Consider the following 42,916-nt stretch of genomic DNA (forward strand, 5'->3'; position numbering starts at 1 on the left):
GGCGAACAGGCAACAGGCGAACAGGTACTGCCTGAATAAGCAAAAGCGCCATCCGGCAAAAAACCGATGGCGCTGTTGAAGGGGTGACGGCGACAGGTTATTTCTGTGCGGCAAGCGCCTCTTTGATCCAGCCGTCGAACTGCTGCTGGTGCGCTTTGATCCAGCCATCAACGTGACCCTGAATATCCGCTTCAGAGGATTTGCCTGCATGCATCATGGCGTTTTCGGCATTGATATCGGCCAGCGGCAGTTTCATCACGGCGAAAAGTTTCGCCGCCGCCGGGTTTTTCTCGGCCCAGGCTTTGTTGGCAACAATATGCATGGTATTCACCGGGAACCCGTAGTTCATGCCGTTTGGCAGTTTGGTGTCGATATCTTTCTGTTCCCCCGGCAGGGAAGAGAACGGCACTTGCAGCCAGACCACATCTTTACCCGGTTTCAGCACGTCGCTGACCCAGTACGGCGTCCAGGTGTAATAGAGCACCGGTTTACCCTCTTTGAAACGGGTAATGGTATCCGCCATCATCGCCGAGTAGTTCCCGTGGCTAACGGTGACAGTGTTTTCCAGACCATAAGCCTGATGCTGGTGGTTAATCACCGCTTCGCAGCCCCAGCCCGGTGAGCAACCCATCATGTCGGCTTTGCCGTCTCCGTTACCGTCAAACAGCCTGGCGATTTTCGGATCTTTTAGCTGCTCAATGTTGGTGATGTGATATTTCTCGGCGGTTTTCTTATCGATCAAATACCCCTGCGCCGCGCCGGTCACATAGGTGCCTTCACGGTAGAATTTTTTGTCGCCCCCGGCGGCGGCATACATGTCGTCATGCAGCGGTTGCCAGTTGACGGCGGTAAAGGTGACATCGCCCGCCGCCATTGAGGTGTAACCCACGTTGTAATCCACTTCGTCCGGGGTATTCACGGTGTAACCGAGTTTTTCAAGGGCGCGGCTCACCAGCAATGTCTGGAAACTCTCTTCGGCAATAGTGCTTTGAAAAGGCTTCACGGTGATGCCTTTGCCTGGCAGTTCTGCGTCCGCAGCAAATGCACTGGTCGAGACAAGGGTGGCAAACGCTGTGGCAAAAAGTACGCTATGTCGCATCGTTGTTCCTTATTGTTCAGGTGGGATACTGCTGCCCGGCGAGTTGCCGGGCGACAGATTATTTAGCGAAAGGGCGGGTCAGCAGACCCAGCGGGCCGGTTTGATACCAGCGGCGATTACCGCGGCTGCGGGAATCGCGACCGACAGCCTGCGTCAGGCGGTCGAGAATGATAGCGAGGATAACAATCCCCACGCCGCCAACGGTGGCAAGCCCCATATCAAGGCGGCCAATACCGCGCAGTACCATCTGGCCAAGCCCGCCAACGGCGATCATCGAGGCGATCACTACCATGGAGAGGGCAAGCATCAACGTCTGGTTAATTCCCGCCATAATGGTGGGCATGGCCAGCGGTAACTGTACTTTAAACAACATCTGGCGCGGGCTTGCGCCAAATGAGCGCGAGGCTTCGATCAAATCGGCCGGCACCTGGTTGATGCCGAGAATAGTCAGACGTACCACCGGCGGCAGGGCGAAGATAATCGTCACTACCACGCCCGGCACGTTGCCAATACCAAACAGCATCACAATCGGCACCAGGTAGACAAACGCAGGGGTGGTCTGCATCGCATCCAGCAGCGGGCGAACGATTTTCGCCGCGCGCTGGCTACGTGCCAGCCAGATGCCCATTGGCAAACCGATCACCACGCAGAACAGCAGGGCGGTCAGTACCAGCGCCAATGTCACCATCGCCTGCGACCAGGCACCGATAGCACCAATAGCAATCAGTGATACCAGCGTGGCAACGCCCATTCCGGCGCTGCTCATCTGCCAGGCGATCAGCGAGAAAAGGATAATCGCCACCGGCGCGGGCATGCCCAGCAGCATCTGCTGGAACGCGCTGAGAATGTAATCCACCGGTACGCGAATGCCCTGAAACAACGGGCGGAAGTGCATCACCACCCAGTCGATCGCCTGCGTTACCCAGCTATCGAGCGGGATCAGCGTCTTGTGGAACGGATCCATAATATTGAAGTGTTCCGGCGCGGGTGCCGGCGCGCTGTGCAGCCAGTCAGTGCTGCCGCCATCGGCTGGTGCGCTACCGCCGCCCCAGGCATCCGCAGACTGCGCGGCGTTGTCGGTTGCCGGTGCACTATCCCACGGGTTGTTTTGATCAGCCATTGTTTGCCCCCTCGCGATCTAAAGCCTGCAGCAGCATCCGTTTAGAGATGATGCCCACATACTGTTGCTCTTCACCGACCACCGGTACGGCGCAGGGCGCTTGTCCAACGTGGGAGAGCAACTCGCTGAGCGGCGTTTCGGCATCCACCGCAAGCGGGGAGTCGATTAACGCCGCCTCGATCCCCTGGCTTTGACCGAGCGCCTCTTTCAGGGAGTCGATGGAAACAACGCCGACAAACTTATTGCCGCGTTCAATTACATACCCGAATTCACGATCTTCATCCTGCAACACTTTCAGCGCCGAACGCGGGCCGAAGCCTGGCGTTTTGCGAATCAGCCCAACGGGAGTACGCCGTGCAATATCTTTGGCGCTAAATACCTGACTAATATCCACACCACGGAAGAAGGTGCGCACATAATCATTGGCCGGATTATTCAATATTTCATCCGGCGTGCCGACCTGTACCACTTCACCGTTTTGCATAATGGCAATCCTGTCGCCAATACGCATGGCTTCATCCAGATCGTGGGAAATAAATACAATGGTGCGCTGGTGGCGAGCCTGAAGCTTTACCAGTTCATCCTGCATTTCGGTGCGAATTAATGGATCGAGCGCGGAGAAGGCTTCATCCATTAATAAGATATCGGGGTTGATGGCTAATGCGCGCGCCAGACCAACACGCTGGCGCATACCGCCAGAAAGTTCATCCGGATAACTGTGCGCATAATTCTCCAGCCCAACCTGACGCAGCGCATCCAGCGCTTTTTCCTGGCGTTCGTGCGCCGCAATACCGGCTAATTCCATGCCAAAGGCGGCATTATCCAGCACCGTCATATGGGGCATTAGCGCAAATGACTGGAAGACCATCGCAATCTTTTTCCTGCGCACCTCGCGTAATTCGGCGTCCGATATTTTGGCGATATCCACGCCGTCAATCAGCACCTGTCCGCGGGTGGGTTCAATCAGGCGATTGAGAAGGCGTACCATAGTGGATTTACCCGATCCGGATAACCCCATGATGACAAATATCTCGCCTTCTTCAATGGCCAGACTGGCGTCTTTCACGCCAAGCGACAGACCCGTTTTTTCCAGAATTTGTTCTTTCGAAAGTCCTTTTTCAATATATTTGAAAGCCCGCTGCGGATGCTCGCCAAATATCTTATAAAGGTTTTTAACTTCTAATTTAATTGCCATGCAATAATAGAGTTCCTGTTATTTATTGTGTCGATATCGTACCTGGTGAGAATAATTGACTGGATATACCCTAGCATACTCAGAATCTGAGACAACCCTGAATTTCCCGTCTTTAAGAATTTGCTTAAGCGATAATTGCCGCCATTTCCCATGAAATAAGGGCTGGCGGCGGATGAGATTTTTTTGAAATTCGTCGGGGAATCGCACCTGAATAGTGCTGATTCAGATGAAAATGACGAAACAATTACAGTGTAGAAGCTGAAGGGATATTGTGCCGGGAAATCACGAAGGCATTATTAAAATAATAATATCCTTTTTTCGTGGCGGGTTATTTTAAGTGCAATATCAACGGGAATATTCCTCTCCCTTTCAGGAGAGGAATGAAAGATTAGAAGTTCCAGTCTTCATCTTCGGTTTCGACGGCTTTGCCCATCACGTATGACGAGCCGGAGCCGGAGAAGAAGTCATGATTTTCATCGGCATTTGGCGAGAGCGCGGACAAAATTGCCGGGTTCACGTCGGCCATTTCCGGCGGGAATAACGGCTCGTAACCGAGGTTCATCAGCGCCTTGTTGGCGTTGTAGCAGAGAAACGCTTTCACATCTTCGGCCCAGCCACTCCCGGCGTACAGATCGTCGGTGTAACTGAGTTCGTTCTCGTAGAGATCCATCAGCAGATCCAGCGCGAACGTTTTCAACTCCTCGCGTTTTTCCGCGCTCACTTTTTCCAGCCCTTTCTGGTACTTATAACCAATGTAGTAGCCGTGCACCGCTTCATCGCGGATGATCAGGCGAATCAAATCGGCGGTGTTAGTGAGCTTACCGCGGCTCGACCAGTACATCGGCAGCCAGAAACCGGAATAGAAGAGGAATGATTCCAGAAACACGCTGGCGATCTTCTTCTTCAGCGGTTCATCGGCGCGGTAATAGTGCAGGATCAGCTGCGCTTTGCGCTGCAATGCGGGGTTCTCTTCGCTCCAGCTGTAAGCGGCGTCGACATCTCTGCTCTGGCACAGCGTAGAGAAAATAGAGCTGTAAGAGCGGGCGTGCACCGCCTCCATAAAGCTGACATTCGACAACACCGCCTCCTCGTGCGGGGTTAGCGCGTCCGCCATCAACGCGGGCGCGCCGACGGTGTTCTGAATGGTGTCGAGTAACGTCAGACCGGTAAAAACGCGAATAGTAAGCTGCTGTTCTGCCGGGCTTAACGTCTGCCAGGCAGGAATATCGTTCGACAGCGGCACTTTTTCCGGCAACCAGAAGTTGCTGGTCAGGCGATTCCACACTTCCAGGTCTTTATCGTCCTGGATTTTGTTCCAGTTCACCGCGCTGACGCGTGATAGTTGGCTCATCCTTTTCTCCTTACAACGCGCAGGACACGCAGCCCTGGATTTCGGTGCCTTCCAGCGCAAGCTGGCGCAGGCGAATGTAATACAGCGACTTAATGCCTTTTTTCCAGGCGTAAATCTGCGCTTTGTTGATATCGCGAGTAGTGGCGGTGTCTTTAAAGAACAGCGTTAGCGAGAGCCCCTGATCCACATGGCGCGTGGCCTCGGCGTAGGTATCAATGATCTTTTCCGGCCCGATTTCGTAGGCGTCTTCGTACAGCGCCAGGTTGTCGTTGGTCATAAACGGCGCCGGGTAGTAAACGCGCCCGGTTTTGCCCTCTTTGCGGATCTCAATTTTCGACACAATCGGGTGAATGCTTGATGTCGCGTGATTGATATACGAGATCGACCCGGTGGGCGGCACGGCCTGTAGATTCTGGTTGTAGATCCCGTAGTGCATCACATCGTCACGCAGTTGTTGCCACATTTCACGCGTTGGGATGGTGATGCCAGCACGTGCAAACAGCGCCCGCACTTTTTCCGTTTTCGGTTGCCAGTCACCCTCAAGGTACTGGTTGAAATACTCGCCGCTGGCGTAGCGCGAGGCCGGGAAACCGGCAAAATGCTGACCGCGCTCGCGGGCGATCATCATTGAGGTATGCAGCGCATGCCAGGTGATGGTGTAAAAGTAGAAATTGGTGAAATCCAGTCCCTCTTCGCTGCCATAGGCGATGCCTTCGCGCGCCAGATAACCGTGCAGGTTCATCTGCCCAAGCCCGATGGCGTGCGAGGCGGCATTGCCGTTTTCCACCGAGGGCACCGAGCGGATATGGCTCATGTCGGACACCGCGGTTAAACCGCGAATGGCGGTTTCCACCGTGCGGCCAAAGTCCGGGGAATCCATCGTGTGCGCAATGTTCAGCGAGCCAAGATTGCAGGAGATATCGCGCCCGGTATTGGCGTAATCAAGATTCTCATCGAAGGTCGAGGCGCTGTTGACCTGCAAAATTTCCGAGCACAGGTTGCTCATGTTAATGCGCCCGGCAATCGGATTGGCGCGGTTGACCGTATCTTCAAACATGATGTACGGGTAGCCGGATTCAAACTGGATTTCCGCCAGCGTCTGGAAGAAATCGCGGGCATTAATGTAGCTTTTACGCACGCGATCGTCGGCCAGCAACTGCTCGTACATATCGCTAATAGCAACGTCGCCGAACGGTTTGCCATATAAACGTTCGACATCATAGGGCGAGAACAGCGCCATCTCAGCGTTTGCTTTCGCCAGACGGAAAGTGATATCCGGGATCACCACGCCCAGCGACAGGGTTTTGATACGGATTTTCTCGTCGGCGTTTTCGCGCTTGGTATCGAGAAAACGCAGAATATCCGGGTGGTGCGCGTGCAGATAAACCGCGCCTGCGCCCTGGCGTGCGCCAAGCTGGTTGGCATAGGAAAAGGCATCTTCCAGCATTTTCATCACCGGGATCACCCCGGAGGACTGGTTTTCAATGCGCTTGATCGGCGCGCCGGCTTCGCGCAGGTTGGAGAGCAGAAATGCCACGCCGCCGCCGCGTTTGGAAAGCTGCAACGCGGAATTCACCGCGCGGCCAATCGACTCCATATTGTCTTCAATGCGTAACAGGAAACAGGAGACCAGCTCGCCGCGCTGCTGTTTGCCGCAGTTGAGGAACGTTGGCGTCGCGGGCTGAAAACGGCCTGAGAGGATCTCGGTGGTTAACTGGCGCGCCAGCGTTTTATCGCCCTGCGCCAGCGTCAGCGCCACCATGCAGGCGCGATCTTCGAAATGTTCAAGATAGCGTTTACCATCAAAGGCTTTCAGCGTGTAGCTGGTGTAAAACTTCCATGCGCCGAGAAAGGTCTGGAAGCGAAAACCGCTGGCGTGCGCATCGGCAATCAGGTCAACGACGAACGCGCGGTCGTAACGGGCCAGCACGCTGTCATCGTAATAACCTTCCGCCACCAGCCAGTTCAGACGTTCATCCTGGCTGTTAAACGTCACGGTATTCGGGCGCACATGGGTTGCCATAAAGGCGTCCACCGCCTCGCGGTCTTTATCAAACTGAATGCGGCCGTCTTTATCATAAAGATTCAGCATCGCATTCAGCGCGTGGAAATCGGGCGCGGATTGCATCACGCGCTCTGCGGTTGTCGTAGCCAAAATTCGCTCACTCCTTTACGCACGTTGTCGATGTCCTGTTGAGTGCCCATCAACTCAAAACGATACAGATACGGCACGGCGCATTTTTGCGATATCACATCGCCTGCGCGGCCAAAGGCTTCACCGAAATTACGGTTGCCGGAGGCGATCACGCCGCGAATCAATGCGCGATTGTGCGGATCGTTTAAAAAACGGATCACCTGGCGCGGAACCGCACCTGCCGTACCGCCGCCGCCATAACTGGGCACCACCAGGATATAGGGTTCGTCTACCTGGATGCGTTCACGCTCATTAAGCGGAATGCGCACCGCCGGCAGCCCGAGACGCGCGATAAAACGCTGCGTGTTTTCCGAGCTGCTGGAGAAGTAGACGAGAGTGCTCATGCGCTGGCGACGCTCGGCGCGGCATGTAAGCGATTAATCATATCCGGGCGAAAACCGGACCATGTTGTTTCCCCGGCGACAACCACCGGTAACTGACGAAAGCCCATCGCACGCAGCTCATCTGCCGCTTCCGGCACGTGGTCAACGTTCACCATTTCGAACGCCAGGCCACGGCTTTCCATCGCACGTTTGGTGGCGTGGCACTGAACACAATCATTTCGAGTGTAAATGGTAATGCGCATAATTCGTATTTCCGTCTAAAATGGATTGGCGGCGCGAAGGTTCGCGTCAGTTAGTGTCTGTGTTACTGATCTGAATACTAGATGTAGTTATTTAAAGATGCAACCACACAATATATAGGAAATTGTCATAGGCTTTGCCCGGAGGATAGAAACAATGGGTAAGGGCGGTGTGTACGCGTTTCGTACAGAAAAGGGCGATGTGCAGACAAATAAAAACCCCTGCGGGCGTTGAAACCAGCAGGGGTCAGCAGGGTGGAAATCTGTTAGCGGCGCAAGCTCAGCAGCGCGCCAAGAAAAATACCGACTGCAGCGGCAGCGCCAACGCTGCACCAGGGTTTGTCTTTCACAAACGTATCGGCACAACCCACGGCGTCTCTCGCCGCTTGTTGCACACGGCTGCGGCCATGCATGCGTGCGCGGGTCTCTTTCAGCAGGGCCTGTGCTTTACGGCGCGCGCTTTCCGCTTCGTCTTTCGCGTCGCTGCCCCAGGATTTCAGCACGGCTTCGAGGCTGTCAGCGAGCTGGTTAACATCGTGGTTAATATCCTCAACACCTTCATCTACGTCACGGCGATTCGGTCTGTTAAACATAGGATCCTCCCTCGTTTTCGATGTGAATTTTAGTTTAGACCATAATTTTCAAGGCCAGACGGCAATCATGCCTTTCAGGTTCGTTTGTGGAATTTTCTGAGTCACGGTCCATGCTCAGTCATGTAAGGTGGCGAGGCTTTGGAAAGATGACGAGGAAAATCTATGTATTTAAGACCCGATGAAGTGGCGCGCGTGCTGGAAAAAGTGGGATTTACCATGGATGTGGCCACGCCGAAAACCTATGGTTATCGCCGTGGCGAAAATTATGTGTATGTTAACCGCGAAGCGCGTATGGGACGCACGGCGCTGGTGATCCACCCCACATTGAAAGAACGCAGTTCGTCGCTTGCGGAACCCGCCTCGGACATCAAACTGTGCGATCACTACCAGAATTTCCCGCTCTATTTCGGCGGCGATGCGCAGGAGCATTACGGCATTCCGCACGGCTTTAGTTCGCGCGTGGCGCTGGAAAAGTTTATTACGGGGTTATTTGGCGAAGCGCACTAAAAGGCGACAGACCGAAGCCTGCCGCCCGCCATCAGGCCTTGGCCTGATGGTAGTTGCTCACCCGGAACAGGCGGCGGCAATAATCGAGGAAGTAACCGTACACTGCGCCCATCATCATCGACAGCACAATATTAGAGCTGACTGCGGCGACAATCTGGTGCCAGTCGGCACCGACTCCCCACAAAATAGCGACATACACCGGTGACTGGAAGGTCACATAAGCCAGCACATCGGCGAGATTTTTCATCCAGCCAGACGGGCTAATACGGCGGGCGTAACGCATAAATGCATCGCGATACATGCCATAAGGCCAGGCGATAATAATGTTCACCGGGATAGCCACCAGCCGCGATGAAAGTGACTGTTCAAAGCTCATTCCGGAGAGAAATATTTCAATCAACATGTTCACTACCGAACAGTAGACAACCATAGCAAAGGTGTCCGCAGCGGCGTGACGCAGGCGAGACTGCGAAGAGAACATGGTGGTGCTCCTTGATAATCAATAAACAGGCTAATGAACGGTCGTGTTAGCGTTTTGAAACGGCTGGTTTGATGTGTGTAGATTATCTGTCTGCATTGAAACTAACAACTAGCTATAAATTTTTATTTTCTTTTCTTTATTGGATAAAGTGCTCTGTGTTTGCGTGAATTTTACGCATTTCATTATTTTTGTTGGGTTGGTTGTAAAATATTTTATTTATCAAATGCTTGTATGTTTTGTGTGATGTGGCGCACTGAGCGGCTGGTGACAAAATGGGCGGGTTTTAGAGCGCTATGCTTTGCGGAAGAAAATAAAACATTAGGCAGCATTTTTTATGCTAACTAAGCGTGAATGGCAGTGTTTAGTGCTGAAAATGAGGTTGCTTGTTTATGCGGTTTTTTTGAATGGAAATGAAGTTTTAAGCGGTGGGTGAACGCCCACCGCCGCCGATCAGCAGACGCCAAAATCACCGTCTTCTTTATACAAAGAGACATCTTCCGCTTTCAGCGTGATTTTTGCTGCCTGCTCGTCGTGGGCCGGAACCGCGACAATCTGATCCTGATGGACTTCCAGAACTTTCAATTTTGGCCCGCCAATGCGTGGCTGCACAATATCGCCGACAGAAAACATGCTTTGCTCCTTTTGTAATGAGTTTGTGAAGATAAACATAGCCTGAACGTCTGCCAGGGTACAGCGTAAAAGAGGGTAAACACGGCCAGTGAAAGTGGCAGGTACAGTCAAAGTGGCTAATCTTTAAGGGATTGTCTTTTTTTTCAATCAGCTGGAATGACGTTGCACAGGAGGTTTATATGGGTTTCTGGCGAGTTGTATTTACCATTATTCTGCCGCCGCTGGGCGTGCTGCTTGGCAAAGGCTTTGGATGGGCATTTATCATTAACATCCTGCTTACACTGCTGGGCTATTTCCCTGGCCTTATCCACGCGTTTTGGGTGCAAACCCGCAATTAACCCCTGTCGGGCGGGTCTCCGCCCATTATTAAAACTCACCTGATAACACCCCAATTTATGGTGGTTTTGCGTGAATTTTGCGCAAAAAAGTAAAGAACCGATACGACGCAGACGATAACCGACTGATGAACGTTAATTCTATGGAGAAGATATGAGCATTCAGGATGTCGGTTCGGCTGTCGCGTTACAGACGTTGCCCGAAGTACGTCAGTCAAAAACCATCACGTTTGCCGGAAAAGAGATCGTCACGGAGCGCTCGATTTCCGTCAACATTTCAGCAGAAGCGCTGGCGAAGGGCATGGAAGGGCACACGCCGCCAACCAAAGAAGAAGCCGAAAAGAGGGCTCAGGCAATGGCGGTGGTTCGCAATGCCAACATGGCTACTTATGCCCGTGGGCCAAGCCTCGCCAGCGAATTCTATTCCGATCCGCAAAGCGCGGGCGACGCGGTGAAATTTATCGACTTTTTCCAGCACTCAACCGTTAACCCTGATGACATGGCCGCCGCGCTGCATCAGGCGCTGGTCTCACCGCAAACGAGCGGTGATTACACTACCAGCGCGATGGATCTGTCGATGACCCAGGCGAAGCTGAATGAGGTGGTGTCAAAGTACATCTCTGCTGATTATCAGCAACAGGCCAGCGCGTTTGTCGCTGGTTTTATTGCTGATAAAGCCGATCAGGCCGATCAGATTAACCGCGTGGTGCTGACACAGGCGTCGAATCTGGCGCAAAGCCTGGGCAATACAACACAAGCCAGGCAACATCAGCAGGCGATTGATCAACTGAGTGCGGGCACTCATGCCTCCCAGACGGTACGCAATCAAATGCTGAGTATCACCGCCAGCGGTACTGACAGCGATAGCTGGTTTACACAGTTTAATCAGTCAGTGGACAGTAGCGGAACGCTGCCGTTTATGCGTGATATCGAGGAAAACCACATCAGCGCGCTACAGCAGCAATGGCAGCAGTTTGCGGTCTTTTTGCAGACCGCAAAACAGAGCGATGCAGCACAAGAGGCGGGCAAGCAGTAGCCAGTAACCGCTACTGCGTTGCAGCGCCATCCGGCTTAAAAACATCATCGTGAAAGGAAGAAAAGCCAGCGCGAAGCATATCGCGCTGGTTTTTTGCGGGTGTCAGAACGTTTCCCAGTTGTTGTCACTACTTGAAGGCGCTGCGGTAGCGACCGGGCGCAGTGGCGTGGCTTGCGGTTTGCCCGGTTTTGCACTCAGGAGTGGGTTGTGTCCGTTAACACGGAACACGGCAACCGCCTGACGCAACTGCTCGGCTTGCTGCTCCAGCGCGGCGGAAGCGGCAGCAGATTCCTGTACCAGCGCGGCGTTCTGCTGAGTTACGCTGTCCATCTGCGATACCGCGAGGCTCACTTGCTCAATTCCCTTGCTCTGTTCTTCAGAGGCGGAAGCGATTTCACCCATGATATCCGTCACGCGCGTAACAGCGTTGACGATCTCTTTCATCGTATCGCCCGCTTCAGCAACCTGCGTGGTACCCGAGTTTACCCGGTTCACCGAGTTATCGATCAGGGTTTTGATCTCTTTAGCCGCCTGCGCACTGCGGCTTGCCAGCGTACGGACTTCGCCTGCCACCACCGCAAAACCACGGCCCTGTTCACCGGCACGCGCCGCTTCTACCGCAGCGTTGAGCGCGAGAATATTGGTCTGGAAGGCGATGCCGTCAATCACGCTGGTGATATGGGCGATTTGCTGCGAGCTGTCGGAAATTTCGCTCATCGTGCGCACCACGTTATTCACCACTTCGCCACCGCGCGCGGCGGTATCGGAGGCGTTTTTCGCCAGATGCGATGCCTGTCGGGCGTTGTCGGTGTTCTGTTTCACCGTGGCTGTTAACTGTTCCATGCTGGCGGCGGTCTCTTCCAGCGAGGCGGCTTGTTGCTCGGTACGCGACGAGAGATCGTTGTTGCCGGTGGAGATTTCGCTGGCGCCGGTGTAAATCGAATCCGAGCTGTTACGCACCGCGCTGACGGTTTTCACCAGCGATGTTTGCATTTCATGTAAGCCGGCGGCGAGCTGGCTCATTTCGTTGCGCCCTTCGGCCGAAATGCTCATCGTCAAATCGCCCCCGGCGATAGCGCGAATATGCCCCATCACGCTGTGCAGCGGGCGCAGAAGCAAGTGCTGCAAACCGAGCCAGATAACGGTCATCACCGCAATTACCACCAACAAAATCACGCCGAGCGTCCACTGCATGCTGGTAAAACTGCTCTGGTTTTGCTGGGCGGCGGCTTGCAGGAAGGTGTTGTTTTCCGCCCGCCATTTGGCGTAGCTGGCATCCATATCATCCTGCGCTTGCTGCGCGTCGAGGTTACCATAGGCTTCATAGTTATTGGCGCGCAGGAAAGCGATCGACTGCTGCAACACATCATGCATTTTGGTGATGTTCTGCGCCACTTCGTCGGCTAATGCAGCGTCCTGACCGGCAACGCGCGGTGTGCTTTTATAGTTGTTGAAATAGCCTTCTGACTTACCCAGAGAATCAGCCGCCGTAGTGAGCAGTTTTTCAATGCTGGCCAGCGACGCCGGATCGCGCTGGTTTTTCAAAAAGCGGATTGCCACGCGGGTAACGGTAACGCGTGTTTTGATAAGCGTGTTCACGCTGTCGCCAAGATTTTCTTGCTGCGCGTTCAGAACGCCAGTGTTCTGAAAGTTGACCCTGTCGTTATTGACCGCAGAGTAGAAAAGACCCCCAGTAACCAGTTGAAGAAGACAAAATACTGAAAGAGCAATAATGATGCCTGTAATAACCCGTATATTTTTAAGCATGGCCATAGTCCGTGAGAGAGTCGGGATTGCACCACTAATATCGACCTGGCCAGCATTAACTTTATGATCACTTTTTAAACACTTAAATAAGACTTAAATAAGTGCCGGCGCCTTGCGCGCCGGGAACATGTTTTAGATTTTTTTGCGGCGTTTTACGGCGAGAGCAATACGGGGTTCCAGCAGTTTTGCCACGGCGGCGAAGACGGGAACGACAACCGAGTTGCCAAACTGGCGATAAGCTTGGGTATCGGAAACCGGAATGCGAAACGGTTTTTCGCCCACTTTTTCAAACCCCATCAAACGCGCGCACTCATGCGGCGTCAGGCGTCGCGGGCGACGCGCCTGGTTTTCCGCGTTGGCAAAATCGGCCTCGCCGAGCGCTTTATCCCAGCCGCGATCGATAAGAATTTCTGAACCATCTTTGTGATAACGCGCCGAAAGCGTGCGCGCCACGCTATCCGCGCGGGTTGGATCAACCAGCCCGAAACCAAAACCATTGCCTTTCGCGGCGTGTTTTTTCGCGTAGCGATAGAGGTAATCCCACAGCTTATGCGACAACACATATTTGCTGTCGACGGTTGGCTCCAGTAACTCACCGAACGCGGGCCGCTTTGCCGGATAAAAACGGTCAATATCGCGCAGGGTAAAGCCGTCGGCGAGATCTAAATCGCGGCGAAAACCCACCAGCACAATGCGCTCGCGGTGCTGAGGTAAAAAGTGTTTGCCATCGATGATTTTCGGGTCATCTTTGCCGTTTAGCGCGGCGTCAGCGACGTCATAGCCCAGCTCATCCAGCGTATTCATGATCACGCTGAAGGTTTTGCCTTTGTCGTGGCTCTTTAAGTTTTTAACGTTTTCCAGCACGAAGATCGCCGGGCGACGGGCTTTGATAATGCGCGCCACATCGAAAAACAGCGTGCCCTGCGCTTCGCACTCAAACCCGTGCGCGCGACCCATGGCGTTCTTTTTACTCACGCCCGCGAGGCTAAAGGGCTGGCAGGGAAATCCGGCGAGCAGAACATCGTGGTCAGGGATCGTTGCGGCGATATGCGCGTAAGCGTCGGCTTCGGAAACGTTCGGGTTGCCGCTCAGCGTCACTTCGCGAATATCCTGATTGAAGGTATGCGTGGCGTGATCGTTGTACCAGTTGGCTTTATAGGTGCGCACCGCGTTTTTATTCCATTCACTGGTAAACACGCACTGCCCGCCAATGGCTTCAAACCCGCTGCGAATACCGCCGATACCGGCGAAGAGATCGATAAAGCGAAAACGATAGTTCGGGTGATGGGCGGGCGGGGAGGGCAGCAAGCTGCGAAGCTGCGCTTCTTCGGCGGCGGTGAACGTTCTCGGATTGCCTTTGCCGTTGATCCAGCGGTTGAGCGATTCGCGGCTCCACTCGGCTTTACCCGCTTTTTTTAACTGCTCCGCCACATATTTCTGGCCGTAGATTTCCAGCACCTGATCCAGTAGTACCCGGTCCCGTTCCTGCTGTCGCTGCTGGTCAGTATCTGCCTGCGCCAGCAGATCCTGCGCAAGTGAATCAAATTCTGCCATGACGTCTCCTTGGGGTTAGGCCCTGAAATATATCACTCATTTGACCCAGAGGATAATCGGCAGGTGCGGGGATTTTTACTGCGCAATAAATGAAGGCGGTACTGATTCGGTGAGCCACACGCCGTTATCAGCTTGATAGAAAACAAAGCCCTGCGTCTGCATCTCGCCTGCGTTAATCCGCAGGACCACCGGTTTCCCATGGCGCTGGCCAACTGCCGTTGCTGTGACTTCATCGGCGGATAAATGCACATACTGGCGCGATTTTGCTTCAAGCCCCTGCGTCAGAATGTCGTCAAGGAAACGGGTAGCCGTGCCGTGATAAAGCGTTTCTGGCGGCACTTTCGGTTGATAGGAAATATTGACCTGCGCGGTGGAATGCCCCTGCGCGGCGCGGATTGATACACCATCGGCAGATAAGGTGAAGCGCTTTTTATCGCTGGTCTCGACAATCTGGTGGATCAGCTCATGGGTAAACGCATAACCTTGCAGCGCTGCGCCGGCGATCAGCGCATCGATATTGGCCCAGCCTTCCGCGTCCAGCGTCAACCCAATCGCCTGAGGTTCATGGCGTAAGACGTAGCTTAAAAACTTACTCATCTCACTCTGTTTTTTGTCCATTAATGACTCTCCGTTTGAAAGCGCCATTATCTGGCGACTTTTCTGTGCGGGCAATTACCCACTTCTGGCAGCGCAAACCTGCTTAACTGCGGTTCCACGGCATTTTCGCCAGCAGCAGCGCCATGCCACACCAGCCGCTCAGACCCGCAAACAGCAAACCCGCGCCGACAAAACCCGACAGCAGAAAGAAATTAGGGTGAAGCGTAAAACCAAGCACCACACCGAGCAGGATCAGGCTGCCTGCCACAATCTGCACCTGCTGCATCAGCGGGCGCGGCTGACGTTTATCCTGCATCGTTGGCAGCTTTTCGCGCTTCCAGTTATTGAGCCCGCCGTCGAGGATCATCACCTTAGCTGGCGCTGCGGCGCGTACTAATGCGTCGGCGTTTTGTTGCGTGCGCATACCGGACTGACAATGGAAAATAACCGTTTGGTCCGGCGAACCTGGCGTAACAGTTTGCCCGGCAAGCACGTCGTCCAGCGGCAGGGAAAACGCGTCCGGCAAATGTTCACGACGAAATTCATCCGCCTGGCGAATATCAACAATCAGCGCGCCGTTTTGCTGCTGCACGCTGGCTTCTTGTGGGCTGACGAGGGTGTACCGCATGGTTATATCTCCGGACAATAAATGGTTTTCAGCGTATGAACCAGCGTGCGGATCGCAGGCGCTTTAATGAAGTAGTTCACCCGCTGCGCCTGGCGCTGGCTTTCGATCAACCCTTCCTCTTTCATCCGTGCCAGATGCTGCGACGTGGCGGAAGGGCTAAGGCCTGTAATCGCGCTTAGCTCCCCGGCGGATGTGCCGGGCGCGTCGCACAACATGCAGAGGATCAGTAAACGATGCGGGTTACTCATCGCTTTCAGCAGGGCAGACGCTTTCTCTGCCTGCGCTTGCAGTAAGGTGATATCCGGACTGGTCATTTTATTTTAGCATTATCTAAATTTAGGTAACTCTAAAATAAGTGGCGTGAAGAAAGCAACCTGTATGAATAAATTACTCACACTTTCGGTTTGAATTCTGGCCGCCAACTCCGTTTACTGACGGCTAACATCCCGCAATCTATGGAGAAAAACGTGAAAGTTTGCCGCTATCTCAACTGTGCGATTTGCGCCCTTACCATGTGGGTCAACGGCGCGAACGCCTGGAGCAACGCGCTGCCGGTTGGGCCTGCGGCAGGTGATCAAACGCTTTCGCCGTTTTATATCTGGGATGGCGCGTTACCCGATAAACCCGGCGTGATGCTGCGTGAAGAGCCGATTCCCGGTCAGCCTGATATTACCGATGCCAGCGAGATCGCGCGCATTCTTTATACCTCGCAGGATAAACGCTGGAATGCTGGCATCGTGCCGGTCAGCGGTACGCTGTGGTTGCCGAAAGGGCACGCGCCAAAAGGCGGCTGGCCGCTTGTCGCCTGGGCGCACGGTACGCTGGGCGTTGCCGATAGCTGTGCGCCTTCCTGGACTAACCCGACCCCGCGGGATGCGCACTATATCAATCAGTGGCTGAAGCACGGTTTTGCTGTCGTCGCCACCGATTACCAGGGCCTTGGCGGGCCAGGCCCGCACCCATATATGAACTGGGAAGCAGAAGGGCGTTCGGTGCTGGACAGCGTGCGCGCTGTGCTCAGCAGCACGCCGCAACTGGCAAATAACCTGGTGATCAGCGGTCAGTCGCAAGGCTCCGGCGCATCGCTTGGCGCCAGCCTGCTCGCGCCGGATTACGCGCCGGAACTCCAGCTTCGCGCGACCATTGCTACCGGTGTGGTCGCCACTTTTCCGGATGGCCCGATCAAACCGGGATCTGCGCGGCCAGGGCAGCGCGATCCTGCTCGTTTTACGCTGCTGCGCATCATTGGCGGTTCGCTGCCGGACGGCGCACCGCCAGCGGAAAAATGGGTAACAGATCAAGGCGCGAAGATGCTGGCGCTCGCCAGAACATCCTGTATGCCGGAACTGGGGCGCTATGAGCGGCACGAAAAACTGACTGGTGACACGGTGTTTATCGGTGGCACAAAACAGGTGGAGTCAACCTTGCTTGCGGTAACGGATATGCCGGTGAAAACCTTTCCTGCGCCGCTGTTTACCGCAACCGGGCTTGCCGATCATACGTTGTCACCGCATCACCAGTACGCCGCTATCGCTGCGCTCTGCGCGGGTGGCAATGCGGTGGAGTGGAAGACCTACCCTGGCATTACGCATAACGGTGTGGTTAACGTCGCTTTCGATGACGAACTGAAATTTGTACGCGGCGTGATGGAAAACGCCCCGCAGTCCAACAGTTGTGGTTCGTTACAGGCCCCGGGGAAATTGCAGCAGCCATTAGAGGGCGTGCCGTTTAACCGGTAGCGTACCGGGCAGACCAGAAATGCAGCGATACACTCTCCGCCTGAAAGACAGCAAGTAAAAGGGAGAAATCGGTGTCAGGCATGGCAAGCTACGGTTGTCGATAACCGACACCGACGGGGTTTTGCTGAACAGTGATGTGCTCATTATTCTCTCCTGTTTGTGTGATACCGCCAGTAAGGCTGCATGATTAAAAATAGAGCAAACAGGAGAGGGATGATTCTTATGAAGCGGGGTGGCGAAAGCGCAGCGTTGCGGGCAGCACCCGCTGTGGTGAAGCCGGTTCATTGCCTTCTATCATCTGGGTGATGATATCAAAGCAGTCCTGCGCGAGTCGCGGGACATTCTGCTCCACCGTATCAATCGGTAGCGTCAGCGAATCATATAAATAGTGATCGTCGAAGCTGGCGATATGAATATCGCTCTCCAGCATATGGTGCTGGCTCATATAACGCAGCACCCCTTCCAGCAGGCCGCAGGCGGCGGTGAACAGCGCTTTTGGCGGGCGGCCCAGTTTCGCGCACAGGGCGGAGAACATTTCGTAACCGCTGCTCGGATGGTAATTACCGTGAATAATCCACTCCGGGCGCGGAGTCACACCGGCGCGCTCCAGCCCTTGCATAAATCCGGCAAGGCGGTCTTTGGTGGGCGACAGGCGCGGTTGCCCGCCAAGAAAGTAGACTTCATCCGGGTTGGCGCGCGCCAGCCGTTCGACCAGTTCGGCGGTCGGCGTCAGCGAATCGGTGATCACCAACGGCAACTGTGTGTCATTGATATGGCGGTCAAACAGCACCACCGGCAACTGCTCGCTGAGCTTCACATAGTCGGCGTCGTTTTGCATGCTGGAGGCGACAATCAGCCCGTCGACCTGGCGCGCAACCAGGTTATTGACCACCACCGTTTCCTGGCTGGCGTTTTCATCGGTACAGGAGATAAGTAGCTGCAAACCGGCTTCGCGGCAGAGATTTTCCAGCTCGTGAGAAAAAACAGCGAAACCGTAGTTGGTGATTTCCGGCACCACCAGCCCCAGCGTGTGGCTGCGGTTTTCACGCAGCAGGCGGGCGTGAATGCTGGGCTGGTAATGATGCTGCTGGGCGATAGCCTGCACGCGATCGCGCGTCTCCTGCGCCACGCGCAGCTCTTTACCACGGCCGTTAAGCACCAGGCTGGCGGTGGCTTTTGAGACCCCCGCCAGCGCGGCGATATCACTGATGGTAACGCGTTTTGTTTTTCTCACGGTTGTGCATCGGTTAAGGAAACAAGCACTTATTCTACCATGCAAGCACGTAACGACCAGTAGCTGGCCTGCACTTCTGCGTCTCCCGTCAGGGTTATTTGCGCCGGATGGGCCGGGAAGTAGCGGCTGCTCATCACCCCTTCGCCATCGTTGATAAAGATTTCGACGCTGGAGTGGTCACAAAGGATCTGCAACTTATGCGCACATCCGTTCCAGTAACGGTGCTGCCACACGCCGTTCTCCAGACTGCGACGTGAAAGACGCAGTTCATCGTGCTGCCATTCGAGGCGCAGCGTATCGGCGAAATCCAGCGTTATGCCGCCCGCACTTTCCAGCACCAGTTCCAGGCGCTGCGCATCCAGCGCGGGCATCTTGTGCGCTGTGCCGCGATAATGTTGCTGATCACCACGCAGTGCCTGCAACTCCCTGACCGGTTGCTGATAGAGTTTTCCGTTGCGCGAGGACAGCTCTCGCAGGCAGGTCATCTGGTGGATCCAACCGTTGGCAACGGTCGGCTGGCGCATCTCTTCGCCGTCCGGCACGCCCATCCAGCCTACCAGCAGGCGGCGCCCGTCGGCGGTGAGTGTGGTTTGTGGAGCATAAAACTCAAACCCGGCGTCCAGTTCGTGAAAGTCGCCGTGCTGGTAGCTTGCACTGGCGTAGTCGAGCTGACCGCTTAAATAAGCGCTTGGGTAAGTGTTGAGATAACGCTTCTCTTCCCGCGCTATACCCTGCGGACAGCAGATTAAAAACGTACTGCCGTTAAGGGTGAACATGTCCGGGCACTCCCACATATAGCCCGCGTCACCCAGTCCACCCAGCCCGCTACCGGCGATTTCGCCAAGGTTTTGCCAGTTCCACAGGTTTTCGGAACGCAGGAGTAAAACTTTGCCCTGCAATTGCAGGTCCTGCGCGCCCAGTACCATGTACCAATAGTCGCCGTGGCGCCACACTTTCGGGTCGCGAACGTGGCCGGTGTAGCCGTGCGGCAGGGGGAGCGCCGGGCCGAGCTTGTCGAAGCCGCCCGCGCTGTTTTGCACCGCCAGGCATTGCCACGCGGTGCGCGTGCCATCATCAAATTTCACATTGCCGGTATAACAAAGCGTCAGGACGCCATTGTTATCAACAGCGCTGCCGGAATAACAACCGCTGCGGTCATACTCTTCATCGGGCATCAAGGCGACAGGTTCATGCTGCCAGTGCACTAAGTCCTCTGAACTCCAGTGCCCCCAGCACTTGTGCTGGTGCTGGCAGCCCAGCGCATTCCACTGGTAGAACAGGTGGTAGCGCCCGGCAAAGTGGATAAACCCGTTTGGATCGTTGAGCAGCCCGGTGGCCGGCGCCAGGTGCCAGCCGGGGTAGTGGCTGTCATTCAGCGCCTTCGGTAGACCTTTCATCACCGCCTGTAAAATGGCGGGTAGCAGCGGTTGTGAAGCCATTATTCAGAGTCCGTTTTGTATTTCAGCAGGTAAGAGATAACAAAGGCGACGCTAAAGGCGATAGCCATGCCGATAATATAATTCAGCAGCGAGCTGGCCTGCACAATCGCCATCCCTGGTAGGCCGGTCAGGCCAACCGCCGTCATATAGACATGCACCGACACCACCCACGCGCCGCCAACCGCGCCGCCAATCAGTGCGGCGATAAACGGTTTTACAAAGCGCAGGTTGATACCGAAAATAGCCGCCTCGGTAATGCCGAGCAGAGCAGAGAACGCCGAGGGCAGGGTAATCGCTTTAATCTTCGCGTCTTTGGTTTTAAACCATACCGCCAGGCACGCTCCGCCCTGCGCCACATTTGCCATCGCCCAGATCGGCAGCAGGAAGTTAACGCCAATCGATGGATTCCCCAACAGCCCGGCTTCAATGGCATGGAAGCTGTGGTGCACACCGGTAATGACAATCACCGAATACAAGCCGCCGAACAGCAAACCGGCCAGCCATCCGGCATGGGTGATAAGGGTGCTGAGCACAAACGAGATGCCGTCGCCGAGCGCGCGACCCGCCGGGCCGATAATCAACATCGCGACAAAGCCGGAGATAATCACCGTCAGGAACGGCGTGAGGATCAGATCCAGCGCATCCGGGATCACCCGGCGGAGCTGTTTTTCCAGCAGGCTCATAAACCACACCGCCAGCAGCACCGGGAAGACAGTCCCCTGGTAGCCGATCATCGCCACTTCGATGCCGAAGAAGTTCATGGTGTGGAAGCCAGCCGCCACGCCCCAGGCGTTGGTCAGCGCCGGGTGAGTCAGAATGCCGCCCAGCGTTGCGCCAAGGTACGGGTTACCGCCAAATTCGCGCGCGGCAGTAAAACCAATCAGGATCGGCAGAATGATAAACGCCGCCGAGCTGAACATGTCGAGCATGATATAGAGCGCGTTGTCAGCGTTGACCCAGCCGTAGGTTTTCACCATCCCCAGCAGGCCCATCAGCAGACCGGAGGCGACAATCGCCGGAATAATCGGCACGAAAATGTTGGAGAGTAAACGGGCGATACGCTGGAACGGGTTCAGTTTACGCGCGGCAATGTCTGCCGCTTCCGATTTACTGGTTTCGCTGATCCCGGCTTCGGCAATAAACGCGGCGTAGACTTTGTTCACTACGCCTGTGCCAAAGATAATCTGCAACTGACCAGCGTTACGAAAGCACCCCTTTACGCCGTCGACTTTGCCAATCGCGGCAGTGTCTGCTTTAGCGTCTTCCACCAGCACCAGGCGCAGGCGTGTCGCGCAGTGCGCGGCGCTGGCAATATTGTCCTTGCCTCCCAGCAGCGGCAGTAGCGACCGGGAAATTTGTGCAAAATCCATAAAAACCTCTGTTTTATCGTTTTTGTGGGACTAACCGGCAAAAAGGGCTCCCGAAGGAGCCGTTTCATCAGAACCAGGTTTCCATTTGTACGCCGAAGTTCCATTCACCGCCGGCCTTGAAGCCGTCGCTGCCAAAGGCATCGGAGCTCGCATATTTATCCAGACGATGATCCCAGTCCATCCAGGTGGCGAACAGGCGGATTTCCGGGCGTTTAAGGAATTCACCCACATCGCTGGCTTTCAGCGTTGGGGCGACGGTGAGTTTGTAGAAGTTGCCGCTGACCGCGTTGCGGCTGTTGTAGCCTTCCGGGCGCAGATCCATGTACTGATAGCTGCCTTCATACTGCATTTCGAAGTTTTCGGTAAAGCCCTGAATCAGGCGCACGTTAGCGGTTGCCCATTGATAGCTGTCGCCTTTGACATAGCGATCTTTGCTGGTCTGCGCCAGCAATGCCGGGGCAATATGCCAGCCGCCGCCGAGCGGCGTAATACCGTAGCTGGCAAGACGCCAGGTGTTGGCTTCCGGCAGCAGCGCGCCGTCTGAACCGATTGACTTCACTTCCGCACCCAGGCCGTGACCATACAGCAGCGCGGTTTTCGCTGACCCTTCGCGCAGGCCGTAGAAGCTGTCGTTATGCAGGCCGAGCAGAGCATGTACGCCGGTGTTCGCCGCATCGCTCTTCACTTTGTTGCCGTCGAGATCGAGGCGATCATCGTTGTCTTTGGCGCGCATCCCGCTCACCATCAACTGCACCGGACCGTAGAAGTTATTCAGCGAGAGAATGTAGTTCTGCGCGGTGTTTTTGCTGTTTTCGATATCACCGAAAGTGCGCCCGTAAATCGAGACGTTGCTGCGCGCGTTGTCGCCCCATTTCATGTCGTAGACGCCCGCGCCGGTCCCGGCGAGGAACACCACATCGGAGTCGATCCAGTGAATGTCGAAGTTGTCGCGGTCAAAGCGTTTACCGGCCCAGACGGTGGAATCTTTAAACGCGCCGCTGAAGCTTGGCAGATGGCCGATTTCGGTAAATGCCTGGCGCAGGTTGAGATCGCTTGAGGACGCCGTCCAGTCGTTATAGGTTTTCTGCCCGTCGGCGAGCATCACTTTAAAGCGCGTGGTCGCACCGTTCGCCAGCGTCTGTTTATGCTCGAGGTTCATCTCAACATAGGTGTCCGGCTCATTCCCCAGACGACCAACGTGGCCGCCGGTTTCTCCGGCAGGTGTCACCGTTGGGCCACCCTGCGTTTTGGCGGCCGAGTTGTTCATCAGCAAGCCGGAGCGGGCGTAGCCGTGGAACTCAAACCCGCCTTCGTCAGCGGCTTTTTGTTCCAGTTTGGCGATACGCTGCTCAACCGGGGCGGTGGTGGTCTGGTTTTTTTGCTGGGCGGCAGCCAGTTGCTGGGCCTGTTTTTCGGCGGCCTGCGCACGGTTTTCGGCGGCGTTAGCGCGTTGTTCTGCGGCTTGCAGGCGCTGTTCCAGTGCGGCGAGACGCGCTTCAATGCTGCTCATGCTGGGGTCGGCAGCGTGAGCGGCCCCGGCGCTTAATATCAAACCAAGGGTTACGGCGAGCGTGCTTTTTTTCATCTTTTTGCATCCCTAAGGAAGAGCCATCATCACAGAGTTATTTTGCTAAACCGGTTTAGGCCTCGAATCATAATCAAGGCCATTTTCTCCACGCAATGAAATTTGCTAAACCGGTTTAGTGATTGTGAGACGGCTCGCAAAACGAAACGGCAGGCCCGCTAAATCAGCGGCATTGTTCCAGAAGCTGGTGGTGATACGGCAGGGCGGTCATCGCACCTTTGGCGGTAGTCGCCAGCGCGCCGCAGATCTGCGCGCTGGCAAGCCTCGCGGACAACTGCGCTTCGCAGTCCGGCAGACCGTGCTCCGCGAGCCCCCACAACAGCCCGGCGACAAAGGCGTCGCCCGCACCGGTGGTATCGATGCTCACCACCGGTAAAGTGGGGTAGTGGAAAATCTTGCCGCTGTGCCAGGCGGTGACGCCCGCTTTTCCTTGTGTCACCAGCAATAAGCTAATGGCATAACGGCTTGCCATGGCTTGCATGCTGGCCTCAAGCTGTGTGGAACCGGAAAAAAACGCCAGCTCCTCTTCAGACAGTTTCACCACATCGGCCAGCGTTAACGCCTGGCTCAGGCACTGGCGAAGCTGCGTGGCGTCCGACCAGAGATCCTGGCGGATATTGGGATCGAAGCTGACAAAGCCGCCCGCGCTGCGCACCCGCTGCATGGCAGAGAAGGTGGTGGATCGCGATGGTTCTGCCGCCAGCGCAATCGAGCAGCAGTGTAGCCATTCGCCGCACTGGAATTCCGGCAGGTCGCTTTCGGCAAGAAACAGGTCGGCGCTCGGGCGTACCATAAAGGTAAACGAACGTTCACCGTCATCGTCCAGCGCCACCACCACCGTGGAGGTGCGCTGCGACGGGTCAGCGCGCATAAACGCCGTGTCGACCTGTTCTGCTGACAGCGTTTGTTGCATAAAACGACCAAATGGATCGTCACCGACGCGGCCAATAAACCCGCTATTTCCCTGCAACCGCGCAACGCCGACCGCAACATTCGCCGGTGCGCCGCCGGGACACTGCATTAAATGCCCCGGTGCTTCCGGCAGTAAATCCACGACGGCATCGCCCAGACACCAGACTCTGGCTGACATGCTTTTCTCCTGACAAAACGTATTGCTAAAAATTAACTAAAACGGTTTAGCAAATCAATGATGTTTTGCAAGACCTGTGATTTTTTAACCCCTGCTGTGCGGTGGATTTTATGCGCAACGTAAAAGATATATCAGAGAAACAAGAATATAGTCAGGCGGAAAATAACAATTCCCGGCCATATAAGATCTGAATTCTTCTCATGTAATATAAATTAAGATAATGAAGGTGGTTATTAATATCAGCAGGTTAGCTGCTCTTATTAATAAATATACATTTCACCTGTTAATGGTTTTTTCTTTAAAATTCAGTCTAATGACGTGCCATTTCCATTCATTTAATTACTGGATAAGGAAATTCCATTCGTTTGAAAAAATAAAAATCAGGGTTTATAGCTTTCTCAGGCATAACGAATTACCGATTGCACCCATAAGGAGAGAGCACATGGATGAGCAATACCCTGGCATAGATGATATTTATGCCTCCCTGGAATTATCTTCGTCCCTGGAAAAACACCAGTTCCCCGCTAAAGAACGGGACCCGCGCAATGTCTTTGCCGCAGTACGCGACGAATTGATGCTTGACGGTAACTCACGACAAAACCTGGCAACGTTCTGCCAGACATGGGTCGATGATGAAATTCGGACATTGATGGATTTGTCCATTGACAAGAACATGATCGATAAAGACGAATACCCGCAAACGGCTGAAATTGAATCTCGCTGCGTACATATGCTGGCCGATTTATGGCACTCGCCGGAGGCGCAAAACACGCTCGGTTGCTCGACGATTGGTTCCTCTGAAGCGGCAATGCTCGGCGGGCTGGCGCTGAAATGGCGCTGGCGAAAAAAACAGGCCGCTGCAGGCAAACCTACCGACAAACCGAACCTGATCTGCGGGCCTGTGCAAATCTGCTGGCACAAATTTGCCCGCTATTTTGATGTTGAGCTGCGCGAAATTCCCCTGCAAGGCCAGCGGTTAGTGATGAACGCCGAAGAGGTGATCAAGCGGGTTGATGAGAACACCATTGGCGTTGTCCCGACGATGGGCGTCACCTTCTCGTGCCAGTATGAGCCGGTAAAAGCGGTGCATGATGCGCTGGATAAGCTGCAACAGGAAACCAGTCTTGATATTCCCATCCATGTTGACGGTGCCAGCGGCGGGTTTCTGGCGCCGTTTTGCGCACCGGACATTGCGTGGGATTTTCGCCTGCCGCGGGTGAAATCAATTAATGCCTCTGGCCACAAATTCGGTCTTGCACCGCTGGGTGCCGGTTGGGTCGTATGGCGCGAGGCCGCTGATTTGCCGGAAGAACTGATTTTTAACGTTAACTACCTCGGCGGCAACATGCCGACGTTCGCCCTCAACTTTTCACGACCTGGCGGGCAGGTTATTGCCCAGTATTACAATTTCCTGCGCCTGGGGCGGGAAGGCTACACGAAAATTCATCACGCCTGTTACCAGACAGCGCAGTATCTGGCGCGGGAAATCGACAAACTTGGGCCGTTCAAAATCTTGTTCGATGGCGACAGCCAGCAAGGCATTCCCGCGCTGGCGTGGACGCTGCGCACCGAGCGCGCCATTGGCGGATACACCCTTTATGACCTTGCAGATCGCCTGCGCAGCCGCGGCTGGCAGGTGCCCGCCTATTCAATGCCAGCCCATCGCGAAGATTTGGTTATCCAGAGGGTGCTGGTGCGCCACGGTGTAAGCCATGATCTCGCCAGCTTGCTGGTGGACGATATTAAGCGCGCGCTTGACTACTTTTCCCGCCATCCGGTCATAAACCCGCTCAGCGCTGAGGAAGCCAGTGGTTTTAATCACGCCTGAGGCCCGGAAAGTCTCGTTATGAAAGGAGGAGTGCCATGGAGGCGGTGAACAAAAGCGTTCCGGCTAAGACATTATCCATGATTGGTTTTTTTGCTATCACCGCATCCATGGTGATGGCGGTGTATGAATACCCGACGTTTGCGACATCGGGTTTCAGCCTGGTTTTTTTCTTATTACTGGGCGGTATTTTATGGTTTATCCCGGTTGGCCTGTGTGCGGCTGAAATGGCCACGGTTGAGGGCTGGGAAGAGGGCGGGATCTTCACCTGGGTATCAAAAACGCTGGGAGAACGCTGGGGGTTTGCGGCAATTTCGTTTGGTTATCTGCAAATCGCGATCGGTTTTATCCCGATGCTCTACTTCGTACTGGGCGCGCTGGCTTATATCCTTGACTGGCCAGCGCTGAACAGTGACCCGCTGACGAAAACAATCGCCGCGTTAATCATTCTTTGGGCGCTGGCCTTTACCCAATTTGGCGGCACGAAATATACCGCGCAAATCGCCAAACTGGGCTTCTTCGGCGGCATCCTGCTGCCTGCCGCTATCCTCGTAGTGCTGGCCATCGCGTACCTTCTCAGCGGCGCGCCGCTGGCCATCACTTTTGATATGTCGACGTTTGTCCCGGATTTCACCCGGCTTGGCACGCTGGTGGTCTTTGTGGCGTTCATTCTGAGTTATATGGGAGTTGAGGCGTCGGCTACGCATGTTAACGAAATGAACAACCCAGGCCGTGACTATCCACTGGCAATGATACTGCTGATGATCGCCGCGATTTGCCTCAGTTCGATTGGCGGCTTGTCTGTCGCGGCCGTGATCCCACATAACGAGATCAACCTCTCTGCCGGGGTCGTTCAAACTTTCAGCGTGTTAATCACCCATTACGGTGCCGGACTCGCCTGGGCCGTAAAAGTCATCGCGGCGCTGCTGGTACTGGGCGTGCTGGCAGAGATCGCCTCATGGATTGTTGGCCCGTCTCGCGGCATGTATGTCACCGCACAGCGAGGCATACTGCCTGCGCCATTCGCCCGGGTTAATAAAAACGGTGTGCCGGTGACGCTGGTGGTGAGCCAACTGTTGATGACATCCGTTGCGCTGGTGGTGCTCACCAATTCGGGGGGCGGGAGCAATATGTCCTTTTTGATTGCCCTGACGCTGACGGTGGTGATTTATCTGTGTAGCTATTTTTTATTGTTCCTGGGCTATATGCAGTTAATTCGCAAACAGCCACAGCTCAAGCGCACCTTTCATATTCCCGGCGTAAAAGGATTCCGGCTCGCGGTGGCAGGGCTGGGCTTTTTGGTTTCGCTACTGGCCTTTATCGTCTCTTTTTATCCACCGGCCTCGATTGGCGGCGAAAGCGCCGACGAGAAGTACATCACGCTGCTGGTTATCTGTTTTGTGATTGTGCTGATCCTCCCCTTTCTGGTCTACGCGCTGCGTGACAAGCGCGGTAAACAAGGCACTGTGACCCTGGTTGCCATCACCGCTGATAATGCGCCGAAAGGACATTTCTTTATCCATCCACGCGCGCGTTCACCGCATCATTTAGCCCCTAAGGAATAGCAGTTTTTTCAATGATATGAGTCATTAATAAGGAGAAGTGAATGAAAACAACCGTTAGCATCATCGTTGGCAGCTTGCTGCTGGTTTCCGCTGCGACACAGGCAGCAGATAAAGGTAAACCCGTGAATAGCTGGACATGTGAGGATTTCCTCGCGCTGAAAGCCTCTTTCCAGCCAACTGCCATCGGCATTGCTGAAGCGTTAAATAACAAGGACAAACCTGAAGAAGCGGTGGTGGATGTTCAGGGGATTGAAACGGTGACGCCCGCCGTGATTGAAGCCTGCAAACAGGACAAACAGGCCACGTTCAAAAGCAAAGTGGAGGGCGAGTGGGACAAACTAAAAAAGGATATGTGAACGCGAAAATTTATTATGGCTAACCTGCCGGGGCATTGAGGCCCCGGCAACTTACTCGGGTTTAAACAGCGGCACTGTCTTGCCGGTAATATAGCGTCGGCGCAGCCAGGCCGACGCGCTATCCATCAGCATCACTACCGCCACCAGAATCACGGTGATAAACATCACCACATCCCAGTTCCACAGCCGCATATTCTCGGCGTAAATCAAACCAATCCCGCCCGCGCCAACAAAACCGAGCACCGCTGCCGAGCGGGTGTTGGACTCAATCTGATACAGGCTCAGCGCCAGAAATGTCGGGAAGGATTGGGTAAAAGTGCTGAAGCGGTGTTTCTGCAAACCGCCCGCGCCCACGGCGGTTAAGCCGCGCCCTGGCGAGCGATCCACCGCTTCGTGGCTTTCGGCGTACAGCCGGCCGAGCAAGCCGGTGTCCTGCATGATGATCGCCAGCACCCCGGCAAGCGGCCCAAGCCCGACGGCGCGCACAAAAATCAGCCCCCAGATCGCCATATCAATGCCGCGCAACATATCGAACAGGCGGCGCACGAAAAAAGCGATAACGCCCGCAATGCCGCCTTTCATGATGTTGCGCGCGGCAAAAAACGACAACAACAGCGCGAATAGTGTGGCGGTCGTTGTGCCGGCAAAGACAATCGCCAGCGTAATGCCAATCTGCGTGAAGTAGTAACCAAACGGCCAGTTGAGGAAATCATGCCAGACGAACATGCGCAAAATATAGCGGCCGATCTGCTGCATGCCGGTCAGCGCCTGTTCAACAGGAATGCCGAACTGCATAAAGAACCACACGTAATAGAGCAGCACGGCAAAGGCGATAAGCCCGAGGCGGCGCAGATAACGCCCCTGCGCCTGGAACAGTTTTCGGTTTAATTTGCGGCTCAATTCCACATTCGGTACGGCTTGCCAGTTGGTCATTTTTTCCCCTCCAGCACCCACTGGCGCAAGCGGCCAGAGAGCGTATCGAGCACGAAAACGACGATAATAATCAGCAACAGTGTGATGCTGACCTGATCGTAACGGTCGAGTTTGATGTTGGTCATCAGCTCCTGGCCGATGCCGCCCGCACCGACCAGCCCAAGAATGGTCGAGGAGCGAAAGTTAATTTCGAGACGCATAAAGCCATAAGAGAGAAAAATCGGTTTCACCTGCGGCCACAGCGCGAAGCGAATGCGTTGCAAACGTGTCGCGCCGCAGGAGGCCAGCCCGCGCACCGGTCTGTCATGCGTGCTCTCGACTGCTTCATAAAACAGCTTGGTCAGGCTGCCAACGGTGTGCAGCGCCAGTGCCAGAAATCCGGGGATCGCCCCGATGCCAAACGCCATCACGAAGATCACCGCCCACGCCAGTTCCGGCATGGTACGCAAAAAAGCGACCAGCGTACGCACGGCAAAACGTACCGGCGGCGGAGACCAGGTGTTGCCCGCCGCCAGAAAAGCCAGCACGGCGGCAATGGCGAATGAAACCAGCGTTGCGGCCAGCGCCAGTTGCAGGGTTTCCCAAATCAGCGGGAGCTGGATCGGCAAACGGTAGCCCCAGTACGCCAGCGAGCCTTTGGTGTGGCTGTCGGCAAACAGCACCGGCCAGTGCAGCGTCGGCACCGTTTCCAGCATGTAATCCATAAAGTTCGGCAGCGAGTGCCAGATGGTGGCGAGATTGAATTCTGCCGCGTTACCGGCGGCGAAATAGAGCGCCAGCAGCACCAGCGACCAGGCGACAGTGTCGCGCTTCTGGCGCATTCGGACTTGCTGATAGTAGTGCTCAAACTGCGTATTCGACATATTCATGCGTAGCGGGAGATCCTGTATGACCATCGAATAAAAGCCCCTGGTTTTTACGCAGGGGCCGAAGAATCGATGCGGCGAAGGATTAGCGTGCGGTAACCAGTTCGCGTTTCATCTCGATAATCTGTTTAAAGTCATCCACGCTGCCTGGGCCGATATGCTGCGTACCGCCCATCGCTTTCACGAAGCAGGCGTGGTTATCGGTATCCAGTTTTTTAACCGCGGTAATCACTTTGGCTTTGAAATCCGCCGGCAGGCTGTTGCTCACCAGAATCGGGCCGTTCGGGATCAGCGGCGATTCCCAGATGATGCGGATCTCTTTCATCAGGTTCGGGTGATCCATGCGGATCAGACGGTTAAACGCCCCGACGCTGTAGCCTGAGTTGTAATCGCCGACCATCGAAGTCCAGGTGACAGCGCCCGCGAACTGGCCGTTCAGCACGCCGAGGATGTCCTGCTCGTGACCACCGGAGAAGGTGACGCTGGAGAAGTAGTTGTTGTATTTATTGTCCGCGTTACCGCCAAACTTCTGTTTGAAGGCGTAGTTCGGGATCAGGTAACCGGAAGTGGAATCCGGATCGGCGAAGCCAAACGCTTTACCTTTCAGATCTTCCAGTTTTTTGTACGGGCTGTCGGCTTTCACGATCACCACCGAGTGGTAACCGCGCGATTGATCTTTGTCATCCACCGCGATCCCGACGATATCCACGGCTTTCGGGTTATTGATATACACGGATGCGTAAGAGGAGGGGGACATGCTCAGCACCACGTCGACTTTTCCGCCCAACAGACCCTGAATCACGCCCGAATAATCAGACGAGTTGCGCAGCTTGGTATCCACGCTGAGCTCTTTATCCAGAAACTCTTTCACGCACTGGTTATCACCAATTTGTTGGGTTGCGTTCTGGCCGCCCAAAATCCCCAGATTTAATTCCTTCGGCTGCTCCGCGGCAGCCGCCTGCCATGCCAGCAGAAGACCTGTCATCAATGCCGATAAACGTAATGCGCCAGAAATATGCTTTTTCATTGTCATTGCCTGTGTCGTCTCATTGGAAGGAATAATTAATGCAATTGACTGATTTCATCGCCGTACAGCACCTGCAGCACGTCCTGCGTTAACCGGGAGGGATGATCGTCAAAAATGATCCGTCCCTGGGAAACGCCGATAACGCGGGTGCAATACTCTTTCACCAGCTCCACGGAGTGCAGGTTCACCATCACGCTGATGCCTTGCTCGCTCACTTCGCGTAATACGCCCATGATGCGCTGGGTATTTTTCGGATCCAGCGAAGCGACAGGTTCGTCCGCCAGTAAAAGAGAAGGGTTTTGGATTAACGCGCGGCAAATGGCGACACGCTGCATCTGACCGCCGGAAAGCGTTTCCGCCCGCTGTAAGGCATGCGGCAGCATGTTCAGCCACTCCAGCAAAGCGATTGCTCTGGCGCGGTCTTCATCGGTAAAGACTTTAAACAGAGATTTCAGCGTCGACGTCTGGCTCAGCCTGCCGAGCAGCACATTGGTCAGCACGTCGAGGCGCGGCACCAGGCAGAAGTCCTGGAAAATCATGCCGCACTGGCTGCGCCACTGATTAAGCGCACGACCTTTCAGATGGGTGACATCGCGAGGCGTACCCACTTCCGGGAAACTTAGAATTTCGCCAGAGGTGGCGCTGTGCGTGCCGTTTAGTACATGCAGCAACGTGGATTTCCCTGCGCCGGAGCGTCCAATCACGCCGACCATCTCACCGCTGTGCAGATCAAAACTGATGTCGTGCAGCACGGTCTGGTGCGCGTTATAGGCTTTACGTAAGTTCTTCACGCTCAGCACCTTTTGCTTCGGCACCGTGTTTAATTGATGCAGAGACGAATAGTGGTCTTCAGAGATTTCTGCCAACGCGCTGTTCATAAGTCTTCCGGTTTTTTCATTAAACTGGCGACCATTAAGAGCACGGGTGATGATCGTTTTATGACGAAAAAGCGAACAAATAATGAACACGGAAGTTTGGCTTTGGAAAGGGCGTGCGAGCGTGCGTCGATTTCGTTATCCTGCCCGCCGCACCACAGGTGCTACGTCAGGCAGTGGGACACACAGCGACGGAGAAAATAAATGGCGTTTACAATGTCTTATTTCGTTTTTATCTTCATTGTCGTCCTGGCGGCGTTTCTGCTTTATTACGCGCTGCGCTGGGTTCGCCAGCTCTTTATCGAAGCCCATGTGATGAAACACGGCATCGGTGCGAATGCCGATATTATTGCCCTTAAACGCACCAACTGGATGGACAGGCGCTCTGTCTATTGTGAACTGGTGTTGCGCTTCAGAACCCGCGAGGGGCAACTGGTGCAGGCGAGCGTGTTTCAGTTCCTGGATAACCGTGAAATTGTGCGGTTTGCCGAGGGCAACGGCACAACCGTGAAGTACGATCCGCAAAATCCGCAGCATATTGTGCTGTATGATCGTCCGCTGATTTTAGGTGACTAATATCCCGGTTATCGATCGTGTAAGCGTTATAAATAAAAAAGATATCGCCTGCGTTAATTCTCTTTCGTCCTCACTTCGTCTCTCTAATAAATCTTTTTCATTCCGTGATGAAAACAGGAACAGATCTATCTGGCTGATCTGTAATGCTTTAACGCATCTATGTGCGCAAACCTGCAACCTCAGTAATTAAATCCCGCCAGCGTCACAAAACCTGGAAAAAACAAGCCACTGCGTTGCAGCGGGTGAAATGCACGCTATATGTTAAATTTGTGTTTAAAAAATGATACCAAAGGGGTTTGTTCATGGATAAGAAATTCACTGTTCTGGCCGTGGCGCTGGCGGCGCTGTTTTCCGGCGCTGCGCTGGCTGCCGTGCCTCAGGGGTACCCGGCGGATTACCAGAAAATCGTAGACGCCGGAACCAAAGAAGGCAAAGTTGTTATTTATTCCACCACCGATACCAAAGCCGCAGGCCCGCTGATCAAGGGATTCGAGGCGCAGTATCCGGGCATAAAAGTGGAATATAACGATATGAACAGTACCGAACTGTACAACCGTTATCTTAGCGAACAGGCTTCCGGCGGCGGCAGTGGCGATGTGGTCTGGAGTTCCTCTATGGATACCGCGCTGAAGCTGGCCACCGACTATGCGGCTGAATACGCGTCGCCCGAGCTGGATAAACTGCCCAAGTGGGCAGTCTGGGAGAAAAAAGCCTACGGCACCACCTACGAGCCAGTGGTCTTTATCTATAACAAACGCCTGATCCCGGCGGGCGACGTACCGGATTCGCACACCGCGCTTGGCAAACTTATCGCCAGCCAGACCGACAAATTCAAAAATAAAGTCACCACCTACGATATCGAAAAATCGGGGCTTGGTTTTATGCTCGCGGTTGAAGACAGCAAGCACGACAAAGACTATTTCACCCATCTGGCGGATGTGGCGAAGGGCGGTTTAACCGTGCAATCCTCCACCGGCACGATGATGGAGCGCGTCTCTTCCGGCGAAAATCTGATTGGCTACAACATTCTGGGCTCCTACGCCGAAGCGCGCGCGAAGGGGGATAATTCGCTGGGCATCTCCTACCCGAAAGATTACGTGCTGGTGCTGTCGCGCGTGTCGTTTATCAGCGCTGAAGCAGAGCACAGCAACGCCGCGAAACTGTGGTTTGACTATGTGCTGTCGGAAAAAGGGCAGAGCATTCTCGCTAACCAGGCGGATATCCCCTCGCTGCGTAACGATATTGAAGGCAAAAACGACATCGACGGCATGACCAAACAGCTGGGCGACGCACTGAAGCCGATTGCGGTGGATGAGTCGCTGCTGGAGTATCTGGAGCCGAAAAAACGTCTGGAATTTATTAAACAATGGCGCGCTGCTGCCGCTAAATAACGCCCTGACCGGTTGTGCGCCGGTTTTGCGCACAACCCTTTTCTCAGCCAGCGGGTTGGCGTGAGGTTCCTGACCAAAGGGAAGATGTATGAATAGTGTGCGCAGAAAATGGCAGGGGTTGCCGCGCGGCGTCATTGTGTTAATTACCGCGCTGGTTATCTATATCCCGCTGTTATTTATTGTGGTGCAGAGTTTTCTCTCGGCGCCCTTTTTTGTCCGCTCCAAGGAACTGAGTCTCGAAGCCTTCGAGTTTATCTTTACCGATCCGGATTTTTATCTGGCGCTGAAGTCCGGCTTTATCCTCGCTTTTGGCCTGGTGTTTATCGCTATTCCACTGGGCGGCATTCTGGCGTTTTTGATGGTGCGCACCGATTTACCGGGCCGCCGTTTTATTGAGCCGCTGATCCTCGTGCCTATTTTTGTCTCGCCGATGGTGCTCGGCTTTGGCTACGTGGTGGCCGCCGGGCCGGTGGGCTTTTTCTCGCGCTGGGCGCAGGAATTAATCGGCTTTGTGCCATGGAACATCTATTCGATGTTCAGCATCGTGGTGATTGCCGGGCTAACGCACGTCCCGCACGCTTATCTCTATATCTCCTCGGCGCTGCGCAGCGTCGGTTCTGACGTGGAAGAAGCCGCACGAACGGTTGGCGCTTCGCCGTTGCAGGTGATGACTTCTGTCAGCCTGCCGATGGTGCGCCCGTCAATTTTGTACGCCTGCGTTCTGCTGTTCTTCCTTGGGCTGGAGGTGTTCGGCCTGATGCTGGTGCTGGGCGATCCGGAAGGCAACATGGTGCTGGCGACCTACCTGTATAAACTGACCAATAAACTGGGCACGCCCTCTTACCACCTGATGGCAGCGGTGGCGGTGGTGCTGATTTGTATCACTATTCCGCTGGTGATGCTGCAACGCCGCCTGATGCGCACCGCCAACCGTTTTGTCACCATGAAAGGCAAAGCCTCGCAGGCGCGGGCGCTGCCGCTGGGTAAATGGCGCTGGGTCGCCGGTGCGGTGGTGGTAGCCTGGTTGACGGTCACCATCGGCGTGCCGTTGATTGGCGTCGTGCTGCGGGCGTTTATCTCCAACTGGGGGGTTGGCGTTTCCCTGTGGGATGAAGTGTCGCTCGATACCTTCCGCAATATCTGGCAGCAACCCAACCTGCTGCGCGCCATTGTCAACTCGATGGCGATTGGCATTTTTGGTGGCGCGCTGGCGGTGATCTGTTATCTGTTTGTCAGCATTGCCATGCACCGCAAGCAGGATAACGTGACGCGGTTTCTTGATTACAGCGTGCTGGTTCCCCGCGCCGTACCTGGGCTGCTGGCCGGTCTGGCATTTTTGTGGGTGTTCCTGTTTTTACCGATGTGGCTCGATCAGTCGCTGAAAAACGGCTGGCTTTCCGGGTTGCCGGTGGCCGAGTGGCTGCGCGAAAACCTGATTGTCTGGCTGCGCTCGCTGCGTAACACCATCTTTAGCGTCTGGCTGGCCTACACCGTGGTGTGGATGGCTTACGGCCTGCGGCTTATCTCCTCCACGCTGTTGCAGGTCGGGCCGGAACTGGAAGAGGCGGCGCGCAGCACGGGAGCGACCAGCGGGCAAGTGACCCGCCATGTGACGGTGCCGCTGTCGCGTTATGGCCTGATTGGCTCCTGGCTGCTGATGTTTCTGATTTTTGAGCGCGAATACTCAACCGGCGTTTATCTGCTCTCGCCCGGGACGGAAACCATCGGCTCGATGCTGGTGTCGCTGTGGGCGGCAGGGGCGATTGATATTGTCGCCGCGCTGTCGTTTATCAATATTCTGCTGGTGGTCATTGGTCTTGGTGTGGCCCTGCGCTTTGGAGTGAAATTACATGATTGAGCTGGCGGTAGAAAACCTGCATCTGACCTACGGTGATAACGCGGTGCTTAAAGGCGTCTCGATGGAGCTGAAACGCGGCGAAGTGGTGTCGCTGCTTGGCCCTTCCGGCAGCGGCAAAACCACGCTGCTGCGCGCTGTCGCCGGGCTGGAAAAACCAACCCACGGGCGGATCACCATTGGTAATAACGTGGTGTACGACGGTACGCCGCGTAGTGAAGTTCCGGCAGAGGAACGCAATCTTGGCCTGGTGTTCCAGTCCTACGCATTGTGGCCGCATAAAACGGTGTTCGAGAATGTCGCTTACCCGCTCAAGCTGCGCAAAGTGAGTACGGCGGAAATCAACACCCGCGTGCAAACCGTGCTGGATCAGCTTGGGCTGGGTACGCTTGGCAAGCGCCATCCGCACCAGCTTTCCGGCGGCCAGCAGCAGCGTGTGGCGATTGGCCGGGCGCTGGTCTACAACCCGCCGGTGATTTTGCTCGATGAACCGCTTTCCAACCTCGATGCCAAGCTGCGTGAAGAGGCGAGGGTTTTCCTGCGCGAACTGATTGTCAAACTGGGGCTATCGGCGCTGATGGTGACGCACGATCAGAATGAAGCGATGGCGATTTCCGACCGCATTTTGTTGCTCAACAACGGGGTGATTGAGCAGCAAGGTACGCCGCAGGAGATGTACGCCACGCCGTCGACGCTGTTTACCGCCGAGTTTATGGGCAGCAACAACCGGCTGCACGGCAAGGTGAGCGAAGTCAGTAACGGCAGGGCGAGGATTGAAGGGGCAAACTGGGCGCTGTGGGGCGTTGCCGGGCCGGGCGTACGCGCGGGCCAGGATTGCACGGCGGTGATCCGCGTCGAAAGCCTGCGACTGGCGGACTCGCCGCAGGATAACTCGCTGGATTTGCCCATGCTCACCAGCATGTATCTGGGCGATCGCTGGGAGTATCTGTTCCGCACCTCCGGCGATGATTTCGCGATCCGTGTTTACGGCACCCAGCAGCGCAACCAGCAAAACTACCGCGTGGTGCTGCCCGCTGAACAGCTGTGGATCTTCCCGCAAAAAAGCTAAGTATGTAAGCACGTACTGACTGTTCAGTACGTGCTACGCATTACGGCAGTGACACCCATTTGTAGCCCAGCGCTATCGTTGCCAGCATAATGGTGCTAAAGGCGGCGATATGCAGCATCAAATCCGCCAGGCTGATGTGCGTCGGGTGGCAAAGGGCAAGCAACGTCAGCGCCATGCAGGCGACGCCCGCGCCTGCGGCCGCCAGGCTGCGCGCCGGGAAAAGCGTGCGCGTGCGGCGCAGGTAAGCAATCACTATCAATACCATCGGCGTGCTGACCGTCACCATAAACAAATAACAGTTTGGCCCTTCGACCGCCGTACTTACCGGTAACACGCGGTGCAGATGCAGATTACTGAACGTACCGGCAAGCCACAGTGCCGCCAGCGGTGTAAACCATTTCCAGCCCAGCGCGTTGCGTCCGGCGATGCTCAACAAAAACGCGTTACGCACCGCCAGCGTCCCGGCGATAAACGTCAGCAGCAACTGCATCAGCGCCCACCACGCACCAGGCTGCGACCAGTCGGTTAGCGTGCGGTTGAGCACGAAACCCGCTATAACCCCGCAGGGCAGCGCGAGCGCCACCCAGCTTAGCGCCCGCCAGCCCGGCTGGAAGGGGCGTTTTACCGGGGCGATGGAGCGCCCCAGTTGTTCAATTAACAGTTCATGATCGGCCATGGTGTGCTCCTAACCGACGAAGGTTGCTCAGGGCGCGATGCAACAGAGATTTCACGGCGGCGACCGTCAAATTTTGCTGCGTCGCGGTTTATGCCAGCGTCATTTCGCGCAGGTGAACATGTTCAACCACCTCCCGCTGGCGCGCAGGAAGCTGATTTAGCAGCACTGCCAGCTCGTCGTGTGATGGCGGTTCCATGCTGGTGGCAAGCAGGGGAATATCCGTCTCGCTGGCGATTTCGCGCTGCTGGTGGCGACCGCGTTTGCGCAGGGCATCCACCGCGCGGGCGTTGGCTATCGCCATCAGCCATGGCAGAAAAGGTGCGCCCGGATCGTAGGTGTGCCGTACCCGGTGTACGGTGAGCAGCACATCCTGAATCACATCTTCCACCAGCTCCTCGTCGGCGATATGTTTGCGTGCAAGCGAGCGGATAACCGGCACCAGCGCTTTGAGCAGCCGCGTATAGGCCTGACTGTCGCCGGACTGCGCCAGCGCCATCAGCTGCGGCCATTCGTCGCGCGCTGCCTCATTTTTTTCCATATCCCGCCTTCAGGTTTTTTTACCGCTGGCCTGCGTGAGCGCGTTGACGACAATTGAGGGGGTCAGCACCTGCGGTAAAATATGCGGTGCGCTGCCGTCCGCCGGGTAGACCACATACAGCGGCAAACTGCCTTGCCCCAGCTCGTTCAGCGCATCATCAATATCAGCATTAAATTTGGTCGAATCCGCCACCATATACAGCGTGCCGGTTTTCGCCAGCGCCTCTTTCACGGCTTGTGTCGAGAGCGAGGTCTTTTCATTTACCTGGCAGGTTATGCACCAGGAGGCGGTGAAATTGACAAAGATAGCCTTGCCGTGGCCGCGATTATCCGCCACGGTTTGCGGCGACCATTTGACCTCTTCTACCGTATTGCTCGCCGTAAGCGGTGCGCCGCTTTGCACTACCGAAGGCAGCGGAACAATCGCGGCCAGCAATAGCGCTGCGGTCAGCGCAAACAGCACTTTATGACCGCGCCCGGCGAACCGACGCTGCTGCGCCATGCCGTAAAGCCAGGCGGCGAAACTGACCACCACGGCCGCCGCCAGAATAGCCGCCAGCGCCGTCGTTCCCGCTTGTTGCGCCAGTACCCACACCAGCCAGCCGAAGGCACCAAACATCGGAAAGGCCAGCCCGCGTTTTAGCGTATTCATCCACGCGCCGGGGCGCGGTAGCCATTTGCCGAGCGCCGGAAACAGTGAAATCAGCGTAAACGGCGCGGTAAAACCGAGCGCCAGTGCGACGAATATCGCCAGCGCCACGGCGGGCGGTTGCACCAGCGCGTAGCCGATGGCGCCCGCCATAAACGGGGCCGCGCACGGGGTAGCGACAATGATTGAGAGCGCACCGGTCAGCGCCGCACGCAGAAATGCCCCGCGTTCTATGGTTAACTCACCGGCGCGTTGCACCGACAGACCGATCTCAAACACGCCGAGCAAATTGAGTGCCGCACCAAGAATAACCAGCGCCAGAAAGGCGATCACCAGCGGCGATTGCAACTGAAAGCCCCAGCCCACGGCGGTTCCCCCGGCGCGTAACGCCAGCAACACGCCCGCAAGCGCCAGCATGGTCAGCACACAGCCGAGTAAAAAAGCGAGCCCCTCTTTGCGGGTTTGCGCCGGACGTTGCGTATGACGCAGCAGCCCCAGCGCTTTCAGCGAAATGATGGGAAACACGCAGGGCATAAAGTTGAGAATAATGCCGCCTGCGAAGGCGGCGAGCATGGCGGTTAACATAGCGATTCTCTGATGGATAACGACATTAACGGGGCTGTTTACGAATGCGTGTTCGCATACTGTTTCACCGCTTCCATCGTTTTCTGAATATGCGTCTCCGGGTTTCTGTCAGTGTAGCTCAGCAGGATTTTGCCATCCGGCGCGATCACATAAGAGGTGCGATCCGAGAGGGTTTTGCCGTTCATTTTCATCAGCGTGTCATATTGCGCCGCCACTTTCGCGCCCGGATCGGCGGTGACGGTGAATTTGTCGCGACACTCCAGTTTTGAAAATTCATCGACCTGGTCGGTGTTGCCAGCGGTAACACCAACCACTGTCGCGCCCAGTTTTTTGAAATCGTCCGTCGCTTCGGCGAAGGCGTGCGCTTCGATGGTACAACCCTTGCTGAACGCCGCCGGGAAGAAGTAGAGCACCACCGGGCCTTTTTGCAGTGCCTGCTGCAACGAGAAGGTGAGCGGTTTTCCGGCCAGCGCGCCTTGCAATTTAAAGTCCGGTGCTTGCGAACCGGTGGGCAGGGCAGCGTGGGCATTTGCGATGTTTAACAGTGCAGCGGCGGCGAGGCTGAGAACGAGTTTTTTCATTGGGATCATGTTGCGCTCCAGTTGGGGAAGTCAGTTAACGCTCAAATACAGTTCGTTCGAATGCCGGCAAAAGTTTCGCGCAGCTTTAAAAAAATAGCGTTATTTTCCCGGCAAGCGTGGCGCGTAATGCTGCGTCATGTGCATTTTTATGGTGTGCTGGAAAAGAAAATCAATGAAAAATCTGAATTGGTTAACCTGACAAAAAGTGGCTGGGTTTCAAATGAAAATTACCCATTTAGCCTTGTTTGTCATATGATTACTGCCCTTAGAGGACGGTTATAAAGCGCACGGAATGCGGCGGCGTCGATTCTGGCTTTTTTCTCATATGCTACATTTAAGAGGCTTTCCTCTGGCCTGATGGCTCATCTTTTAACTTCCTTGTGTGACGCTGGGAAACCTTAATGCTCTATAACTCTGCCGTTAAAAAAGGGAGTTTGCTGCGCCGTTATAATCGGCTGCTCACCCGCTATAATACCCACCGCCATGAAGTATCGTTGGCACAAATCGCCGATACATTAGCCTGCACGTCGCGCTATGCGCGCTCTTTGCTCCATGAAATGCAGGAGGAGGGCTGGCTGGTGTGGAATTCCCGCCCGGGGCGCGGCGCGCTTGGCGTACTGCAATGCCGCATGAATGCGGCGGCGCTGGAGACGCTGGTGGCTGGTGAGTACCCGGCATCGGAAACCGAAATGGCGGCCGTGCAGGCGCAGCCGCACTATTCCAGCGATGGCTTTCGCTATTTCATCTCTTTCTACCGGCCGCTGCTGGCGCCGATTCCTTCCATCCACACCGATCGCGCCGGGCGGCATATTTTACAAATGGTGCATGCCGGTCTGGCGCGCCATATTCCTGAGCAAGTTGCGCCGATCCCCGGTCTTGCTCATACCATCACCTGCAGTGAAGATGGATTGCGCTGGCGTTTTATTCTGCGTCGCGGCTTGGTGTGGCATAACGGCGAGCCTGTGCTGCCTGAGCAGCTTCGGCAGACGCTCGAGCGTTATGCCGGTGGCCCTGGCCTGCCGCATGTCATGGACGTGAAATGCGAAAATTATGTGCTGACGATGCAGCTCGGCCAGCGAGACAACATGCTGCTTTACCGGCTGGCAAACCCGGTTTATGCGCTGCCGCATCCGCGCAACGGCTCCATTGGCCTGGGGCCATTTAAAGTGAGTGAGCACTCAAGCAGCCAACTGGTGCTTACCCGCGCGGCGTCCTGGTATGGTGAAACACCGCAGGCGTCGGAGATTGTTTACAACACGCCGCTTAGTGTCGCACCGCTGCCGGCGCTGGTGCGTCTGGATACGCCTCATTCGATGATTGCGCCGGAAGCCATGACCGAACGGGATAATGCCGACGCGTTCTACTACGTCACCTTCAACCAGGCACGCGGGCGTTTAAATGCGCAGCAGCAGGCGTTTATCCGGCGCGTTACGCGCTGTATTTGCGCGGGGTTGATTGAGCGGGAAGAGACGCTCGGCCCGCTGCCGGAGTGGCTGCAGCCAACCCACGAGCCGGATGTGCAGGCGTTATTGCCGGATAGCCTGAATCTTGTCTATTTCCGCTCAACGGAGATGCGCAAACTGGTAGATGAGCTGGCAAAAAGCCTGCGTTATCGTGGGTGCAAGGTAACGTTGACGCCGATAAGCGTGACGCACTGGCTGTTGCAGGATAAAAACTGGGCCGAGCAGGATCTGTGCATGGGTTTTCTGCGTTTTGAGCAGCATGATGCTTTCAGCATGGAAGAGCGATACCGTCATAGCGTGATGTGGGCCTGGTTCTGGGGCGAAGCGGTCTGGCGGCGCGGGATCAGCATTCTTGATCGTATTAATGCCGGGCCTGCTGAGCGCTACAGCCAGCGCGTCAAAAGATTGATGCGCTTTCTCAGTAACCGCCGCTGGATCGTGCCGCTGCTTGCGCAACGCTACCGTCTTGTAACACCTGCCAGCGTGCAGGGGGTTTTTTGCTACCCGCAAAGCTGGCCCGATTTCACAAGGCTATGGACCGATGAGTCGCAGCCTACCGAGAGCATACAACCGCAACAGGAGTAGCTTTTCTGGTTTAAAATGTCGTGATTTTCGTTAGTTTTGGTGTTTAAAATCGGAAATTGGCATGGAAAATTAACGCTGACGATATTAAAATTTGCCTTGTGGTATCGTTTTTTCGTGGTTTTGCAATAAAGTTTAACTATAACAATGGGTTGTAGTGTTAACATCGCAGACGGCAGAAACTGGACGATTAAAAAAGATACGGTAGAATACGCCTCCGCAGTCATTGCCAAACACGCTGCCATCTATTTTTTTCGCTAATAAGATAAAACCATCAGAATATATCCATTAAAATATTAAATGGATATTTTTATGGTGTGTTATATCTCCTGTTTTTTTTGAATTACAGTAATTCCCATTCCTGATGTTTACCTTTTTTATATTTCCTCTTTGCATTTTAATTTTCCAGTTTGCGTGCTGAGAAAAATATGCAGACCTTTCCCTTGTTTCCTGTCTTTGTTGAGCTTCTGCTTGCCTTTCTTGCTTAACGCACTGAAAAAAAGCAAAAAAAAATGCCACCCAAGGTGGCAATCGAAATAGTGGTTTTACATCACATATGACAACTAATGTACTGTTTAATTGCCACAGTAATATAGTTTAGTCACCAGGTTTCCCGACATATGGCAACTAAAGATCACGCCTTTCATCGAGAGGGGATTTAAGCAAAGCACCAATCAGAATGAACCGGTAAAACGTCCTGTTGCATTGCTTGAATGTATTTTCTCTATTTTTGATGCGTTCGTAAATAACCTTTTTTCTGCCGATTGATATATCCGGGGGTAAAAAAACAGAACAAAAAAAACCTTATTAAAAAGTGCCAATTATTTACTCTGGTCATCCCCCGATCAGGCAGCATTTTTAACCGGAAAAAAAGGATCAAAATCAGCGCTTTTGTTTTTTAATGCGATTGACCTCACACTCATCGTCGGAATTAATGAAACATTTAGAAACATTTTTGTTAGGGGATGCCCTGGGAGCGGCATTCTGCGCGGGTTTATCGCTAAGACTAGTACGAAGATAACCAACGCTGATGGTCAAATAAACCGCACAGAGGATTGTGCTATGGATAAAGGCCGTAAAACAGAACGCAAGCGCGCATCGGGAAATTTCAGCCGTCCGGACAGGCGCTGAAGGCCAAAATGAATACCATAACGCCACACAGGGTAAACCACCGAAACTAAACGGTAGCTAACCGCGCAGAAGAAAGATGCTGGCTTTGGCGTCCGAACGCCACGCAGAGGAAAACACCGGAACTGGAAATCAGCTAACAGCACAGAAGAAAGGTGCTGATTTTCGCGCCCGAACGTCACGCAGAGGAAAACACCGGGACTGGAAGACAGCTTACAGCACAGAAGAAAGATGCTGGTTTTGGCGCCCG

41 protein-coding genes and 1 pseudogene are annotated in these 42,916 nt (G+C 54.9%); 13 read left to right on the forward strand and 29 right to left on the reverse strand.

From position 1 onward, the window contains the following. Positions 1–97: 97 nt before the first annotated feature. The 8 genes from proX to AAIG26_RS22805 all read right to left on the reverse strand — a co-directional run bounded on the left by proX (position 98) and on the right by AAIG26_RS22805 (position 8,135). Positions 98–1,099, reverse strand: coding sequence for a glycine betaine/L-proline ABC transporter substrate-binding protein ProX (gene proX / locus AAIG26_RS22770; RefSeq protein ID WP_020454907.1), 1,002 nt, complete (start codon positions 1,097–1,099; stop codon positions 98–100). Between the two features lie 58 nt (positions 1,100–1,157). Then, positions 1,158–2,219, reverse strand: coding sequence for a glycine betaine/L-proline ABC transporter permease ProW (gene proW / locus AAIG26_RS22775; RefSeq protein ID WP_343181546.1), 1,062 nt, complete (start codon positions 2,217–2,219; stop codon positions 1,158–1,160). Next, a complete protein-coding gene (proV, locus tag AAIG26_RS22780; RefSeq protein WP_097407986.1) occupies positions 2,212–3,414 on the reverse strand; it encodes a glycine betaine/L-proline ABC transporter ATP-binding protein ProV in 1,203 nt (400 codons plus the stop codon). Before proV ends, proW begins: the two co-directional genes overlap by 8 nt. A gap of 388 nt (positions 3,415–3,802) precedes the next feature. Further along, positions 3,803–4,765 (reverse strand): class 1b ribonucleoside-diphosphate reductase subunit beta, encoded by a 963-nt coding sequence (nrdF, locus tag AAIG26_RS22785; protein ID WP_343181547.1) that lies wholly within the window; start codon positions 4,763–4,765, stop codon positions 3,803–3,805. 10 nt (positions 4,766–4,775) lie between these two features. Next, positions 4,776–6,920: a class 1b ribonucleoside-diphosphate reductase subunit alpha gene (gene nrdE, locus AAIG26_RS22790; RefSeq protein WP_343181548.1), complete on the reverse strand. Its 2,145-nt coding sequence runs from the start codon at positions 6,918–6,920 to the stop codon at positions 4,776–4,778. Then, positions 6,893–7,303 (reverse strand): class Ib ribonucleoside-diphosphate reductase assembly flavoprotein NrdI, encoded by a 411-nt coding sequence (nrdI, locus tag AAIG26_RS22795; RefSeq protein WP_065370252.1) that lies wholly within the window; start codon positions 7,301–7,303, stop codon positions 6,893–6,895. Before nrdI ends, nrdE begins: the two co-directional genes overlap by 28 nt. Beyond that, positions 7,300–7,545, reverse strand: coding sequence for a glutaredoxin-like protein NrdH (nrdH, locus tag AAIG26_RS22800; protein ID WP_020454901.1), 246 nt, complete (start codon positions 7,543–7,545; stop codon positions 7,300–7,302). Before nrdH ends, nrdI begins: the two co-directional genes overlap by 4 nt. 263 nt (positions 7,546–7,808) lie before the next feature. Further along, complete coding sequence (locus AAIG26_RS22805) at positions 7,809–8,135, reverse strand: DUF883 domain-containing protein (RefSeq protein ID WP_017459337.1); 327 nt, start codon at positions 8,133–8,135, stop codon at positions 7,809–7,811. Between the two features lie 162 nt (positions 8,136–8,297). Between AAIG26_RS22805 and AAIG26_RS22810 the strand changes: the two genes are divergently transcribed. After that, positions 8,298–8,642, forward strand: coding sequence for a DUF2002 family protein (locus AAIG26_RS22810; protein WP_017459338.1), 345 nt, complete (start codon positions 8,298–8,300; stop codon positions 8,640–8,642). Between the two features lie 31 nt (positions 8,643–8,673). Here AAIG26_RS22810 and alaE read toward each other — a convergent pair whose 3' ends face one another. Together alaE and AAIG26_RS22820 are read right to left on the reverse strand one after the other, a co-directional pair. Continuing rightward, a complete protein-coding gene (gene alaE, locus AAIG26_RS22815) occupies positions 8,674–9,123 on the reverse strand; it encodes an L-alanine exporter AlaE (protein WP_017459339.1) in 450 nt (149 codons plus the stop codon). 450 nt (positions 9,124–9,573) lie between these two features. Beyond that, a complete protein-coding gene (locus tag AAIG26_RS22820) occupies positions 9,574–9,753 on the reverse strand; it encodes a hypothetical protein (protein WP_020454900.1) in 180 nt (59 codons plus the stop codon). Positions 9,754–9,932: 179 nt separating this feature from the next. On the opposite strand from AAIG26_RS22820, the gene AAIG26_RS22825 reads away from it, so the two are divergent. Both AAIG26_RS22825 and AAIG26_RS22830 read left to right on the forward strand, forming a co-directional pair. Continuing rightward, entirely contained in the window at positions 9,933–10,091 is a 159-nt protein-coding gene (locus AAIG26_RS22825) for a YqaE/Pmp3 family membrane protein (RefSeq protein WP_017459341.1), read from the forward strand. A gap of 151 nt (positions 10,092–10,242) precedes the next feature. Then, positions 10,243–11,124 (forward strand): hypothetical protein, encoded by an 882-nt coding sequence (locus AAIG26_RS22830; RefSeq protein ID WP_343181549.1) that lies wholly within the window; start codon positions 10,243–10,245, stop codon positions 11,122–11,124. 102 nt (positions 11,125–11,226) lie between these two features. Here the strand turns inward: AAIG26_RS22830 and AAIG26_RS22835 are convergent, their stop codons facing one another. From AAIG26_RS22835 to AAIG26_RS22855, 5 genes are all read right to left on the reverse strand, one after another. Beyond that, positions 11,227–12,891: a methyl-accepting chemotaxis protein gene (locus AAIG26_RS22835; RefSeq protein WP_020454898.1), complete on the reverse strand. Its 1,665-nt coding sequence runs from the start codon at positions 12,889–12,891 to the stop codon at positions 11,227–11,229. Between the two features lie 132 nt (positions 12,892–13,023). Further along, positions 13,024–14,445 (reverse strand): DNA cytosine methyltransferase, encoded by a 1,422-nt coding sequence (locus AAIG26_RS22840; protein ID WP_045510900.1) that lies wholly within the window; start codon positions 14,443–14,445, stop codon positions 13,024–13,026. 75 nt (positions 14,446–14,520) lie between these two features. Further along, entirely contained in the window at positions 14,521–15,063 is a 543-nt protein-coding gene (locus tag AAIG26_RS22845) for an RNA 2'-phosphotransferase (protein ID WP_343181550.1), read from the reverse strand. An 82-nt stretch (positions 15,064–15,145) separates the two neighbouring features. Continuing rightward, on the reverse strand, positions 15,146–15,670 hold the full coding sequence (locus tag AAIG26_RS22850) for a rhodanese family protein (RefSeq protein ID WP_343181551.1): 525 nt from the start codon (positions 15,668–15,670) through the stop codon (positions 15,146–15,148). 2 nt (positions 15,671–15,672) lie between these two features. Further along, positions 15,673–15,984 carry a metalloregulator ArsR/SmtB family transcription factor gene (locus AAIG26_RS22855; RefSeq protein WP_045510887.1) on the reverse strand — a complete coding sequence of 104 codons (312 nt, stop codon included), beginning with the start codon at positions 15,982–15,984 and terminating at the stop codon, positions 15,673–15,675. Positions 15,985–16,137: 153 nt separating this feature from the next. Between AAIG26_RS22855 and AAIG26_RS22860 the strand changes: the two genes are divergently transcribed. After that, complete coding sequence (locus tag AAIG26_RS22860; RefSeq protein ID WP_343181552.1) at positions 16,138–17,409, forward strand: lipase family protein; 1,272 nt, start codon at positions 16,138–16,140, stop codon at positions 17,407–17,409. A 220-nt stretch (positions 17,410–17,629) separates the two neighbouring features. On the opposite strand, the gene AAIG26_RS22865 is transcribed toward AAIG26_RS22860, so the two are convergent. The 5 genes from AAIG26_RS22865 to AAIG26_RS22885 form a co-directional block, all read right to left on the reverse strand. Continuing rightward, positions 17,630–18,643: a substrate-binding domain-containing protein gene (locus tag AAIG26_RS22865; protein ID WP_097407973.1), complete on the reverse strand. Its 1,014-nt coding sequence runs from the start codon at positions 18,641–18,643 to the stop codon at positions 17,630–17,632. A gap of 29 nt (positions 18,644–18,672) precedes the next feature. Then, positions 18,673–20,082 (reverse strand): sucrose-6-phosphate hydrolase, encoded by a 1,410-nt coding sequence (locus AAIG26_RS22870; RefSeq protein ID WP_343181553.1) that lies wholly within the window; start codon positions 20,080–20,082, stop codon positions 18,673–18,675. After that, the gene (locus tag AAIG26_RS22875) at positions 20,082–21,452 is read right to left on the reverse strand and encodes a sucrose-specific PTS transporter subunit IIBC (protein ID WP_017459352.1); all 1,371 of its coding nucleotides are present in this window, start codon (positions 21,450–21,452) and stop codon (positions 20,082–20,084) included. The genes AAIG26_RS22870 and AAIG26_RS22875 overlap by 1 nt, the downstream gene beginning before the upstream one ends. A 67-nt stretch (positions 21,453–21,519) precedes the next feature. Further along, positions 21,520–23,037, reverse strand: coding sequence for a carbohydrate porin (locus tag AAIG26_RS22880; protein WP_343181554.1), 1,518 nt, complete (start codon positions 23,035–23,037; stop codon positions 21,520–21,522). Positions 23,038–23,200: 163 nt separating this feature from the next. Further along, positions 23,201–24,127 (reverse strand): aminoimidazole riboside kinase, encoded by a 927-nt coding sequence (locus AAIG26_RS22885; RefSeq protein ID WP_045510868.1) that lies wholly within the window; start codon positions 24,125–24,127, stop codon positions 23,201–23,203. 442 nt (positions 24,128–24,569) lie between these two features. On the opposite strand from AAIG26_RS22885, the gene AAIG26_RS22890 reads away from it, so the two are divergent. Genes AAIG26_RS22890 through hdeA form a run of 3 tightly spaced genes read left to right on the forward strand, consistent with a single transcriptional unit; the run spans position 24,570 to position 27,873 of the window. Next, complete coding sequence (locus AAIG26_RS22890; protein ID WP_343181555.1) at positions 24,570–25,955, forward strand: glutamate decarboxylase; 1,386 nt, start codon at positions 24,570–24,572, stop codon at positions 25,953–25,955. A gap of 35 nt (positions 25,956–25,990) precedes the next feature. Continuing rightward, positions 25,991–27,517, forward strand: coding sequence for a glutamate:gamma-aminobutyrate antiporter (gene gadC, locus AAIG26_RS22895; RefSeq protein ID WP_343181556.1), 1,527 nt, complete (start codon positions 25,991–25,993; stop codon positions 27,515–27,517). 41 nt (positions 27,518–27,558) lie between these two features. Further along, positions 27,559–27,873, forward strand: coding sequence for an acid-activated periplasmic chaperone HdeA (gene hdeA, locus AAIG26_RS22900; protein WP_020454885.1), 315 nt, complete (start codon positions 27,559–27,561; stop codon positions 27,871–27,873). A 51-nt stretch (positions 27,874–27,924) separates the two neighbouring features. On the opposite strand, the gene phnE (AAIG26_RS22905) is transcribed toward hdeA, so the two are convergent. The 4 genes from phnE (AAIG26_RS22905) to phnC all read right to left on the reverse strand — a co-directional run bounded on the left by phnE (AAIG26_RS22905) (position 27,925) and on the right by phnC (position 31,577). Further along, on the reverse strand, positions 27,925–28,806 hold the full coding sequence (gene phnE, locus AAIG26_RS22905) for a phosphonate ABC transporter, permease protein PhnE (RefSeq protein ID WP_160268979.1): 882 nt from the start codon (positions 28,804–28,806) through the stop codon (positions 27,925–27,927). Next, a complete protein-coding gene (gene phnE / locus AAIG26_RS22910; RefSeq protein ID WP_020454883.1) occupies positions 28,803–29,675 on the reverse strand; it encodes a phosphonate ABC transporter, permease protein PhnE in 873 nt (290 codons plus the stop codon). Before phnE (AAIG26_RS22910) ends, phnE (AAIG26_RS22905) begins: the two co-directional genes overlap by 4 nt. A gap of 82 nt (positions 29,676–29,757) precedes the next feature. After that, entirely contained in the window at positions 29,758–30,699 is a 942-nt protein-coding gene (phnD, locus tag AAIG26_RS22915) for a phosphonate ABC transporter substrate-binding protein (RefSeq protein WP_020454882.1), read from the reverse strand. A 35-nt stretch (positions 30,700–30,734) separates the two neighbouring features. Beyond that, complete coding sequence (phnC, locus tag AAIG26_RS22920) at positions 30,735–31,577, reverse strand: phosphonate ABC transporter ATP-binding protein (RefSeq protein ID WP_097407959.1); 843 nt, start codon at positions 31,575–31,577, stop codon at positions 30,735–30,737. A gap of 213 nt (positions 31,578–31,790) precedes the next feature. Here phnC and AAIG26_RS22925 point away from each other — a divergent pair, with 213 nt between their 5' ends. The 4 genes from AAIG26_RS22925 (at position 31,791) to AAIG26_RS22940 (ending at position 36,465) form a co-directional block, all read left to right on the forward strand. Then, a complete protein-coding gene (locus AAIG26_RS22925; protein WP_343181557.1) occupies positions 31,791–32,150 on the forward strand; it encodes a DUF3592 domain-containing protein in 360 nt (119 codons plus the stop codon). Between the two features lie 302 nt (positions 32,151–32,452). Further along, positions 32,453–33,541, forward strand: coding sequence for an ABC transporter substrate-binding protein (locus AAIG26_RS22930; protein ID WP_160268989.1), 1,089 nt, complete (start codon positions 32,453–32,455; stop codon positions 33,539–33,541). Between the two features lie 88 nt (positions 33,542–33,629). Next, the gene (locus AAIG26_RS22935; RefSeq protein ID WP_343181558.1) at positions 33,630–35,399 is read left to right on the forward strand and encodes an iron ABC transporter permease; all 1,770 of its coding nucleotides are present in this window, start codon (positions 33,630–33,632) and stop codon (positions 35,397–35,399) included. Beyond that, positions 35,392–36,465: an ABC transporter ATP-binding protein gene (locus AAIG26_RS22940; protein ID WP_020454877.1), complete on the forward strand. Its 1,074-nt coding sequence runs from the start codon at positions 35,392–35,394 to the stop codon at positions 36,463–36,465. Before AAIG26_RS22935 ends, AAIG26_RS22940 begins: the two co-directional genes overlap by 8 nt. Before the next feature lie 40 nt (positions 36,466–36,505). Here the strand turns inward: AAIG26_RS22940 and AAIG26_RS22945 are convergent, their stop codons facing one another. The 4 genes and pseudogenes from AAIG26_RS22945 to AAIG26_RS22960 form a co-directional block, all read right to left on the reverse strand. Then, positions 36,506–37,141, reverse strand: coding sequence for a DUF1109 domain-containing protein (locus tag AAIG26_RS22945; protein WP_020454876.1), 636 nt, complete (start codon positions 37,139–37,141; stop codon positions 36,506–36,508). Beyond that, positions 37,128–37,679, reverse strand: a pseudogene (locus AAIG26_RS22950) (sigma-70 family RNA polymerase sigma factor). Before AAIG26_RS22950 ends, AAIG26_RS22945 begins: the two are co-directional and overlap by 14 nt. A gap of 9 nt (positions 37,680–37,688) precedes the next feature. Next, positions 37,689–38,912, reverse strand: coding sequence for a cytochrome c biogenesis protein CcdA (locus tag AAIG26_RS22955; protein WP_343181559.1), 1,224 nt, complete (start codon positions 38,910–38,912; stop codon positions 37,689–37,691). Positions 38,913–38,950: 38 nt separating this feature from the next. Then, complete coding sequence (locus AAIG26_RS22960) at positions 38,951–39,502, reverse strand: peroxiredoxin (RefSeq protein ID WP_343181560.1); 552 nt, start codon at positions 39,500–39,502, stop codon at positions 38,951–38,953. Positions 39,503–39,553: 51 nt separating this feature from the next. Here AAIG26_RS22960 and AAIG26_RS22965 point away from each other — a divergent pair, with 51 nt between their 5' ends. Together AAIG26_RS22965 and AAIG26_RS22970 are read left to right on the forward strand one after the other, a co-directional pair. Then, positions 39,554–39,775 (forward strand): hypothetical protein, encoded by a 222-nt coding sequence (locus AAIG26_RS22965; RefSeq protein ID WP_343181561.1) that lies wholly within the window; start codon positions 39,554–39,556, stop codon positions 39,773–39,775. 119 nt (positions 39,776–39,894) lie between these two features. Continuing rightward, positions 39,895–41,541, forward strand: a complete 1,647-nt coding sequence (locus AAIG26_RS22970) for an SgrR family transcriptional regulator (RefSeq protein WP_343181563.1) — start codon at positions 39,895–39,897, stop codon at positions 41,539–41,541. Positions 41,542–42,572: 1,031 nt separating this feature from the next. Here the strand turns inward: AAIG26_RS22970 and AAIG26_RS22975 are convergent. Then, on the reverse strand, positions 42,573–42,916 hold a 344-nt coding region (locus tag AAIG26_RS22975; protein WP_343182142.1), incomplete at its 5' end, for a hypothetical protein.

Source organism: Kosakonia sp. PSU_27 (assembly GCF_039409795.1).
GTDB lineage: Bacteria > Pseudomonadota > Gammaproteobacteria > Enterobacterales > Enterobacteriaceae > Kosakonia.

Excerpts from the sequence above, each read along its gene's own strand:
- AAIG26_RS22970 (WP_343181563.1), top strand. The coding sequence starts at position 39,895 with ATGCTCTATAACTCTGCCGTTAAAAAAGGGAGTTTGCTGCGCCGTTAT.
- phnE (WP_160268979.1), bottom strand. The coding sequence starts at position 28,806 with ATGACCAACTGGCAAGCCGTACCGAATGTGGAATTGAGCCGCAAATTA.
- AAIG26_RS22845 (WP_343181550.1), bottom strand. The coding sequence starts at position 15,063 with ATGGACAAAAAACAGAGTGAGATGAGTAAGTTTTTAAGCTACGTCTTA.
- phnC (WP_097407959.1), bottom strand. The coding sequence starts at position 31,577 with ATGAACAGCGCGTTGGCAGAAATCTCTGAAGACCACTATTCGTCTCTG.
- AAIG26_RS22955 (WP_343181559.1), bottom strand. The coding sequence starts at position 38,912 with ATGTTAACCGCCATGCTCGCCGCCTTCGCAGGCGGCATTATTCTCAAC.
- AAIG26_RS22930 (WP_160268989.1), top strand. The coding sequence starts at position 32,453 with ATGGATAAGAAATTCACTGTTCTGGCCGTGGCGCTGGCGGCGCTGTTT.
- AAIG26_RS22940 (WP_020454877.1), top strand. The coding sequence starts at position 35,392 with ATGATTGAGCTGGCGGTAGAAAACCTGCATCTGACCTACGGTGATAAC.
- AAIG26_RS22965 (WP_343181561.1), top strand. The coding sequence starts at position 39,554 with ATGCCGGCAAAAGTTTCGCGCAGCTTTAAAAAAATAGCGTTATTTTCC.
- AAIG26_RS22925 (WP_343181557.1), top strand. The coding sequence starts at position 31,791 with ATGTCTTATTTCGTTTTTATCTTCATTGTCGTCCTGGCGGCGTTTCTG.
- alaE (WP_017459339.1), bottom strand. The coding sequence starts at position 9,123 with ATGTTCTCTTCGCAGTCTCGCCTGCGTCACGCCGCTGCGGACACCTTT.
- AAIG26_RS22935 (WP_343181558.1), top strand. The coding sequence starts at position 33,630 with ATGAATAGTGTGCGCAGAAAATGGCAGGGGTTGCCGCGCGGCGTCATT.
- AAIG26_RS22945 (WP_020454876.1), bottom strand. The coding sequence starts at position 37,141 with ATGGCCGATCATGAACTGTTAATTGAACAACTGGGGCGCTCCATCGCC.
- AAIG26_RS22805 (WP_017459337.1), bottom strand. The coding sequence starts at position 8,135 with ATGTTTAACAGACCGAATCGCCGTGACGTAGATGAAGGTGTTGAGGAT.
- AAIG26_RS22885 (WP_045510868.1), bottom strand. The coding sequence starts at position 24,127 with ATGTCAGCCAGAGTCTGGTGTCTGGGCGATGCCGTCGTGGATTTACTG.
- AAIG26_RS22870 (WP_343181553.1), bottom strand. The coding sequence starts at position 20,082 with ATGGCTTCACAACCGCTGCTACCCGCCATTTTACAGGCGGTGATGAAA.
- AAIG26_RS22960 (WP_343181560.1), bottom strand. The coding sequence starts at position 39,502 with ATGATCCCAATGAAAAAACTCGTTCTCAGCCTCGCCGCCGCTGCACTG.
- nrdF (WP_343181547.1), bottom strand. The coding sequence starts at position 4,765 with ATGAGCCAACTATCACGCGTCAGCGCGGTGAACTGGAACAAAATCCAG.
- AAIG26_RS22840 (WP_045510900.1), bottom strand. The coding sequence starts at position 14,445 with ATGGCAGAATTTGATTCACTTGCGCAGGATCTGCTGGCGCAGGCAGAT.
- phnE (WP_020454883.1), bottom strand. The coding sequence starts at position 29,675 with ATGAATATGTCGAATACGCAGTTTGAGCACTACTATCAGCAAGTCCGA.
- proV (WP_097407986.1), bottom strand. The coding sequence starts at position 3,414 with ATGGCAATTAAATTAGAAGTTAAAAACCTTTATAAGATATTTGGCGAG.
- proW (WP_343181546.1), bottom strand. The coding sequence starts at position 2,219 with ATGGCTGATCAAAACAACCCGTGGGATAGTGCACCGGCAACCGACAAC.
- proX (WP_020454907.1), bottom strand. The coding sequence starts at position 1,099 with ATGCGACATAGCGTACTTTTTGCCACAGCGTTTGCCACCCTTGTCTCG.
- AAIG26_RS22890 (WP_343181555.1), top strand. The coding sequence starts at position 24,570 with ATGGATGAGCAATACCCTGGCATAGATGATATTTATGCCTCCCTGGAA.
- AAIG26_RS22835 (WP_020454898.1), bottom strand. The coding sequence starts at position 12,891 with ATGCTTAAAAATATACGGGTTATTACAGGCATCATTATTGCTCTTTCA.
- AAIG26_RS22810 (WP_017459338.1), top strand. The coding sequence starts at position 8,298 with ATGTATTTAAGACCCGATGAAGTGGCGCGCGTGCTGGAAAAAGTGGGA.
- AAIG26_RS22820 (WP_020454900.1), bottom strand. The coding sequence starts at position 9,753 with ATGTTTTCTGTCGGCGATATTGTGCAGCCACGCATTGGCGGGCCAAAA.
- hdeA (WP_020454885.1), top strand. The coding sequence starts at position 27,559 with ATGAAAACAACCGTTAGCATCATCGTTGGCAGCTTGCTGCTGGTTTCC.
- AAIG26_RS22830 (WP_343181549.1), top strand. The coding sequence starts at position 10,243 with ATGAGCATTCAGGATGTCGGTTCGGCTGTCGCGTTACAGACGTTGCCC.
- AAIG26_RS22875 (WP_017459352.1), bottom strand. The coding sequence starts at position 21,452 with ATGGATTTTGCACAAATTTCCCGGTCGCTACTGCCGCTGCTGGGAGGC.
- nrdH (WP_020454901.1), bottom strand. The coding sequence starts at position 7,545 with ATGCGCATTACCATTTACACTCGAAATGATTGTGTTCAGTGCCACGCC.
- AAIG26_RS22825 (WP_017459341.1), top strand. The coding sequence starts at position 9,933 with ATGGGTTTCTGGCGAGTTGTATTTACCATTATTCTGCCGCCGCTGGGC.
- AAIG26_RS22880 (WP_343181554.1), bottom strand. The coding sequence starts at position 23,037 with ATGAAAAAAAGCACGCTCGCCGTAACCCTTGGTTTGATATTAAGCGCC.
- nrdI (WP_065370252.1), bottom strand. The coding sequence starts at position 7,303 with ATGAGCACTCTCGTCTACTTCTCCAGCAGCTCGGAAAACACGCAGCGT.
- AAIG26_RS22850 (WP_343181551.1), bottom strand. The coding sequence starts at position 15,670 with ATGCGGTACACCCTCGTCAGCCCACAAGAAGCCAGCGTGCAGCAGCAA.
- phnD (WP_020454882.1), bottom strand. The coding sequence starts at position 30,699 with ATGAAAAAGCATATTTCTGGCGCATTACGTTTATCGGCATTGATGACA.
- gadC (WP_343181556.1), top strand. The coding sequence starts at position 25,991 with ATGGAGGCGGTGAACAAAAGCGTTCCGGCTAAGACATTATCCATGATT.
- AAIG26_RS22855 (WP_045510887.1), bottom strand. The coding sequence starts at position 15,984 with ATGACCAGTCCGGATATCACCTTACTGCAAGCGCAGGCAGAGAAAGCG.